General features: G+C 42.2%; 76 protein-coding genes (2 of these 76 only partly in view). 74 read left to right on the top strand and 2 right to left on the bottom strand.

The genetic code is table 11. The annotated features are described in order from the left end of the window. The 74 genes from tuf to IPM65_07225 all read left to right on the top strand — a co-directional run. A protein-coding gene (gene tuf, locus IPM65_07590) for an elongation factor Tu (GenBank protein ID QQS43966.1) crosses the window boundary here: on the top strand, window positions 1–429 show its end. The gene continues 756 nt to the left of window position 1, outside the view; only the last 429 of its 1,185 coding nucleotides appear in the window; the start codon falls outside the window, past its left edge; its stop codon occupies window positions 427–429. Window positions 430–497: 68 nt separating this feature from the next. Continuing rightward, complete coding sequence (gene rpsJ / locus IPM65_07585; GenBank protein ID QQS43965.1) at window positions 498–806, top strand: 30S ribosomal protein S10; 309 nt, start codon at window positions 498–500, stop codon at window positions 804–806. A gap of 328 nt (window positions 807–1,134) precedes the next feature. Further along, complete coding sequence (gene rplC, locus IPM65_07580; protein QQS43964.1) at window positions 1,135–1,818, top strand: 50S ribosomal protein L3; 684 nt, start codon at window positions 1,135–1,137, stop codon at window positions 1,816–1,818. A gap of 8 nt (window positions 1,819–1,826) precedes the next feature. Next, complete coding sequence (gene rplD / locus IPM65_07575) at window positions 1,827–2,513, top strand: 50S ribosomal protein L4 (protein QQS43963.1); 687 nt, start codon at window positions 1,827–1,829, stop codon at window positions 2,511–2,513. Beyond that, window positions 2,500–2,790: a 50S ribosomal protein L23 gene (gene rplW / locus IPM65_07570; protein QQS43962.1), complete on the top strand. Its 291-nt coding sequence runs from the start codon at window positions 2,500–2,502 to the stop codon at window positions 2,788–2,790. The genes rplD and rplW overlap by 14 nt, the downstream gene beginning before the upstream one ends. A gap of 43 nt (window positions 2,791–2,833) precedes the next feature. After that, window positions 2,834–3,607 (top strand): 50S ribosomal protein L2, encoded by a 774-nt coding sequence (rplB, locus tag IPM65_07565; GenBank protein ID QQS43961.1) that lies wholly within the window; start codon window positions 2,834–2,836, stop codon window positions 3,605–3,607. A 4-nt stretch (window positions 3,608–3,611) separates the two neighbouring features. Continuing rightward, window positions 3,612–4,100: a hypothetical protein gene (locus IPM65_07560; GenBank protein ID QQS43960.1), complete on the top strand. Its 489-nt coding sequence runs from the start codon at window positions 3,612–3,614 to the stop codon at window positions 4,098–4,100. Window positions 4,101–4,120: 20 nt separating this feature from the next. Then, on the top strand, window positions 4,121–4,777 hold the full coding sequence (gene rpsC / locus IPM65_07555) for a 30S ribosomal protein S3 (GenBank protein ID QQS43959.1): 657 nt from the start codon (window positions 4,121–4,123) through the stop codon (window positions 4,775–4,777). Window positions 4,778–4,803: 26 nt separating this feature from the next. After that, a complete protein-coding gene (gene rplP / locus IPM65_07550; protein ID QQS43958.1) occupies window positions 4,804–5,208 on the top strand; it encodes a 50S ribosomal protein L16 in 405 nt (134 codons plus the stop codon). Then, complete coding sequence (gene rpmC, locus IPM65_07545) at window positions 5,208–5,414, top strand: 50S ribosomal protein L29 (GenBank protein QQS43957.1); 207 nt, start codon at window positions 5,208–5,210, stop codon at window positions 5,412–5,414. Before rplP ends, rpmC begins: the two co-directional genes overlap by 1 nt. A gap of 4 nt (window positions 5,415–5,418) precedes the next feature. Further along, window positions 5,419–5,664, top strand: coding sequence for a 30S ribosomal protein S17 (rpsQ, locus tag IPM65_07540; GenBank protein ID QQS43956.1), 246 nt, complete (start codon window positions 5,419–5,421; stop codon window positions 5,662–5,664). A 7-nt stretch (window positions 5,665–5,671) separates the two neighbouring features. Continuing rightward, window positions 5,672–6,046 (top strand): 50S ribosomal protein L14, encoded by a 375-nt coding sequence (gene rplN, locus IPM65_07535; protein ID QQS43955.1) that lies wholly within the window; start codon window positions 5,672–5,674, stop codon window positions 6,044–6,046. Window positions 6,047–6,052: 6 nt separating this feature from the next. Next, window positions 6,053–6,361 (top strand): 50S ribosomal protein L24, encoded by a 309-nt coding sequence (gene rplX / locus IPM65_07530; GenBank protein ID QQS43954.1) that lies wholly within the window; start codon window positions 6,053–6,055, stop codon window positions 6,359–6,361. A gap of 14 nt (window positions 6,362–6,375) precedes the next feature. Further along, a complete protein-coding gene (gene rplE / locus IPM65_07525) occupies window positions 6,376–6,915 on the top strand; it encodes a 50S ribosomal protein L5 (protein ID QQS43953.1) in 540 nt (179 codons plus the stop codon). Window positions 6,916–6,929: 14 nt separating this feature from the next. After that, complete coding sequence (locus IPM65_07520; GenBank protein QQS43952.1) at window positions 6,930–7,115, top strand: type Z 30S ribosomal protein S14; 186 nt, start codon at window positions 6,930–6,932, stop codon at window positions 7,113–7,115. A 4-nt stretch (window positions 7,116–7,119) separates the two neighbouring features. Next, a complete protein-coding gene (gene rpsS, locus IPM65_07515; GenBank protein QQS43951.1) occupies window positions 7,120–7,404 on the top strand; it encodes a 30S ribosomal protein S19 in 285 nt (94 codons plus the stop codon). Between the two features lie 72 nt (window positions 7,405–7,476). Beyond that, window positions 7,477–7,857 (top strand): 30S ribosomal protein S8, encoded by a 381-nt coding sequence (rpsH, locus tag IPM65_07510; GenBank protein QQS43950.1) that lies wholly within the window; start codon window positions 7,477–7,479, stop codon window positions 7,855–7,857. Between the two features lies 1 nt (window position 7,858). Next, window positions 7,859–8,401: a 50S ribosomal protein L6 gene (gene rplF, locus IPM65_07505; GenBank protein QQS43949.1), complete on the top strand. Its 543-nt coding sequence runs from the start codon at window positions 7,859–7,861 to the stop codon at window positions 8,399–8,401. A gap of 49 nt (window positions 8,402–8,450) precedes the next feature. Then, a complete protein-coding gene (locus IPM65_07500; protein QQS43948.1) occupies window positions 8,451–8,804 on the top strand; it encodes a 50S ribosomal protein L18 in 354 nt (117 codons plus the stop codon). Window positions 8,805–8,828: 24 nt separating this feature from the next. Next, window positions 8,829–9,497, top strand: coding sequence for a 30S ribosomal protein S5 (locus IPM65_07495; GenBank protein ID QQS43947.1), 669 nt, complete (start codon window positions 8,829–8,831; stop codon window positions 9,495–9,497). 17 nt (window positions 9,498–9,514) lie between these two features. Continuing rightward, on the top strand, window positions 9,515–9,955 hold the full coding sequence (rplO, locus tag IPM65_07490) for a 50S ribosomal protein L15 (protein ID QQS43946.1): 441 nt from the start codon (window positions 9,515–9,517) through the stop codon (window positions 9,953–9,955). Continuing rightward, window positions 9,952–11,238, top strand: a complete 1,287-nt coding sequence (secY, locus tag IPM65_07485) for a preprotein translocase subunit SecY (GenBank protein QQS43945.1) — start codon at window positions 9,952–9,954, stop codon at window positions 11,236–11,238. The genes rplO and secY overlap by 4 nt, the downstream gene beginning before the upstream one ends. Window positions 11,239–11,312: 74 nt before the next feature. Next, window positions 11,313–11,486, top strand: a complete 174-nt coding sequence (gene rpmG / locus IPM65_07480; protein QQS43944.1) for a 50S ribosomal protein L33 — start codon at window positions 11,313–11,315, stop codon at window positions 11,484–11,486. Between the two features lie 22 nt (window positions 11,487–11,508). Next, entirely contained in the window at window positions 11,509–12,633 is a 1,125-nt protein-coding gene (locus IPM65_07475; protein QQS43943.1) for a nucleoside monophosphate kinase, read from the top strand. Window positions 12,634–12,635: 2 nt separating this feature from the next. Then, the gene (gene map / locus IPM65_07470; protein ID QQS43942.1) at window positions 12,636–13,391 is read left to right on the top strand and encodes a type I methionyl aminopeptidase; all 756 of its coding nucleotides are present in this window, start codon (window positions 12,636–12,638) and stop codon (window positions 13,389–13,391) included. Between the two features lie 24 nt (window positions 13,392–13,415). Beyond that, window positions 13,416–13,631 (top strand): translation initiation factor IF-1, encoded by a 216-nt coding sequence (gene infA / locus IPM65_07465; GenBank protein QQS43941.1) that lies wholly within the window; start codon window positions 13,416–13,418, stop codon window positions 13,629–13,631. A gap of 6 nt (window positions 13,632–13,637) precedes the next feature. Next, window positions 13,638–13,754, top strand: coding sequence for a 50S ribosomal protein L36 (gene rpmJ, locus IPM65_07460; GenBank protein QQS43940.1), 117 nt, complete (start codon window positions 13,638–13,640; stop codon window positions 13,752–13,754). 31 nt (window positions 13,755–13,785) lie between these two features. Further along, the gene (rpsM, locus tag IPM65_07455) at window positions 13,786–14,196 is read left to right on the top strand and encodes a 30S ribosomal protein S13 (GenBank protein QQS43939.1); all 411 of its coding nucleotides are present in this window, start codon (window positions 13,786–13,788) and stop codon (window positions 14,194–14,196) included. A gap of 14 nt (window positions 14,197–14,210) precedes the next feature. Then, window positions 14,211–14,600 carry a 30S ribosomal protein S11 gene (gene rpsK / locus IPM65_07450; protein ID QQS43938.1) on the top strand — a complete coding sequence of 130 codons (390 nt, stop codon included), beginning with the start codon at window positions 14,211–14,213 and terminating at the stop codon, window positions 14,598–14,600. 31 nt (window positions 14,601–14,631) lie between these two features. Then, entirely contained in the window at window positions 14,632–15,252 is a 621-nt protein-coding gene (rpsD, locus tag IPM65_07445) for a 30S ribosomal protein S4 (GenBank protein ID QQS43937.1), read from the top strand. Window positions 15,253–15,282: 30 nt separating this feature from the next. Beyond that, window positions 15,283–16,203, top strand: a complete 921-nt coding sequence (locus IPM65_07440; protein QQS43936.1) for a DNA-directed RNA polymerase subunit alpha — start codon at window positions 15,283–15,285, stop codon at window positions 16,201–16,203. An 18-nt stretch (window positions 16,204–16,221) separates the two neighbouring features. Beyond that, complete coding sequence (locus tag IPM65_07435; GenBank protein QQS43935.1) at window positions 16,222–16,725, top strand: L17 family ribosomal protein; 504 nt, start codon at window positions 16,222–16,224, stop codon at window positions 16,723–16,725. Window positions 16,726–16,744: 19 nt separating this feature from the next. Further along, window positions 16,745–17,185 (top strand): 50S ribosomal protein L13, encoded by a 441-nt coding sequence (gene rplM / locus IPM65_07430; protein QQS43934.1) that lies wholly within the window; start codon window positions 16,745–16,747, stop codon window positions 17,183–17,185. Between the two features lie 34 nt (window positions 17,186–17,219). After that, window positions 17,220–17,675, top strand: a complete 456-nt coding sequence (gene rpsI, locus IPM65_07425; protein QQS43933.1) for a 30S ribosomal protein S9 — start codon at window positions 17,220–17,222, stop codon at window positions 17,673–17,675. Window positions 17,676–17,801: 126 nt separating this feature from the next. Further along, window positions 17,802–18,695, top strand: a complete 894-nt coding sequence (locus tag IPM65_07420) for a glycosyltransferase family 2 protein (GenBank protein ID QQS43932.1) — start codon at window positions 17,802–17,804, stop codon at window positions 18,693–18,695. 172 nt (window positions 18,696–18,867) lie between these two features. After that, the gene (locus IPM65_07415; protein ID QQS43931.1) at window positions 18,868–19,956 is read left to right on the top strand and encodes a glycosyltransferase family 4 protein; all 1,089 of its coding nucleotides are present in this window, start codon (window positions 18,868–18,870) and stop codon (window positions 19,954–19,956) included. After that, window positions 19,953–21,032, top strand: coding sequence for a glycosyltransferase (locus IPM65_07410; GenBank protein QQS43930.1), 1,080 nt, complete (start codon window positions 19,953–19,955; stop codon window positions 21,030–21,032). Before IPM65_07415 ends, IPM65_07410 begins: the two co-directional genes overlap by 4 nt. 23 nt (window positions 21,033–21,055) lie before the next feature. After that, the gene (locus IPM65_07405; GenBank protein QQS43929.1) at window positions 21,056–22,141 is read left to right on the top strand and encodes a mannose-1-phosphate guanylyltransferase; all 1,086 of its coding nucleotides are present in this window, start codon (window positions 21,056–21,058) and stop codon (window positions 22,139–22,141) included. Window positions 22,142–22,179: 38 nt separating this feature from the next. After that, the gene (locus IPM65_07400) at window positions 22,180–22,818 is read left to right on the top strand and encodes a sugar transferase (protein ID QQS44733.1); all 639 of its coding nucleotides are present in this window, start codon (window positions 22,180–22,182) and stop codon (window positions 22,816–22,818) included. Between the two features lie 58 nt (window positions 22,819–22,876). Then, window positions 22,877–24,772, top strand: coding sequence for a DUF4012 domain-containing protein (locus tag IPM65_07395; GenBank protein ID QQS43928.1), 1,896 nt, complete (start codon window positions 22,877–22,879; stop codon window positions 24,770–24,772). An 18-nt stretch (window positions 24,773–24,790) separates the two neighbouring features. Next, window positions 24,791–25,318 carry a DNA repair protein RecO gene (gene recO, locus IPM65_07390; GenBank protein QQS43927.1) on the top strand — a complete coding sequence of 176 codons (528 nt, stop codon included), beginning with the start codon at window positions 24,791–24,793 and terminating at the stop codon, window positions 25,316–25,318. A gap of 51 nt (window positions 25,319–25,369) precedes the next feature. Continuing rightward, window positions 25,370–26,779: a glycine--tRNA ligase gene (locus tag IPM65_07385; protein ID QQS43926.1), complete on the top strand. Its 1,410-nt coding sequence runs from the start codon at window positions 25,370–25,372 to the stop codon at window positions 26,777–26,779. A 33-nt stretch (window positions 26,780–26,812) separates the two neighbouring features. Further along, entirely contained in the window at window positions 26,813–27,274 is a 462-nt protein-coding gene (locus IPM65_07380; GenBank protein ID QQS43925.1) for a hypothetical protein, read from the top strand. An 84-nt stretch (window positions 27,275–27,358) separates the two neighbouring features. Further along, window positions 27,359–27,610: a 30S ribosomal protein S20 gene (rpsT, locus tag IPM65_07375; protein QQS43924.1), complete on the top strand. Its 252-nt coding sequence runs from the start codon at window positions 27,359–27,361 to the stop codon at window positions 27,608–27,610. Then, on the top strand, window positions 27,607–28,131 hold the full coding sequence (locus IPM65_07370) for a hypothetical protein (protein ID QQS43923.1): 525 nt from the start codon (window positions 27,607–27,609) through the stop codon (window positions 28,129–28,131). The genes rpsT and IPM65_07370 overlap by 4 nt, the downstream gene beginning before the upstream one ends. 2 nt (window positions 28,132–28,133) lie before the next feature. Then, entirely contained in the window at window positions 28,134–28,697 is a 564-nt protein-coding gene (pilO, locus tag IPM65_07365; protein ID QQS43922.1) for a type 4a pilus biogenesis protein PilO, read from the top strand. Beyond that, on the top strand, window positions 28,694–28,876 hold the full coding sequence (locus tag IPM65_07360; GenBank protein QQS43921.1) for a hypothetical protein: 183 nt from the start codon (window positions 28,694–28,696) through the stop codon (window positions 28,874–28,876). The genes pilO and IPM65_07360 overlap by 4 nt, the downstream gene beginning before the upstream one ends. 2 nt (window positions 28,877–28,878) lie before the next feature. Then, the gene (locus tag IPM65_07355; GenBank protein QQS43920.1) at window positions 28,879–30,237 is read left to right on the top strand and encodes a hypothetical protein; all 1,359 of its coding nucleotides are present in this window, start codon (window positions 28,879–28,881) and stop codon (window positions 30,235–30,237) included. Window positions 30,238–30,429: 192 nt separating this feature from the next. Next, entirely contained in the window at window positions 30,430–31,434 is a 1,005-nt protein-coding gene (locus IPM65_07350; protein ID QQS43919.1) for a hypothetical protein, read from the top strand. Between the two features lie 4 nt (window positions 31,435–31,438). After that, entirely contained in the window at window positions 31,439–31,702 is a 264-nt protein-coding gene (locus tag IPM65_07345) for a chorismate mutase (protein QQS43918.1), read from the top strand. Further along, window positions 31,702–32,415: a prephenate dehydrogenase/arogenate dehydrogenase family protein gene (locus tag IPM65_07340; GenBank protein ID QQS43917.1), complete on the top strand. Its 714-nt coding sequence runs from the start codon at window positions 31,702–31,704 to the stop codon at window positions 32,413–32,415. Before IPM65_07345 ends, IPM65_07340 begins: the two co-directional genes overlap by 1 nt. Continuing rightward, window positions 32,412–33,230 carry an ACT domain-containing protein gene (locus IPM65_07335; protein ID QQS43916.1) on the top strand — a complete coding sequence of 273 codons (819 nt, stop codon included), beginning with the start codon at window positions 32,412–32,414 and terminating at the stop codon, window positions 33,228–33,230. Before IPM65_07340 ends, IPM65_07335 begins: the two co-directional genes overlap by 4 nt. Before the next feature lie 29 nt (window positions 33,231–33,259). Continuing rightward, window positions 33,260–34,348 carry a 3-dehydroquinate synthase gene (aroB, locus tag IPM65_07330; GenBank protein ID QQS43915.1) on the top strand — a complete coding sequence of 363 codons (1,089 nt, stop codon included), beginning with the start codon at window positions 33,260–33,262 and terminating at the stop codon, window positions 34,346–34,348. Between the two features lie 138 nt (window positions 34,349–34,486). Beyond that, window positions 34,487–35,770 (top strand): 3-phosphoshikimate 1-carboxyvinyltransferase, encoded by a 1,284-nt coding sequence (gene aroA, locus IPM65_07325; protein QQS43914.1) that lies wholly within the window; start codon window positions 34,487–34,489, stop codon window positions 35,768–35,770. Window positions 35,771–35,870: 100 nt separating this feature from the next. Next, a complete protein-coding gene (locus tag IPM65_07320) occupies window positions 35,871–36,449 on the top strand; it encodes a shikimate kinase (GenBank protein ID QQS43913.1) in 579 nt (192 codons plus the stop codon). Between the two features lies 1 nt (window position 36,450). After that, window positions 36,451–36,666, top strand: coding sequence for a DUF1653 domain-containing protein (locus tag IPM65_07315; protein ID QQS43912.1), 216 nt, complete (start codon window positions 36,451–36,453; stop codon window positions 36,664–36,666). Further along, window positions 36,663–37,490: a shikimate dehydrogenase gene (locus IPM65_07310; protein QQS43911.1), complete on the top strand. Its 828-nt coding sequence runs from the start codon at window positions 36,663–36,665 to the stop codon at window positions 37,488–37,490. Before IPM65_07315 ends, IPM65_07310 begins: the two co-directional genes overlap by 4 nt. A gap of 3 nt (window positions 37,491–37,493) precedes the next feature. Continuing rightward, window positions 37,494–38,162: a type I 3-dehydroquinate dehydratase gene (gene aroD, locus IPM65_07305; protein ID QQS43910.1), complete on the top strand. Its 669-nt coding sequence runs from the start codon at window positions 37,494–37,496 to the stop codon at window positions 38,160–38,162. Between the two features lie 125 nt (window positions 38,163–38,287). Continuing rightward, window positions 38,288–39,397: a chorismate synthase gene (gene aroC / locus IPM65_07300; protein ID QQS43909.1), complete on the top strand. Its 1,110-nt coding sequence runs from the start codon at window positions 38,288–38,290 to the stop codon at window positions 39,395–39,397. A gap of 221 nt (window positions 39,398–39,618) precedes the next feature. Next, a complete protein-coding gene (locus IPM65_07295) occupies window positions 39,619–40,557 on the top strand; it encodes a branched-chain amino acid transaminase (protein QQS44732.1) in 939 nt (312 codons plus the stop codon). Between the two features lie 2 nt (window positions 40,558–40,559). After that, on the top strand, window positions 40,560–42,251 hold the full coding sequence (gene ilvB, locus IPM65_07290; protein QQS43908.1) for a biosynthetic-type acetolactate synthase large subunit: 1,692 nt from the start codon (window positions 40,560–40,562) through the stop codon (window positions 42,249–42,251). Between the two features lie 9 nt (window positions 42,252–42,260). Then, the gene (ilvN, locus tag IPM65_07285; GenBank protein QQS43907.1) at window positions 42,261–42,740 is read left to right on the top strand and encodes an acetolactate synthase small subunit; all 480 of its coding nucleotides are present in this window, start codon (window positions 42,261–42,263) and stop codon (window positions 42,738–42,740) included. Window positions 42,741–42,912: 172 nt separating this feature from the next. Continuing rightward, window positions 42,913–44,424: a 2-isopropylmalate synthase gene (locus tag IPM65_07280; GenBank protein QQS43906.1), complete on the top strand. Its 1,512-nt coding sequence runs from the start codon at window positions 42,913–42,915 to the stop codon at window positions 44,422–44,424. Between the two features lie 129 nt (window positions 44,425–44,553). After that, a complete protein-coding gene (gene ilvA, locus IPM65_07275) occupies window positions 44,554–45,798 on the top strand; it encodes a threonine ammonia-lyase IlvA (protein ID QQS43905.1) in 1,245 nt (414 codons plus the stop codon). A 132-nt stretch (window positions 45,799–45,930) separates the two neighbouring features. Beyond that, window positions 45,931–47,685 carry a dihydroxy-acid dehydratase gene (gene ilvD / locus IPM65_07270; GenBank protein QQS43904.1) on the top strand — a complete coding sequence of 585 codons (1,755 nt, stop codon included), beginning with the start codon at window positions 45,931–45,933 and terminating at the stop codon, window positions 47,683–47,685. Window positions 47,686–47,850: 165 nt separating this feature from the next. Further along, the gene (locus tag IPM65_07265) at window positions 47,851–48,222 is read left to right on the top strand and encodes a RidA family protein (GenBank protein ID QQS43903.1); all 372 of its coding nucleotides are present in this window, start codon (window positions 47,851–47,853) and stop codon (window positions 48,220–48,222) included. Between the two features lie 25 nt (window positions 48,223–48,247). Beyond that, window positions 48,248–49,300, top strand: a complete 1,053-nt coding sequence (gene ilvC / locus IPM65_07260; GenBank protein QQS43902.1) for a ketol-acid reductoisomerase — start codon at window positions 48,248–48,250, stop codon at window positions 49,298–49,300. 1 nt (window position 49,301) lies between these two features. Next, a complete protein-coding gene (gene leuC / locus IPM65_07255) occupies window positions 49,302–50,714 on the top strand; it encodes a 3-isopropylmalate dehydratase large subunit (GenBank protein QQS43901.1) in 1,413 nt (470 codons plus the stop codon). Then, a complete protein-coding gene (gene leuD / locus IPM65_07250) occupies window positions 50,711–51,325 on the top strand; it encodes a 3-isopropylmalate dehydratase small subunit (GenBank protein QQS43900.1) in 615 nt (204 codons plus the stop codon). The genes leuC and leuD overlap by 4 nt, the downstream gene beginning before the upstream one ends. A 44-nt stretch (window positions 51,326–51,369) precedes the next feature. After that, window positions 51,370–51,786 carry a hypothetical protein gene (locus IPM65_07245; protein ID QQS43899.1) on the top strand — a complete coding sequence of 139 codons (417 nt, stop codon included), beginning with the start codon at window positions 51,370–51,372 and terminating at the stop codon, window positions 51,784–51,786. After that, a complete protein-coding gene (locus IPM65_07240) occupies window positions 51,783–52,103 on the top strand; it encodes a hypothetical protein (protein QQS43898.1) in 321 nt (106 codons plus the stop codon). Before IPM65_07245 ends, IPM65_07240 begins: the two co-directional genes overlap by 4 nt. Next, window positions 52,081–52,386 carry an FtsX-like permease family protein gene (locus IPM65_07235; GenBank protein ID QQS43897.1) on the top strand — a complete coding sequence of 102 codons (306 nt, stop codon included), beginning with the start codon at window positions 52,081–52,083 and terminating at the stop codon, window positions 52,384–52,386. Before IPM65_07240 ends, IPM65_07235 begins: the two co-directional genes overlap by 23 nt. 42 nt (window positions 52,387–52,428) lie before the next feature. Next, on the top strand, window positions 52,429–53,484 hold the full coding sequence (gene leuB, locus IPM65_07230; GenBank protein ID QQS43896.1) for a 3-isopropylmalate dehydrogenase: 1,056 nt from the start codon (window positions 52,429–52,431) through the stop codon (window positions 53,482–53,484). 3 nt (window positions 53,485–53,487) lie between these two features. After that, complete coding sequence (locus IPM65_07225; GenBank protein QQS43895.1) at window positions 53,488–53,712, top strand: DUF167 domain-containing protein; 225 nt, start codon at window positions 53,488–53,490, stop codon at window positions 53,710–53,712. Here the strand turns inward: IPM65_07225 and serS are convergent, their stop codons facing one another. After that, complete coding sequence (gene serS, locus IPM65_07220; protein ID QQS43894.1) at window positions 53,713–54,969, bottom strand: serine--tRNA ligase; 1,257 nt, start codon at window positions 54,967–54,969, stop codon at window positions 53,713–53,715. It abuts the gene before it with no gap. A gap of 21 nt (window positions 54,970–54,990) precedes the next feature. Continuing rightward, window positions 54,991–55,110 carry the end of a hypothetical protein gene (locus tag IPM65_07215; GenBank protein ID QQS43893.1) on the bottom strand. It continues 666 nt past the right edge of the window, so the window shows 120 of its 786 coding nt (coding positions 667–786); the start codon falls outside the window, past its right edge — the gene reads right to left on this strand; the stop codon is at window positions 54,991–54,993.

The raw sequence follows: 55,110 nt of genomic DNA, 5'->3' as shown, positions 1-55,110 counted from the left end.
AAAACAGTCGTAACAGGAATCGAAATGTTCCGAAAAACTCTTGATGAAGCACGGGCAGGAGACAACACAGGACTTCTTCTTCGAGGAATCGAAAAAGAAGATGTGGAACGCGGACAGGTCATCACAAAACCTGGTTCAGTCAAACCTCACACAGAGTTTGAAGCTGAAATTTACGTTCTTAAGAAAGAAGAAGGCGGACGACACACACCGTTCTTCAAAGGATACCGACCTCAGTTCTACATCCGAACAACGGATGTGACCGGAGAAGTCAAACTCCCAGAAGGCGTAGAAATGGTCATGCCTGGCGACAACATCAAGATCGAAGCAAAACTTATTGCACCTATTGCTCTTGAAGAAGGTCTTAAATTCGCAATCCGCGAAGGTGGACACACGGTAGGAGCTGGTGTTGTTACCAAAATCATTAAATAACCAATATCTCAGTTAGGGCGGCCAAAAGGCCGCCCAACTGATTTCAGTTAATCTTTGCACTTTTAAATATGCCTAAAGGAAGAATAAGAATACGGCTTAAGTCATACGATCATCGTCTGATCGATGAGACTTGTCAGAAGCTGGTTGATACAGCCATAAAGACAGGTGCTTCCATCATAGGACCTATTCCTTTGCCTACAAAAAAGGAAGTGTATGTGGTGAACAAATCGCCATTTACCGACAAGGATGCAAGAGAACACTTTGGGCTTAAAATCCACAAACGTCTTCTTGACATCGTCAATCCTACGAATCAGACTATTGATTCTTTGATGCATCTTGAACTCCCGGCCGGAGTTGAGGTTGCCGTCAAGATGTAAGGCGCGCCGGATTCTGTACAATTGTACAGATGTAAAGCTCCAAGAGTTCTCTTTTGGAGATTTCCATTTTGACAATTGAGATAAAGAAAGAAATTGAGGAAGAGATTGCGTTTTGATATGAGATCAAGCAAAATTGCGGATATACATAGCAAATATAGCTTGAACTAAGCGTAACTATAGTATATAATTCTAAACACATGCAATTGTTAATGGTTAGTAAGAAACAGTTACATTTCTAATTTAACCAGATTGAAGCCTGATATAACGGCCCCAATCTGGGGTCTTTTTTTGTATAGAGTTAGAAAATACACATAAGTTAAATAAAAACATGGCAGGTTTTATACTCGGAGAGAAAAATTCGCAATCACAAATGTTTACACCTGAAGGTGTTATGGTCCCTGTGACCGTCATCAACACTTCTCCCTGTTTTGTCGTCGGTATTTTTACACCGGAACAAGATGGCTATGCAGCTATCAAACTCGGTTTCGGAACACGAAAAAATATCGCCAAACCAGTAGAAGGACAACTGAAAAAAGCGGGGATCAAAACCCCGCTTCGCTTTTTAAAAGAGATCCGAGTGGATCTTGATAAGAAAGCAGTAACATTCGTAGAAGAAGAAGGGAAAAAAGGAGTCCAGATCAGTGAACAGAAATTGTTTATCGGAGATGAAGTGAAGCCTGAAGTCATTTTTACAGTAGGAGATATCGTAGACATTTCGGGAACCTCTAAAGGAAAAGGATTCCAGGGTGTTGTCCGAAGACATAATTTCCGAGGAGGACCGAAAACTCACGGACAGTCAGACAGACTTCGTGCTCCGGGTTCAGTCGGTTCCACGACAACCCCCGGAAGAGTATTCAAAGGACAGAGAATGGCAGGACAGATGGGCGGAGACCGCATCACAGTCCAAAACCTGCAGGTTCTTGCAGTCAGTGAAAATTCAATAACAGTCAAGGGACTTATTCCCGGCAACACAGGAAGTGTTGTAGAAGTAAAAACAAAAGATATTTCTTAATTACAGTCATGGTACAAACTAAAGCAAAAAAAGAAACGACAAAAACAGCAAAACTGGAAGCTCCCGTTTTCGCACTTGACGGAAAGTCAGCAAAAACCGAAGCATTGCCGAAAGAAATTTTCGGACAGGATATGAACAGCAAACTGCTTGCGCAGTATGTCCGGGTGTACCAGGCAAATCAAAGACAGGGAAATGCTTCAGCAAAAACAAGAGCAGATGTGACGGGATCAATGCAGAAAATATACAGACAAAAAGGAACAGGTAGAGCACGTCACAGTACAGCAAAAGCAAATTTGTTCCGCGGAGGAGGAGCAACGTTCGGACCTTTGGTACGAGACTTTTCTCTTTCCATGAATAAAAAACAGAAAAAACAAGCCTTATTCGTTTCTCTGAGTCAAAAAGCAAAAGAAGGAACAATTAAAGTTCTTGATGCAGAGTCAATGACAAAAGAACCGAAAACAAAAACGGTTGCAAGTGCATTGAAGGCGATGAAAGTGACAGGTAAAGTACTTCTTGTTATGCCGAAGGTAGAAAAGAATGCATTAGTCCTTTCTACAAGAAATATAAAAAATGCCGATATCTCACAGGCAACAACAGTCAATGCATATGAAGTCATCAACCACAACGAAGTCATTTTTGTTGATAATGCAATAACGGTGTTAACAAATCATTTTTTGAAAAATGAAAATAACTAATATTTTAAGCCGACCTCTGGTAACGGAGAAATCCACGCAGCTGGCACAAAATAAAGTGTATCAGTTTGAGGTGAACACACAGGCTAATAAGCATCAGGTTGCGCAGACTGTAGAAGAGTTGTTTAAAGTAACAGTCGAAAGTGTCCGTATTGCAATCCGAAAAGGAAAAGAAAAAAGAGTCGGAAAGAAAATGATGACAAAGAAACGTGCCGATATCAAAATTGCGTACGTCAAGCTGTCGGAAGGATCAATTGATTTATTTCCACAGGCAGCATAAATTAGCTAATAGCTTATAGCTATTAGAAATTATTATTACAAACATGGCTAAACACGAAATTCCAGCAACACAGAAACCAGAAAAAAAACTGACTGAGATCCTGAAAAAACATTCAGGGCGGGACTCAAGTGGAAAAATTTCGGTTCGCCATCAAGGTAAACGACAAAAAAGATATTATCGGGTAATCGATTTTAAAAGAGATAAAAAAGATGTCGAAGGTACGGTGATCAGGATTGAATATGATCCGAACAGAAATGCAGATATCGCTTTGGTTGAATACAAAGACGGAGAAAGAAAATATATTCTTCATCCGGCCAATCTAAATATCGGAAACAAAGTGATCGCATCAGAAAAAGCAGAGATCACTGTAGGAAATGCTCTTCCTTTATCAGCTATCCCCGTCGGTATCGAAGTTCACAATGTTGAACTCTATCCCGGACAGGGAGGAATTATGATTCGCGGAGCCGGAACATTCGGTTCAGTGATTGCTAAAGACGGCCATTATGTCCATGTCAAACTGACATCAGGAGAAGTTCGAAAGTTCAGCAAAGGTTGTTGGGCAACAGTCGGACGGGTCGGAAATATCGAACATAAAGATGAAGAAATCGGAAAAGCAGGACGAAAAAGACTGATGGGAATCCGACCGACAGTTCGGGGTACCGCTCAGAATCCGAGATCCCATCCTCACGGAGGCGGAGAAGGACGAAGCGGTGAAGGTATGCATGCAAAGACTCCGTGGGGTAAAAAAGCACGCGGTGTCCGCACACGAGCAAAGAAAAAATGGAGTAATAAATTAATTGTTCAACGCAGAAAGTAATTTCATGGAATCGGTAACATATCAAAAAAATCTGAAGGTATCGCCAAAGAAGTTGCGGATGATACGGAATAATATTTTCAAAATGTCTCCCAAAGAGGCACTTGATTATCTCTTATATGCCCCGACAAAGCCGGCAAAAACATATTATAAAGTTTTAAATTCAGCTATTCAGAACGCTGTAAACTCTTTAAAAGTACAGGCTGATATGCTACAATTTAAGCTTTTGACAATTGAAGAAGGAAGAAAACTGAGCCGCTTCAAAGCAGGTTCAAAAGGAATGGCTAAGCCTATCGTCAGAAGATATTCTCATATTAAGGTTGTATTAGTAGAGAAAGCACAGCCGAAGAAAGCCGAGAAAAAGGCAGAACAGAAAGAAGTCAAAAAGGAAAAAGCTGAAAAAAAGCCGTTAGCAAAAAAGGAAACTGTTAAAAAGGAAAAGAAAGCCGCCGAAGTTAAAAACTCTGGGGAGTCAACTAAAGAAGTTACAAAATAATTAGAAATTGAATTAATTTAATGGGTCAAAAAGTACATCCACACGGTTTACGATTAGGGACAGTATACAACTGGTCTTCCCGATGGTTCTTTTCCGATAAGAAACAATATCGGGATGCTATTCTTGAAGATTCAAGAATCCGTGAAGAACTGATGAAAAAGTACAGTTATGCCGGTGTCACCGATGTGGTAATCGAGCGGGCGATCAAGAAAATCACCGTTATCATCTTCTCTGTGAAACCGGGTATGATCATCGGACGGGGAGGAAAAGGACTGGAAGACGTAAAAAAGATCATTGTTTCTTATCTGAAATCATACAATGAAGACAAGAAAAAGAGAAAAGAGACAAAAATCGAATTGAAGATTGAACCTGTCAAAAAACCGTATACAAATGCGTACTATGTTGCACAGACGATAGCAGAAAAGCTTGTCCGCAATCTGCCGCATCGTGCTGTCGTACACAGCACTATGACCCGAGTGATGGAAACGGGAGCAAAAGGAGTAAAGATTCAGTTGGGAGGACGTATCAATGGGGCCGAGATTTCACGATCTGAAAAATATTTCCAGGGTACCATTCCGACTTCAACAATCAGAGAACGTGTTGAATTTGCCAAGTACCCGGCTTTGACAAAATCAGGATATGTGGGTGTAAAAGTTTGGATTTGTCACCAAAGTTAAGATTCTAGAAGTTCATATTTACTATCGTGTTATCACCAAAAAGACAAAAATACAGAAAACAATTCAGAGGAACTTGGAGAAGAATCGCAACCAAAGGAGATACTCTTAATTTTGGTAGTTACGGTTTGAAGACTCTTGATGCCGGATGGATCAAGGATCGTCAGATCGAAGCTGTACGTGTCGTTTTAGCACGAGCCACTAGAAAAGAAGGAAAGTTCTGGATTCGTATTTTTCCTGATAAACCATATACGAAGAAACCGCCGGAGGTCACGATGGGAGCCGGAAAAGGAGATGTCGCATATTTTGTAGCATCTGTTTCGCCCGGGAGAATTCTTTTTGAAATTGACGGTCTGAGTGAAGCGGAAACAAAAAAAGTTCTCAGAAATGCAGCAGCAAAACTGACAGTTAACACAAAAGTTGTGACAAAATAATGAAAAAAGTAACTAAAGAATACATAAACAAAACCGCTGAAGAGCTGAAAAAAGAAGTCGAATCTTTACATAAAGAGATTGCCCGGCTTGAGATTGAAAGAAAAGCTAAGCCGCAAAAAGATTCAAATATGATTTTCAAAATGAAAAAAAGATTAGCAGTCGTTTTGACACTCATTCGTCAAAAGGAATTAGGAATTCAATCATAACAACATGAATAAAACGTTTACCGGTACAGTCGTTTCAAACAAGATGCAGAAAACGATTGTCGTGAAAATTGAACGAAAGTTCAGACACCATCTGTACCAGAAGGTTATTACACGTCACAAAAACCTGAAAGCTCATAATGATCTTGAAGGAGTGTTAGTCGGAGATATGGTTGTGATTGAAGAAACCCGCCCGATTTCTAAAGATAAACGCTTTAGAGTGATTGAAAAAGTTAATACAGTTACTAAATAAGAAGACCATGTTACAACTCAGATCAATGCTCAATGTCGCAGACAACTCAGGAGCAAAAGTAGTTCAGCTTATCGGTATCCCAAAAAAAGGAAATCGGAAAATTGCTTACCTGGGAGAAGTCTTTACCGGTGTTGTGAAAAAAGCAGCTCCGTACGGACAGGTCAAAAGCGGAGAGGTGGTCCGCGCTGTAATTGTACGCACCAGAAAAGAAGTCAAAAGAGCAGACGGAAGTTATATACGGTTTGATGAAAATGCATGTGTAATCCTGGCAGGAAATGATACACAGGATCCTAAAGGTACCCGTATATTCGGACCGGTCGCAAAAGAGATCAAAGATGCAGGATACAACAAGATTGCCAGTTTGGCAGAGGAAATTTATTAAACAACTATGAAAATAAGAAAAGGTGATACAGTTTTGGTGATCGCAGGAAAAGACAAAGGTCGTACGGGAAAAGTCGACCGCGTTTATCCGAAGCAAAACAAAGTCGTCGTCGAAAGCATCAATATGTACAAAAAAGCGGTGCCGAAGACGGAACAGACACCTCAAGGAGGTGTGATGGATGTCCCGAGACCGATCCAGGCATCAAACCTTATGGTTGTCGATCCGAAAACCAAGAAACCGTCACGTGTGAAATATGAAATTAAAGACGGGAAAAAAGAGCGGGTATTTAAGAGTACATCCCGAAAAAAAATATAAATTGATATTTACCCATGGCAGGACTGAAAGAAAGATATAATAAAGAAATAAAACCGGCACTCAAAAAAGAGTACAAAATCGAAAACGATTTTGCAGTCCCTACAGTGCTCAAAACCGTCGTCAATGTCGGTGCAGGAGAAGCTGTGGTGAATAAGAAAGTTATTGAAAAAATTCAGGAACAGATTGAACAAATCACCGGACAGAAAACAGTTGTTACTAAAGCAAGAAAGTCCATTTCTGCTTACAAAATCCGAAAGGGATTGGCTATCGGAGTCAAAGTGACTTTGAGAGGTAAGAAGATGTATTCTTTCCTTGAGAAGCTGACGGCAATCGTACTTCCGCGTCTTCGTGATTTCCGAGGTATTCCTGAATCAGCTGTTGATCAGCACGGAAATTTGAATCTCGGATTTACAGAGCAGACGATTTTCCCTGAAATTGAGTACGATAAAGTTGACAAATTGCGCGGTCTTGAAGTGACAGTCGTCACCAGTACCAAAAATCGTGAACAAGGCAAAAAATTATTTGAGTTAATGGGGATACCCTTTAGTAAATAAATTTATTTTTCTCTATGGCAAAAACATCAGATGAAGTAAAATTTCAGCGAAAGCAGAAATACGCAGTAAGACATGTGAATCGTTGTCCGGTATGCGGAAGATCACGAAGTTATATCCGAAGATTCGGACTGTGTCGTCTTTGCTTTAGAGAAAAAGCATTAAAAGGAGAAATTCCCGGAGTTAAAAAAGTTTCTTGGTAACACTATGACTCGTTCAGCAAAAAAAGGACCATATATTGATGAAAAATTGCATCAAAAAGTTCTAAAACAAAAAGAATCCGGTGAGAGAAGACCGATCCAGACATGGGCACGTTCCTGTCAGATCCATCCTGACTTTGTCGGACACAGAATAGCTGTTCATAACGGGAAAAAATTTATTGAAGTCTTTGTTTCAGAAGGAATGGTCGGACACAGACTGGGAGAATTTTCACCGACCCGCACCTTTAGAGGTCACGGAAAGGTTACCAAGAGAACGGCAGATAAGACCTAATGTATCAGCAGTTAGCTGTTAGCTTATAGCAATTAAATTAAATTACATAAAATTGGAAATTAAATAAACAATATGTCAGTTATCGATCTCATCATACGAATAAAAAATGGATACATGGCAAAGAGGGAACAGATTGTTTCTCCTTATTCCAAGTATCGTGAATCAGTGGTACGCAAGCTGAAAGAGCTGGGCTATGTCGCTGACTATCGTATTGAGGGAGAGATAATCAAGACGATCATCATTGACTTACGTTATGATGAAGGCGTCCCGGCACTCACTGATGTGCGTGTATTCTCAACTCCGGGAAGAAGAATGTATAAGCCATACCGTGATGTGAAATCAGTAAAAGGCGGCATGGGCCATGCGATCATTTCCTCTTCAAAGGGAATAGTCACTGACCGTGAAGCAAAGAAAGCACAAGTAGGCGGAGAGTTATTATTTTACATTTGGTAAGATGTCTAAAATAGGCCAAAGTCCAATTCAGATACCGAGTTCTGTACAAGTTGATATTCAAGGTCAGGTTGTTCAGGTAAAAGGATCAAAAGGAAATTTATCTTTTGAACTCCCTCATTTTTTGAGTATCCGAAACGAAGAAAACACACTGTATATTGAAAGAAAATCAGAAGCAAAAAGACAGAAAGCTTCTCACGGTCTTTATCGCAGTATCATTGCAAATGCAGTGAAAGGCGTAGATCAGGGATGGTCAAAGAGACTTGAGATAGTCGGAACCGGTTTTAACGGTAAAATGCAGGGACGGGATCTGAATCTGAAACTCGGACTTTCGCATCCTGTAATTTTTAAGGCGCCGGAAGGAATCCAGCTTTCGATGGAGGGAAACAATATTATTATTATCTCCGGAATCGATAAACAGCTTGTCGGAGAAGTAGCCCATCAGATCAAATCAGTAAAGAAACCTGACGCATACAAAGGAAAAGGTATTCGTTATGAAGGCGAACACGTCCGTGTCAAACCGGGAAAGAAGGCAAAGGCAGCATAAGTCAGTTAATAGCTTTTAGCTTATAGCTATCAGAAATTACAAAATATATATGGCAAATAAAAATTTACAAAGAAAACTCAGAAGAAAACGACGAGTCAGTTCAAATATTGTCGGAACTAAAGAGCGGCCGCGCGTCAGTGTGAACCGTTCCAATGTGCACATTTATGCTCAGGTCATTGATGATGAAGCCGCAAAGACCCTTGTTGCTTATGATGCATCAAAGCTTGAAGGACGTGACAAGAAAACCAAAACACAGGAAGCAAAAGAAGTAGGTGTTGAATTGGCAAAACTCATGAAAGCTAAGAAAATTACACAAGTTGTATTTGACCGCGGAAGTTTCGCCTATAAAGGTCGCGTGAAGGCTCTGGCAGAGGGATTACGAGAAGGCGGAATTACCGTTTAAGAATTACTAAATTATTATATTAGAATGGCAAAAGGTAAATTAAAACAAAACGACGAAAATAAGATGGATGAACGGGTCCTAAATATCCGCCGTGTTTCCAAAAAAACCACAGGCGGAAACTACATTTCATTTTCAGCACTGGTCGCAGTCGGTGACGGTGAAGGAAGTGTAGGTATCGGAATCGGACGGGGTCTTGAGGTACCTCCTGCCATTCAGAAGGCTATCACCCAGGCAAAAAAACGCATGGTGAAACTGCCGATTTATAATGATACCCTTCCGCATGAAATTAAGTTAAAATATAAATCTTCACGACTTCTTTTGAAGCCGGCACCTCCCGGTACCGGACTGAAAGTCGGAGGAGTAGTCCGTGCCGTTCTTGATATTGCAGGTGTAAACAATGCGTCAGGAAAAATTATCGGAACACGAAATCAGATCACCAATGCCTATGCAGTCATCGAAGCAATCAAACGGTTGAAGCCGCGTATCACGGAAGAAAAGAAAGAAGAAACAGCTGTCGAATCGGAACCTAAAGCTGTCGTACAAGAAACAGTGTTGGAAGAAGCAGTGACTGAAGCAAAACCGAAAAAAGCCGAAAAAAAAGAGACAAAAGTAAAAGCCACGTCTGCAAAAGCGACGGCGGGCAAAGCAAAAAAAACAGCACCGAAAAAGAAACCGGTCAAAAGTGATAAATAATTAATTACACGTATCTCATGAAAAATCTAACAGAATTACCGAAAATTACAGAAAAAGGGAAAAAACGACTCGGACGCGGATTGGGTTCGAAAGCCGGTGCTAAATCAGGCCGCGGTACCACACGTCATCAGACCGCCCGCACCAAAATGCCTCTTCACTTTGAAGGAGGTCAAAACCGCATGGTGAAACGTTTCCCTCTTCTTCGAGGAAAAGGCCGAAACAAGCCGGTAGGAATGAAACCGGTATTACTTACACTTACACACTTGAATATCTTTGAAAAAGGAGCTACAGTAGATATGAATGCACTTGTTGAAAAGGGCATCATCGAGTCAGCTGATACACAGCGCGGAGTGAAAGTGGTTGCTAATGGGTCAATTGAAAATGCTATAACTGTCTCATTACCAGTTTCGCAGTCTGCTCGTGAACAAATTGAAAAGGCTGGCGGAAAGGTTCAATGAAAGATATAGCTCAAAAATTTCAATCACTCATAAAAGATCCTGCTTTGAGACGAAAGACAGGAATCACATTTCTCATCATTCTTATTTTCCGAATATTTGCGTACCTTCCGGTACCTGCGATTGACCTTTCAAGACTGCAGGCACTCTTTGAGCAAAGTCAGTTTCTTTCACTCCTTGATATTTTTTCAGGAGGCACCTTAGTCAATTTCTCAGTTATGGCTTTAGGACTTTCTCCATACATTAATGCCTCCATTATTATGCAGCTTGTTACCATGGTCGTGCCGCAACTTGAAGCTTTATCAAAAGAGGGAGAGTACGGGCGATTCAAGATAAATCAATACACGAGATTTCTGACTGTTCCGCTTACTCTTGTTCAGGCAGTCGGTATTTATGTGCTTCTGAGAAATCAGCAGATTATTGATGTGTTGTCGCCGATCGAGTTTTTCTCTTTCGTACTGACGCTTCTTGCCGGTACTTTTATTTTGGTCTGGCTTGGTGAACTTCTCACGGAATTCGGACTCGGAAACGGAATCTCAATTCTTATTTTTGCCGGTATCGTCGGACGTATTCCTGTACTTATCGGAAGGACAATCACCACATTCAATTCAGAAATTGCACTCAATATCATAATCTTTTTGGCGCTGACGCTTGTGGTTATTGCGGCTGTTGTATTTATCAACGAAGCGGTCCGCAAGATCCCCGTATATTATGCAAGGCGTATTAAGGGAAATAAAATGTATCAGGGAGCGACAAACTTTTTGCCCCTGAAGCTGAATCAGGCAGGGGTTATTCCGATCATCTTTGCGGTATCCTTTGTTCTCTTCCCGCAGATTATCGGTAATTTCGTGCGCTATGTCCCGAACCAGACACTGGCAAATATCGGGACGGCATTAGCAACTTCATTCACTCCAGACGGCGTTTTGTATAACTCAGTGTATTTCATACTTGTCGTTGCCTTTACATTCTTCTACACTATCATCGTCTTCAATCCGGAAAAAATAGCTGAAGAAATCCAGAAGCACGGAGGATTTATCCCCGGTATTCGCCCAGGATCGGCGACCAAACACTATCTGCAGAGTGTTGTATATAAAATTACGACATTCGGTGCGGTATTCTTAGGACTTATCGCAATCCTTCCGGCTATTATGTCTTCCGTGACAGGACTTCAGAATTTGATTATCGGAGGAACGGGAATCCTTATCGTAGTGTCTGTTGTTCTTGAAACGTTCAAGAAGATCGAATCTCAGCTGGTGATGAAAAACTATGACAGATTCACGTTGTAGATACGCAGCAATGGTGTATAATAGATTTTTCTCATTTCCTTACGGATTTATATTGTTATAAGTAGCTAAAAATTATGGCAAAAAAAAGTACACGCGTTCTTTTTGGTCTTGTTTGCACGGAATGTAGCACAATGAATTACGTTTCTGAAAAAAGCAAAATCAATACACAGGAACCCATAACATTAACGAAGTATTGTCCTGTATGTAAAAAACACACAGAACATAAAGAAAAAAAGAAACTGGACTAACACTCCAAATTGATATCTCAATATGAAGATTGTTCTTATCGGAATACAAGGATCAGGAAAGTCAACTCAGGGGAACATGCTCTCGAAGCAATTGAAGATTCCGTATCTGTCAACCGGTCATATCTTCCGCAATATTGCGAAAGAGACGACACCTCTTGGCAAGAAAGTAAAACTTCTGATGTCTTCCGGATTGCTGATTCCAGATGATCTGACGATAGAGATAGTAAACAGTTATCTGTCCCGTCCGGAATACAAAAAGGGATATATCCTTGACGGATTTCCCCGCACTTTAAAACAGGCAAAAAAATTCAAAAATAATGTGGATCGGGTTGTCCATATCCATATTCCTGATAAGGAAGCATTGTGGAGGCTGGCATATCGCAACGAACAGCGCGATGATGACACTATTGAAGCTATCAAGAAACGAATTGAACTTTTTAAGACACATACTACACCGGTGCTTGAATATTATGAAAAGAATGATAAGCTTTCAACTATTGACGGCACCCGGTCAATAGAAGAAGTCAATCAGTCCATTCTGAAATCTCTCGGAAAACAGAAAATCAAAAACCGGATTCTCAAATGGCAGCAGAAGAATAATACTATTGTTGCCATTGTCGGCATGCCGGGATCCGGCAAGACGGAAGCTGCTCAGTATTTTGCAGCAAAAGGGCTTCCCATTGTCAGTTTTTCTGATATTGTCAACAAAGAGATTGAAAAGCAAAAAAAGCCGCATACTCTTGCAGTGCACCACGAAATAAGACAGGGATTGAGAGATAAATACGGATTTGAAGCGATGGCAAAGCTCAGTAAAGCGGATATTGAAAAGAATCTCCGGAAACACAACTTGCTGGTCATTGAGGGAATGAGGTCATGGGAAGAGTATCAGTATTTGAAACAGGAATTTCCGAAAGCTCGTATTTTTATCGTTGCGGTCTATGCAGACAAACCTATCCGATTTGAGCGGATCAAACATCGAAAATCCCGATCAGGGCTTTTCGGTGAAGAACGCGATCTAGATGAACTCTTGAATACACACATGGGACCGACAATTGCTTATGCAGATTATCTGATTAAGAATAATTACACGCTTGATGAGCTGAAACACAAACTTGAAGAAGTGTATCGGGCAATTTATTTTTCATAAGGATGATACACCTCAAGTCAAAGGAAGAGATTGAAAGCATGAAAAAAGGCGGAGCAATCCTCCGGGAAGTCGTAGATATATTACTTCCGAAGATTCATGCCGGTATGACAACTGATGAAATTGATCGAGAAGCGGAAAGACTGATTATTGAGCGGGGAGCCGAACCGTCATTCAAAAGAGTAGACGGTTACAAATGGACAACATGTCTGCCGGTAAATGAACAAACGGTGCATACGCCGCCTTCCAAAAAGAAGAAACTGAAGCAGGGAGACGTGCTGACAGTTGATATCGGAGTGTACCTTGACGGACTGCACACCGACTATGCGACAACGTTTGTAATAGGCGGCAAAACCGACCCTGAAACAGAAGCATTTTTAAAAAAAGGGCATGACACTCTTGAGAATGCAATTAAAAAAGTGAAAGTGGGTGAACGATTAGGAACGATTGCAGCCTTTATTGAGGAAGAAATGACGGGAGCTGGATACTATATCCTCAAAGAGTTGACCGGTCACGGAGTCGGATATGAACTGCATGAGGATCCCTATGTCCTGAATTATTTGGATCGGCCTATTGAGAAGACCTACAAGATACCGTCAGGACTGACGATTGCCGTAGAAATTATCTATTCAATGGGAACGGAAAAAATTGCCTACGAGCCCAATGTCCCGTGGTCAATTATTACGCAAGATAGAAGTATGTCGGCATGCTTTGAACACAGCATTGCCGTAACTGATAAAGAAACCTTCATTTTAGCGTAGTTATGTGTTACAATATATCTTTCTATGAAAGATAACGTGATTATAGTGGAAGGAGAGGTTGTTGAAAACCTTCCGAACACTTTGTTTAAGGTGCAGCTTGATGAGGGAGAGAAAGTCATTCTCTGTTACTTATCAGGAAAGATGAGAAAAAATTATATAAAAATTTTGCCGGGTGATCGGGTCAAAATCGAACTCACCCCATATGACCTCAACAGAGGCCGTATAGTTTATCGAAAATAATATCCTATGCAAGTAAGATCAACAGTAAAAAAAAGATGTGAAAGTTGTAAGATTGTCGTCCGCAAAGGGCTTATGTATGTCATTTGCAGCCGTAATCCGAAACACAAACAGAGACAAGGATAATTATTATTAGTATTTTGAAGTTTACTATCATATGCAACGGTTAATGGGAGTCATCTTACCAGATGAAAAAAGAATAGATTATGCACTGACACTTATTCACGGTATCGGTTGGTCAAAATCAAAAGTGATACTGTCTGAAACAGGAGTCGATGAAGCAGTAAGAGTAAAAGATCTCTCAGAAGACCAGTTGAAAGCCCTTACTACCTATATTGATAAAAATATCAAAGTAGAAGGAGATCTTCGTGAAGAACGAAGCGAAAATATAAAGAGACTTCGCGAAATCGGTTCATATCGCGGTATGAGACACGGAATGGGATTGCCGTCAAGAGGTCAGAGAACCCGTTCAAATGCCCGCACAAAACGGGGTAAAAGAAGAACAGTCGGAGCACTTACCAAAGAAGCATGGGCAAAAGTTGATCAAACACAGACAACTACCAAATAATTATATTTCAATCTATGGCACCAAAGACACAAGCGAAACAAAAAAAGACACGTGTTGTCGAAAATGGTCGTATATACATTACGGCTACCTTTAACAATACACTCGTCACAGTCACCGATGAAAACGGCGGCGCACTCGTTGTAAGTTCATGCGGTATGCACGGATTTACCGGTACCCGAAAATCCACACCGTATGCAGGAACAGTTACGACAGATGCAGCGTTAAAAAGAGCAACTGAAGATTACGGACTTAAGAAGGTTGATGTTTATGTAAAAGGTATTGGCCCCGGCCGTGAAGCTTCTTTACGCTCAGTGCGTGCTTCCAGTGTCGATATCGGTAAAATCGTCGATATTACACCTATCCCGCACAACGGTGTTAGACCGCCAAAAGTGCGAAGAGTTTAATAATAAGAATTAATAATTACGAAATAATAAAATGCGTTATACAGGTCCCAAGAATAAAGTTTCACGAAGAGAAAGCGCCGACCTCGGTCTAAAAACAACCGGATCAAAAGCACAGGCGTCTTTGCTTAAAAAAATAAATATTTTACCTGGGCAGCACGGCACACGATTCCGAAGAAAATCTTCTGAACATGCCCGCCAGCTTCGGGAAAAGCAAAAGCTTCGCTTTTTGTTCGGAGTGACCGAGAAACAGTTGAAGGGATATTTTGATACAGCGTCCCGACGTCGCGGAAACACCGCCATTTTCCTCGGTGAGCTCCTGGAACGAAGACTTGATAACGTTGTATACAGGTTGGGATTTGCACCGACACGTGCAGCAGCCAGACAGCTGGTATCTCACGGACATATCAAAGTCAATGAAAAAGTTCTTGACATCCCGTCATATCTGGTACAGGTAGATGAGAAGATTACATTTGCATCGGATGATTCAAAGAAGATACCATATATTGAAGAATTCCGCGGACAGAATGATATAACTTTTCCTGAATGGGTTGAACTCAAGAAGGATATGGGCGTTCTTACTAAGACACCTGACAACTCAATTATTGAACAGCAAGTGAACTTAAGATTAGTTATTGAGTTCTACTCACGTTAATAATTTTTTACTAATTGTATACATCTTTATATGTTAGAGCCAATGTTTTCCGTAAAAATTGAAGAGCAATCTGAGAACTACGGAAAATTTATTTACGAACCCTTCAATACCAGTTTCGGAAACAGTATCGGTAATGCATTGAGAAGAACGCTTCTCTCTTCTTTGCCGGGTGCTGCTATCTCACATGTCAAATTCGGACAGGCATCACATCTTTTTGCCACAATCAAAGGCGTAAAAGAGTCGGTCCTTGACATTGTATTGAATCTTAAACAGATCCGCTTTAAAGCAGAAGGAAACGGACCGTTCACAGCGAGAGTTTCAGTAAAAGGGGCAAAAAAAGTGTATGCAAAAGACTTTGAAGGAGATGTTGAAGTCGTCAATGGTGATTTCTATATTGCAGAGGTAACCGATGCAAAAGGAGCTCTTGATATTGAAGTAACGGTACAGGTCGGATACGGATATGAATCAGCAGATGACAAAGAGACGCAGACAGGTTATATTGCCGTTGATTCTTCTTATTCACCGATTACCAAAGTAAATTTTAAGGTTCAGGAAGCCCGTGTAGGAAGAACAACCGATTTTGAGAGACTTATTCTTGATGTCTGGACTGACGGAAGCGTTACACCTGAAGAAGCTGTAAAAGAAGCATCAACAATTCTTTCAAAGCACTTTGCGGCAATTGTTGAAGGAAAAGAAGAAACGCAGGAAGAGTCAACCGCGGCTGAACCGACAGGAAAAGAAGAACAAAATCCGAAAGCATATGAAACCATTATTGATGAACTCAATCTTCCGTCACGTGTCATCAATGCTCTGTTAAGAGAAAACATTGAAACAGTTGCAGACCTCGTTGAAAGAGGACGTGAGGATTTGACCAATCTGAAAGGTGTAGGAAAAAAATCAATCGATCTTATTGAGGAAGAGTTGAATAAGATGGGTGTTGAACTTAAATAAGTTGGAATTATTGACAGAATGAAACACAGAACTAAACTAATCAAATTTCACTCAGGAAAAGATTCAAACAAAATGATTCTGAGAAAGATGATGACGAACTTTTTCAAATATTCGCACATCGTTACAACAGAAAAACGCGGAAAAATACTGAAGCGTTTCATTGATATTGCAGTCGCAAAAACCCGTGAAGAAACGGAAGCAAGTAAAAACTATTTGCTCAAGTACTTTCCGAGTAAAGCCTTTGTCTCAACCCTGTTTGCACAGGTCGGTCCTGCCGTAAAGGATATTGCGGGCGGATATGTCCGTATCGTTCGGATGAACCAAAGAGACAATGACGGATCAATGATGGTGCGAGTCGAATGGGCACATCCTGTGGTCATTGACTGGGGGGAAAAGAAAGAAAAAACAGCCAAAACAGAAAAAGCGGAAAAATCAGAAAAGAAAAAGGCTCCTAAAAAGGCTGTTAAAAAAGAAAAGGCTGAAAAAAGTGAAAAAGTAAGTTCTGAAGAAGAAACTAAATAATACTATTTAATCAAAAAACATGACACGTACAACACTCTCAACCAGATCAATCAAAGCAAGTGAAATTGACCGAGAATGGCATCTGATCGATGTCAAGGACCAGATCCTGGGCCGTGCAGTCGGAGAAATTTCAACTCTTTTGCAGGGAAAATCAAAAAGAACATATGTACCCTATCTTGATATGGGTGATCATGTTGTAGTCATCAATGCAAAGGATGTCAAGGCTACCGGGAAAAAAGGTGATCAGAAGATATACGACCGCTACTCGGGTTATCAGGGAGGACGAAAGACATTGACTCTCAATGAGATGATGGATAAGAAACCGACTGAGGTCATCCGTGAAGCTGTCTCAGGAATGCTTCCGAAAAACAAGCATCGTGATGCCCGTCTGGCAAGACTTCATATTTATGAAGGAGAAACACATCCGTTTGCACAAAAGTTACAAACAAAAAAATCATAAACAATTATTGTAATTAGTTATTAGGTTTATATATATGGCAAAGAAAAAGAAAGATATTCAATATTATGAATCAGTCGGCAGGCGCCGTGAGTCAGTTGCACGTATCAGACTGCATATTGTCACGGGTAAAGATAACAGTGCTACTGTCAAAGGTTCAAAAATGAAACAGGGAGAAGTTGTCATAAACGAAAAACTTTTAGCTGATTACTTTCCCTCCGCTGCAGAGCAAAATCTGATCATGCGTCCTTTTAAACTGACGGATAGTGCTGACAGATTTGTCGCAACAATTGTGGTCAAAGGCGGCGGTAAAAACGGACAGGTTGAAGCCATTTCCCACGGAATCTCTCGGGCTCTCTGTTTGGCAGATGAAACTTTCCGTGAGGTACTCAAAGCAGAAGGACTTCTTACCCGCGATGCCCGTATACGTGAACGACGAAAAGTCGGTACAGGCGGAAAAGCACGCAGACAGAAACAGTCACCGAAGCGTTAACGGTATCTCCTGTCTTCCCGTCCGCCGGCTGGCGGATCGTTCGGGATCTTCTCAAGATACTGATTTGCCGGTTCGCGAACACATGACAACAAGGCACATGCTTCTGTTATATTAGATAATAAGCGTATGATAAAACTCTCTGTTATTATTCTCTCGTACAACACTAAAGATATAACAAGAGAATGTATAGAAACGCTCTACAAGAGTTTATCTTCGTATCCCTCGCTTGACGCTGAAATAATCCTGGTCGATAATGCGTCTGTGGACGGTTCGGCTGAGATGATCAAAGAACTTAAATCTTCATTATCCGATAAAAATATCGGCTATTCATATATTTTGAATCAGCACAACGAAGGGTTCCCGAAAGGCAATAATGCAGCAATCGTCAATGCAAAAGGTGAATATACCCTTTTCCTCAACTCCGATGTCCTGATAAAAGAAGTAGATTGGCCGGAACTGTTTTCTTATCTTGACGCTGATCCTGCAGTTGCCGCGCTTACCGTACGGGTAGATCTTCCGAAAGGCGGGATTGATCCGGCTTCTCACCGCGGCTTTCCGACTGTTTGGAATTCATTCTGTTATTACTCGAAACTGGAAGCACTGACACGCAATGTCCCGATTCTGAACGCATGGTTCGGAGGATATCATATGACGGAAAAAAATCTTTCTGAAATACATGAGGTTGATGCAATAAGCGGAGCATTCTTTCTTGCGAGAAAACAGGTTGTTGACGAACTTGGTGGTTTTGATGAAACATTTTTCATGTACGGTGAGGATATCGATCTTGCTTTCCGCATGAAAGAAAAGGGGTATAGGGTTCTCTATTATCCGAAATATCATGTGACTCATCTTAAGTATCAAAGCGGATTGAAGAAAGGGAAGAAAAACACGGAGAATAAAACGAAAAAATATTTCTACGATGCGATGAAGATTTTTTACCGGAAGCATTATGAGGGTAAAAATCCGTGGATTGTATCGCAGTTGGTGTACTTTTTTATTAATGTAAAGTCGAGATTGTAATTATCATGTCATCCCGGACTTGATCCGGGATCCAGTAATGTAACTGCTCGATAACAATTTATATTGCTCCGTGGGCGTGCTCACCAGAATCTGTCAGCTGCGCACCTCCCAAGTCGCATAAAAATTGTATCTTCGCAGTTACAATCATGAACATTGCTTGTCATCAAAAATAATGAAACCCAAACGAATCGGTATCGATGCAAGGCTATATTTCCAAACGGGTGTAGGCACTTATCTGAGGAATTTGCTTCATTTCCTTCCTGAAACGGCGCCTGAGGACGTTGAATTGTATGTTTATGTTCTTCCGCAGGATAAAGCTTCTATTTCTTTGTCAGATAAGCGTTTTGTTTTGCGGGAAGCCGATGCCCGTTGGCATAGTCTTTCTGAGCAGACGACCTTTTATCGGCTGATTATGCAGGATGATATTGATCTGATGCACTTTACCTATTTCAGCTACCCTGTTTTTTATAAACGTCCCTTTATCGCCACTGTCCACGATTTGACACCGTTATTGTTTAAAACAGGGAGGGCATCCACATTGAATCCCTTTTGGTACGAATTCAAGTTTCGGATTTTCAAAAATGTTCTAGCCAGTCAGATAAGGCACGCGCAGGCAATCATTACACCGTCAGAAACGGTCAAAAAACAGCTTTTTGATGTTTATGGCAAGGATAGTGCAACAAAAACGCAAGCAATACCGGAAGGGGTGAATTTTGAGCTTCAGGAAGCGAAAGAAAGTAGCCGGCTGGCTAAAGATGCCGGCGATCAATATTTCCTGTATGTCGGCAACTTTTATCCTCATAAAAACGTAGACTCATTGATTCAGGCATATAAACTTTCCGGCGTGCAAACTCCGCTGATCCTGACAGGGCCGGATAATGACTTTGCAAAGCGATTAAAGGGTATTATTGAGCTGGAGGGAATGAATTCCATTCGATTTATCCATGATACATCAAACGGTGATCTTGTCTATTTGTACAAGCATGCGAAAGCTCTTATAAACCCGTCACTGTCTGAAGGGTTCGGTCTGCCGCTTGTTGAGGCAACGTATTTCGGTTGTCCGGTGATTGCGTCAGATATTCCGGTGTTCAAAGAATTACTAGGTGAGAACTACACAGCCTTCAATCCCTATGATGTGAATGATATTGCTTCTAAACTGAAACTCAAAACGTACAAGAGTGCAGCATTACCTAATGACTTTTCTTTTAAGCAGATGGCAAAAAGGACAGTAGAGGTATACTCAGAATTATTGACAAAATGAAAACAGCAATCATATATGACTGGATGGATAAATGGGGCGGGGTGGAACGCCTTCTTTTGACCCTGAATGAAGAGTTTCCCGATGCTGATTGGTATACCTCATATATTGATCGTGAGAATGCTTCCTGGACAAAATACCTAAGCGGGGAAGTCTATCCTTCTTTCCTGCAGAAGTTTCCGGATTTTTTACGGAGAAGCCGCATATTTTCTCTTTTTTTACTTCCGTATGCATTCGAAAGCTTCGACTTATCTAAGTATGATCTGGTAATTTCCGTTACATCTTCTTTTGCCAAAGGAGTCATTACACGACCCGAGACAAAGCATATCTGTATTCTTCTTACACCGACCAGGTGGCTGTGGGGGATGACCGAACAGTATGTATCTTCAAGCTGGGCAGTACCATTCCTCTCAAAACTGCGCAAATGGGATTTCGTAGCAGCCCAAAGACCTGACCGGATCATATCCATTTCTCAGCATGTTGCCGAACGATGTCGTACGTATTACAAAAGAGACAGCGATGTGGTGTATCCGCCCTTTGATACTGAGCACTGGGACGCTATTGAAGAAACGGTTGAAAGGCCCGAGAGGCCTTATTTTTTGACGGTATCGCGCCTTGAATCGTATAAGAAGGTAGATCTTGTCGTAAAGGCATTTACGCAGTTACAGAACTACGATCTGGTGGTAGTCGGGAGAGGATCACAAAAAAAGTCATTGCAGCATATAGCTTCAAAAAATACGACGTTCCTTGAGAATGTTTCCGATATAAAACTCAGGTCGTTATATCGTAATGCCGAAGCTCTTATCATGCCTCAGGAAGAGGATTTCGGATATGTCTCGGTGGAAGCACAGTATTTCGGCTGTCCCGTCATCTCTTATCGGACGGGAGGAGTAGCGGAACTGATAGAAGACGGTAAAACAGGGTGTCTTTTCGATTCCCAGAATGTCTCATCCGTAAGAGAAGCGGTTGCAGATTTCAAGCGCGACACGTACAATTTAGTTGACACGAAAGGTATCGCCAGGAAGTTTGCGAAAGAAACCTTTATTTACAAACTTCATGAGATCATTTCCAAAAAGTAAGTTATACATTATTAAAGTACCCTATGAAAGCAGTTATCTTCGCAGGCGGTGTAGGAACACGCCTTTGGCCCCTCTCCCGTAAGAAGTCACCGAAACAGTTCGAAAAAGTTGTTGGCGACAAATCAACTCTCCAGCTAGCTGCGGAACGTCTTCTTCCTGAGTTTGCAGCCGAGGATATTTTTATTTCGACCGGAAAAGACTATATCAAAATGGTTCAGGAGCAACTTCCTTTTGTGCCTGTTGAAAACATTATTGCCGAACCGGCTAAACGGGATGTAGGGCCGGCTGTTGCTCTTGTTATGGGTTACCTTGCAAAAAAATTTCCCGATGAACCGGTAGTAATACTCTGGAGCGATCATTTAGTAAACAAAATCAATTTATTCAAAGATATTGTTCTGAAATCAGGGAAGTTTGTGGCTGAAAAGAAAAACTGCATTGTTTTTATCGGTCAGAAGCCGCGCTTTGCTTCGGACAATCTCGGTTGGATACAAACGGGTAAAAAGATAATGGACATTGACGATATAGAATTTAAACAGTTTGAAGAATTTAAGTATCGACCGGACAGTGAGACTGCTCAAAAATATTTTGATAACAAGCACTATTGCTGGAATTTGGGATATTTTGTCACTACACCGAAATTCATGTATTCTCTTTTCCGCCAGCATGCAAAAGAGATTTATGACGTTACTGAAAAAATCGTTGAGGCAGAGGATTACGAGAAATTTTCTGAAAAACTGATGAAGCATTATCAGGAAATGCCTGAGATCAGTTTTGATAACGCCGTTCTTGAGAAAATTGAAAAAGATTGTGCCTATGTTGTGGTGGAAGACATCGGTTGGAGTGATGTCGGAGCGTGGGAAGCGCTGAAAGAAGCATTAGAGCAGCATCGGGAAGACAATATTATCAAAGGCCGGGTTCTGCTTGAGGAGTCACAGGACAGCCTGGTGTACAATTATGAAGATAAAAAGCTTATTGTCGGCGTCAATGTCAAAGAACTTCTCGTCGTGAATACTGATGATGTACTGCTGGTGGCAGACAAGAAAGCAGTCAAAGAAATTAAAAAGTTAGTGGAAAGTTTTCAGGGTACTGAAAACGAGAAACTTACCTAAACTCCATGGCAGAACGAACCTCACTGATCGCAGGAACAATGTACCAACGGTATACGAAACGGCTCATGGATATCGTCTTATCATTGATCTTGTGTGTGATATTTTTTATTCCGTCCGTAATTGTGGCTGTTTTGATCAAAATTACCTCTCCCGGTCCGATATTCGCCGATGTCCCCGAACGCATCGGACAGTCGGGGAGGACCTTCAAGATGTACAAATTCCGCTCGATGATCCAGAATGCACATCAGATGCTCCGGAATGATCCTGAGTTTAAGGAACTGTATGAAGAGTATAAAAAAGGCAGTTATAAACTGCTGAATGATCCCCGCATTACAAAAGTCGGAAAGTTTATCAGAAAGCATTCACTCGATGAACTGCCGCAGGTACTGAATGTCCTGAAAGGCGATATGAGTCTGGTTGGTCCCCGGGCATATTATCCGGACGAGCTGGAAAATCAGCAGCAGGAGTATCCACACGCACGCAAGCTTGTAAGCAAAGTACTGCTGGCAAAACCCGGAATTACCGGATTATGGCAGGTATCAGGGCGCTCTGAAATCAACTTCGATGAGCGCATTATCATTGATGCAAAGTATGTCGATCAGATTTCTCTGAAAAATGATATCATCATCATCCTCAAGACTCCGTATGTCATGCTGACGGGCAAAGGAGCCGTATGATACAATTATTATGCTGCCTTAGACAGGTAGTATCTTTTTTTGTTATACTTTATATCTTATGAAAAATTTATTGCGTCCTAATAAACCAAATACGGCAAAAGGGCCTTCAAGAAAAAAGAAAAAAATCATTATTTCTGCACTGCTGGGTGTTCTCGGAGTCTTTGTCCTTTTGGGAATCCTCGGATACATATTTGTCTATACTCCTGCCATGAAGATTAAGGCAAAGGGAATGGAAGTAATGGCCGAAGCGGAACTTCTGAAAAGTGATGTTAAATCAAACGATATTGATCTCATAAAAAACCGCATGAACTCACTTTCGGATAAGTATGCCGGTCTTGAACAGGAATCTAAACAGATTTATTGGGCATCGTTTGTGCCGTATGTCAGTGATTATAAACACGGGATCGAAGCGGGGAGGTATACCCTTGAAGCAGGAAAAGAATCAGTCGAGGCAATCTATCCGTATGCGGATCTGATCGGCTTCAAGCAGGGGGAACAGAATTTTTATGAAAAGAGTGCGGAAGAAAGACTGCAAACCGCTGTTGTCACCCTTGATAAGATGCTTGCCCGTATTGATGTTGTAGCAAAAAATATTGAGGAAGCGGAAAAACGGATTGAGATGATTGACCCGAACAGATACCCTGAAAAGCTCGGAAAATATGAGGTCAGATCGAATATTACTGAAATGAAAGGACAATTCCAGGGTATGGCGACACTATTTGTAGATGCTCAGCCTCTCCTGAAGCAGCTTCCTTCGATTTTAGGAGCAGAAGAAGAGAAAAACTATCTGATCCTCTTTCAGAATACTGCTGAACGGCGTGCTACAGGAGGGTTTTATACCTTCTTTGCCGTATTTAATATCAATAAAGGAAAACTTTCAATTAAAGATTCAAGTGATATTTATGATCTGGACAACAGTATTGCCAATCATCCCGCAGCTCCTGAAAAAATCCGGACATATCACAAAGACGTAACCAAATTTTATCTTCGTGACAGCAATCTGTCTCCTGATTTTGCAGAGTCCATCAAGCTGTTTGACTCGCTGTATCAGAAGTCCGGGAGAAAAGTTGAGTATGACGGAATTATTGCTATGGATTCAAAGGTACTGGTGGATATGCTTGAGATTTTCGGCGATACCCAGGTAAACGGCATCAATTTTTCAGCCAAAACCGATCCGAGATGTGATTGTCCGCAGGTGATTTATTCACTTTTTGATATCGTCGACCGGCCGGTAAATTATGTCAAGGTTGACAGAAAACGAATTCTGGGAAATCTGATGCTGGAACTTTTTTACAAGGCGATCGGCTTCTCCCCTTCAAAATACTGGGGTCAGATGGCACAGGCAATGTTCCAGGATTTGGATGAAAAGCACATCCTTTTATACTTCACGGATCCTGACACACAGGCAGCAGTCGAAAAAATGAATTATGCAGGGAGAATCAAGGAGACGGAAGGCGATTATCTCCATATCAACAACGTGAATTTTGCCGGTGCAAAATCCAACATGTTTATTGACGAGGAAGTCACGTCTGAAACAATTTTTGAGGGTGATACCGTAAAGAGAACTGTTACCATCAAATTCAAGAATCCTCATCCGCACTCAGACTGTAATCTGGAACGGGGAGGTCTTTGTCTGAATGCAACTCTAAGAAACTGGATACGTTTCTACGTGCCTGAAGGATCAAAACTTGTTTCATTCAAGGGATCAAAGACAAAAACGCTGACATATGATGAACTCGGTAAAACAGTTTATGAGGGCTTTATGACCGTCGATCCGAAGGGCGTTGCAGAAGTAACCGTAGAATATACCTTACCGTCTTCTATCACGAAAGACAATTATCACCTGTATGTACAAAAGCAGGCAGGGGTTGAAAATCAGGAACTTTCAGTAGAAGTCGAAGGTAAAGAACTGTTTAACGGTCCTTTCAAGGTTGATACCGAAGTCAAGAATTGAATGTGAGCCAGAAACTGTATGCCGACACTTAAAAAACTGGAAGGCTTTGTTCTGAAACGGAAAATCCTTTTGGATAAAGATTTGTTTATTACCATCTTCACGAAAGAAGAAGGGAAGCTGGCACTTTTTGCGAAAGGAGCGCGTAAGTTCACTTCCAGACGTGCAGCTCACTTGCAATCAGGAAACCTCATTACCGCTCAGGTAAGCGTCTCAAATGACCGTATGTATCTGCAATCTACGGATCTGATATCCGGTTTTCTGCAGCTGAGAACAGAAAAATATATCGATCATATCTATATGTTTCTTGCCGTTATTGACGCCCTTCTTCCTGAAGGAGAACAGGAAGTCGAGATTTATACCATTCTGAAACGATTTTTTGTCAAATTGTCAAAAGGAAATAATCCTCAGAGCGTGCTTCATGTCTCTCTCCAGGAAACCCTCGCACTTCTCGGGTACGTGCATGACAAAATGTCCCTTCCGGAGCTTATTTCAATTGCTGAAGAGACTATTGGATATAAGTTGCCAAGGCATGTTATAATAAGCTGAATATAGTATTGGGAAGCGATTTCGTTTACCCGCAACATTATTATTGAATATATGAATACATCTGTTTCTCTCGACAAAATAGTATCGCTTACCAAGCGACGCGGTTTTATATATCCCTCATCTGAGATCTACGGCGGGCTTGCGAATGCGTATGATTACGGTCCTCTCGGAGTAGAACTTCTCCGGAATATCCGTAATGTCTGGTGGAAAAAATTTATTCACAAACGGCGGGATATGATCGGAATAGATTCACAGATCATTCTGCATCCGCGCACCTGGGAAGCATCAGGGCACGTCGGGAGTTTCAGTGATGCCGTAGTTGAGGACACCGTCACTCAAAAAAGATATCGGGCGGATCACCTCATTGAAGATTGGATACGGGGAAAAGCGGAGTACGGAAACCTTGTTGTCGAAGATATGACTGTAGACGAAATGGCGGAGTTTATCAAAAAACAGGACGTCAAAAGTCCGGAAGGGAATCCTCTAACTGCCCCGAAAAAATTCAATCTTCTGATGGAGACCCATTTGGGGACGCTTGTCGGACAGAAGGATACGGCATACCTACGGGGGGAAACCGCACAGGGAATTTTCAGTAATTTTAAAAACATACTGGATACTACACGGGTAAAAATTCCGTTCGGGATCGGTCAGATCGGGAAAAGTTTTCGCAATGAGATTACATTAGGACAGTATATTTTCCGGACATTTGAATTCGAGCAGGCCGAAATCGAATATTTTTTTAATCCTGAAAAGCAGGATTGGCACCAACTGATGGAAAACTGGAAAAATGACATGTGGTCATTTATCACGGAAGATCTGGGTATCCGAAAAGAAAACCTCCGCTGGAGACAGCATACCGATAAAGAACGAAGCCATTATAGCCGTGATACCTACGATCTGGACTATCAGTTTCCGTTCGGATGGAAGGAACTGTGGGGAGTGGCTTATCGTACTGATTATGATCTGAAGCAGCACATGGAATTCTCGGGTCAGGATCTCAGATATACCGATCCTCATACCCAGGAAAAATATATTCCTCATGTGATCGAGCCGGCGATCGGCCTCAACAGGGCGCTGTTTATGGTTCTTTCAGATGCCTATACTGAAGAAGAAAACAGAACGGTTCTGAGACTGAAACCTGAACTTGCTCCGTTTACGGTTGCTGTGTTCCCGCTTGTTGCCAACAAAGAAGATCTGGTTTCGAAAGCCGATGAAGTATTTGCATTACTTTCAGCGGAATACCCGACCTACTGGGATGATCGGGGGAACATCGGAAAGAGATATCGATACCAGGATGAGATCGGAACACCTTACTGTGTTACGGTTGACTATGATTCTCTGACAGACCATACTGTTACTATTCGCAATAGAGATACAATGCAGCAGGAGCGGGTTCCGACAGACTCTCTTCTTGCTTATCTGAGAGATCATCTATTCGGCCAAAGGCCGATGGGCTTATAGCCCACTGCATCATTATAAATTTTTTTGTAAATCATGGATACTATTTCGAAAAAATATTATATAATCGGTGCTGTCGTTCTCGTACTTATAGTGGCAGGAGGAATATTTTTAATGAATAGAAATAATTCTCCGCAAAAAGCAGAGGAAAAGGAATCGGTTTTTGAAGAACCGGAAGAAGTGATACCGACAGTAGACGCTTCAGTTAAGGTTTCCATCAAAGGAACAACTGATGCCGTTGTCACGATTGAAGGAATCCCGGACGGGACGGAAACAATCGAATATGAGCTTTCATACAACACAAAAAGCGGAAGTATGGAAGGAGCAATCGGACTTATACAAGTTGAAGGCTCTGAAGCTGAGGAAGAAGTGACATTCGGTACCTGTTCATCAGGAGTATGCCGATATCATGAAATTGACGGGCCGGTAAGCGGAAACTTCGTTTTTGAAGGTTCATACGGTAAACGTATGCTTGAACAGGAGTTTACTCTGGAATAACCCGTTTTTCTCTTCATGAGTAGCCGAGATTGTCAAGAAATTGATTATAAGTTTCATGTACAATGAAAGGAGGTGATATAAACTATGCCAAACATTAAATCAGCAAAAAAGAAAATGAAACAGGATGTTGCAAGAACAGAGAGAAATGCTGCTTACAGCGGTAAAATTGAAGGCATCTTGAGAAAAGCAACAAGCGGTGTAAAGACAAAAAAGAAAGAGTTTGTGAATGAAGCATATGCTTCGATTGATAAAGCGGCAAAAAAGAACATCATACACAAAAATACAGCAGGAAGATTAAAAAAGCGCGTTAGTAGATTGGTTTCTAAGGCGTCATGAAATACCTCATTAACCTGTTTCCGGAAAAAGAGAAGAATGTATCAGAAAAAATCATCTACTTTGCCTTTCACTATCTTCGCTATATTTTAGTCATAACGCAGTTCGTAGCGATCTGCGTGTTCTTCTTTAGGTTCAAAGTTGATCAGGAAATTGTAGATCTCAAAGATAAACTCAACCAAAAGCAATCCATCGTTTCGGCAACAAGTGAACTTGTCAGTCGGATCCAGGAAATTGATACCAAAATGAAGCAGGTACAGACTGTTCTTGATGAACAGGAGGTATTTCAGGCAAAATACTCCTATACATTGTCAAAAATCTCCTCAGAAATCCGTATCGAAAATTTTGTTATGGGAGCCGATGCTGTGGATATTGACGGATCATCCGCAACGGTTGAGCCGATAAAAGCTATGTACGATGCACTTCAGGCAGATCAAAGATACAAAGTAATTGATTTATCAACAATCGAAAAAGGTGAAGAAAGATTTAGTTTCAGTTTGCATTTAGCTGAGTTTATACCCTAACCATGGATCGCAAAAAACTTGTTGCATTAATGCATGAAAAAAAGATTCAGGATTATAGCTTTACGATATTCTTTTTTTTGGTTTTTTCTATCTTTTTAATTTTTGCAATCAGACCGAATATCCTGACAGCATTTAATTTGCAAAAAGAACTAAAGGACCTTGATTTGAAAAATAAAGAAGCGGAGAATGTAATTTTGCAGATTGTAAACTATCAGTCAGTCATGGAGAATTATCGGGATAAACTGACATTGTTGGATGAAGCGATCCCTTCTTCTCCGGGGCTTGCGAAGGCGATAGAAGATGTGAGAGGGACAGCATCGGCTTCCGGACTCCTTGTTTCTGAAATGACTGTTGAGAGCGTTGAGTTTTCTGATGATAGAGGAACCGGTGAGTTGCAGACGTTTCAGATACTTCTGAGTTCGCAGGGATCGACTGCAGATCTGAACACTTTTATAACGGCGATACTGAAACAACGCAGGCTGAAGATGTTTGAATCAGTCGAAATATCAAGCGAATCGGAAGGCTCGACCAAGATTACATTAACAATAAAAACGTATTTCTTATGAGTCAACGTGATTTATTAGTCATAGCGGTAATCATATTTTTGACTATCATTGCATGGGTTATTGTGGAAGTCCGTGCTATTAGTCAGGATACTCCTACAAATGAAGAAATTCAGTCAGCAACGGTAGAGTATACTATTAATACGGACATCCTTGATGTACTGGAAAAGAAAACGCCTTAACTATGTATTCAGAATTATATACTCAGTCCCATTTCAGATTTACAAAATATCTCGCTTTTGCGGCGCTTTTTGTGGTTGTCTCCACGGTTATTTTTTTGCTTTCGCAGGATTCTTCACCGACCCGAGCATCAAAAAGAACGCTTAAGGAACATGAGGTCGTAAATGTTTCTCCCCGTCAAATAGGAGTTTTCTGGGAGACTGATGAACCCGATGAAGGATGGATCATGTACGGCGAGAACGATTCTTCTCTTGATCTTATTGCGCTTGACGAGAGAGATATCAAAAGTGAGAAAACAAAGAGAAAATATCACTATGCGCTCCTTAAGAATCTGCAGCCGGACAAAGTATACTACTATAAAATCGTGAGCAATAATGAACTCATTTCGCATGAAGACGGTGGTGCATTTGAATCAATGACGTTGGAAGAATCCGCAGCGATGACCTCCCTGTCCCCGATTTACGGCAAAGTTATCCAAACAAACGGTCAGCCTGCAAAATCGGCTTATGCAATGCTTATTGTCGGTAATGCATATCCTCTGATGACCATGACCGGGAATACCGGGGAATGGCTTATTCCCTTGCAGTATTTGGCCAATAAACAAACCCGTAGCTCCGTACCGGTTACTGACGATGCATTGATTACTATTCAGTTGTTTGATGATGAGAACAGATCCATGGTACGAAGCACTATTAATCGGAGCAGACCCATTCCCCAGCCGATCACTTTGGGAAATAATTACTCTTTTATCGCAGAAACCGATGTGCTGGCCGTACAGAATACGAATAAGAAATCGGAAGTCCCTGTCAGGCGTGATATCGTAGACATTCGTTTTCCGAAACAGGGAGCCGTCATTCCCGGTGTAGCGCCTCTTATCAAAGGATACGGTATTCCCGGTAAGGCAGCTGAGGTGACGATAGATTCAAAACCGGAATTTTCATCAAGAGTTATCGTGGATGAAAAAGGTGAATGGAATGTGCCGGTAAAAACGAGTATTAAACCCGGAAAGTACACATTGACCGTTCAAACGGAAGACGCAAAAGGGGATATCGTACAGCTAGAACGTGAGTTTACGTTGATAAAAAGCGGTGAGCGGGTATTGGGCGAATCAGATGAGGCAACCCCGTCAGGATCGATCACTCCCTCCACAGCACCGACAGTTATTGTCTCAACTGCCACTCCCACTCCGACGACAGTGAGATCTCCAACACCGTCCGGAATACTGGCTTCTCCGACACCGATTATAAGCGGTACGCTGACAGGGGTTCCGACACCGCCTGTTTCGGGTATGAGTATTATTCCCATGATGATGGCCGGAGTCGGAATGATCGCATTCGGGATCGGCGTGATGCTGCTTTTGTAAGTTGACAGCGCCGGTTTCTCTGTTACAATTGAATTTATGATACAAAAAGCTTCCCACAACAGCTTTTATTTTTACTTTTACTTTACCGCCTCGGGCGGCGTGGGAAGTTGTGCTTAAAACATAACAATCACCACCCCGCCCGCAAGGCGGGGTTTTTTAATGGTCCAAAACTCATTATCATTTAAAAAAAATATGAAAAACCGATCAGCAATAATCATCGCAGGACCCTGTTCTGTTGATGACAATAATATTAAGGAGATCAGGGAGATCTCAGAAATTGAAATTACAAATCGCGAAGGTAAGAAACATCGTGCAATCGGAGGGACACGAATTGTAGGTTTGAAATCACGGACCGAGCTGGATTCATCCGGAAACGGTATGGGTATGGATTATGACGCGTACAGAAAAAACGTTGAGATTATTATGAACGGAGGCGGAATTAAAGATCTTGAAATTTTGCCCAGTGCCTACATCGCTGAAGAAATTGTGAATGAGACAGGAATGATAATAGCGACCGAGGTAATGAATCCGATCATTCAGCTTCCGTCTTTTGAAGGGAAAGTCGGTAAAGGGAAATTTATTCCCTGGAATCCTGCAGTCAATCAGCTGGGTTGGCATATCGAGCAAACGGCATTGTTTGCAAAACGAAACGGCTGGCATATCGGACTGAAAAACGGTAAGTGGATCGGAGATCATCTTCATTCGGCAGACGATGAAAATTACACAGGGAAAACCACTATGGAAAAGACATGGTCTGGATTGACGCGATATATCCAGGATCTCGACGGGGACATTATTCTTATCCACCGGGGAGTTGATGTGCCGGGGAAAGGTGATTTCCGCAGTGCGGTAGTCCACAATATTGCCCGACGCGTCAAAAAAGAAACGGGAGCAAAATTGTACTTTGATCCCAGTCATTCATACGGCCCGAAACTCCGCTCACATATTGTTGGAGCAGTTGTTGAAGCGATGCGCATGAAAACAGCCCAGGATGAGTTTCTGTATGACGGAGCATTGATCGAGACGGGAACATCTACAACTGATACCGAACAGCACATCACCATTCAGGAGTTGCGGGAATTGGTATCTGTTCTGTCATCATTCAGAGATCTTGTCGCGCCTGAGGAAGGAAAGCAAAAATCAAAAAAGAGGACAAAAATGAAAGAGAAGCCCAATTATAAGTATTCGTCACACTAATCAAATGGAAATTAATGATTTACGGAAAAAAATCGATGAGATTGATCATGACATCCTGATCCTGCTCTCAAAGAGACGGGATGTTGTGGAAGCAATTGGTGAACGTAAAAAGGTCAGTAGTCTTCCCATCAAAGATGAAACCCGTTTCGGGGAGATGATTGAAAAGAGAAAAGAGATAGCGGTGGAACTATTTATCCCGGAGTCCGTAGTCTTATCCATATGGGACGTCCTTCATAATTGGGCATTGGAAGTTGAACGATCGAAATAATGATTCGAAACGTCGGTATCATCGGTCAAGGAAAATTCGGGACTCTCCTTCTGGAGATACTCCCTTCTGTGTTTCCGCAAGCTGAGATAATTTCTATTGCAAGAGATACTATATCCGATGTTCATCAATGTGATTTGGTTATTCCTGCAGTTCCAATAAATCATTTTGCGGAAGTTATCGGGACTATTGCACCGTTGCTGAAGGAAGGGGCGACTGTAATGGATGTTTGTTCCGTTAAATCTTATCCGGTTTCAATCATGAAGAGTGAATTGCCGCCTCATATTCAAATTGTTGCTTCACATCCGATGTTCGGTCCGGGTACAGTTGCAAAACTCGGGAACAATCTAAACGGATTACGGATCGTGATGGAAAAGGTTCGAGTGAAAGGTCATATTTACTCTGAAGTTTATGACTCTTTCCGAAAGACAGGTCTTGATATTATCGAAATGTCTGCCGAAGAACATGACGGGTATGCAGCAGAATTTCATTTTACCGCACATGTCATTGCGGCTTTAGTTAAAGAAATCAAACTATCAAGAAGCCCGATTGACACACGATCAGTCGAATCACTCTTTGATTTTGTCGAAATGGTACAGACCGACGATACAAAACTATTAAAGGAAATGTATACCTTTAATCCTTTTTGCAAAAAGCAGTTTGAAAAAATTAATTCAGCATATCAGTCAATTAGTTTATTATTACAACAGTCATGAAAATATATTATTTAGGTCCGAAAGGATCATACAGTTATGCGCTTTTGCAAAAAGTCTGTCCCGATGATGAGCTGATACCGATGCCCACCTTTGTCCACATTTCTGATGCTGTTATGAACGACAAAAAGAGTATGGGACTTCTGGGTATAGAAAATTCCATAAGCAGTTCCGTTCATGAGAATATAGATCTCGTCTTTCATACTGATCTTTACATTGTCGGTGAAGCATGTATGGATATCCAGCTCCATCTCATTGGGACCAGCGATTCGGATATTACAGATGTCAGAGAGATATTTTCTTATCCTCAGGCGATTGTACAATGTTCTTCATTTATCGAAAAACACGGTCTTATAACCCATGAGACACCGAGTACCGCATCTGCAGTACGGGAAGTGGATACACTGCAGGATAATACAAAAGCCGCAATAGCAGGTCGAGGCTCACTTGCCGATACAAATCTCCGAATTATTAAGGAAAATATTGGAAATACCTCACACAATATGACCCGATGGGTATTTGTATCAAATAGCCTTTTTAGCCTCGGTAAGATACAGAATAAAATTACGGTTATTTTCAAGGTAAAGCATGAACCGGGAAGCCTGGTCAAGGTACTGCAGGCGATAGCAGATGCCAAAGGTAATATGTCCAAAATCGAATCCCGTCCCGTTCCCGGTTCGAACTGGGAATATCTTTTTTGGATTGATGTGGAGATCCCTGAGGGATCAGCAGAAACGTTCAAAGTGTTATTGGAAAAGGAAACGCTTTCATACAGAATGGTCGGGATATATGAAAAAGGTCAGACATATTCGGAATAAATACTAAGATTAATAGTTGAATACAAACCATGAAAACAATTGAAGTTGGTATACAAAAACAAGCACGGAAATATCAAGTATGTGTCGGTGAGAATATTATTGAACTGATCCCCGATTTGATTGATCTAGCAGGGTATTCATCAATATATATTATTACTGACTCAAATGTTTCAAGACATTATCTGAAGCCTGTTATTAAAATCTTTTCTCAACGGATTGCAAATATGTATTCATTTGTGTTTCCAGCCGGAGAATCCAGCAAGCAAATCGGGACGGTAGTTGAAATATGGAAAGATATGGCAAAGAATATGATTGACAGGAAAGCATTGATTGTCAATCTTGGCGGTGGTGTGGTTACTGATCTGGGAGGCTATGCAGCTTCAGGTTATTTGCGCGGCGTATCGTTTATAAATATTTCAACGACTTTGGAAGGAATGGTTGATGCCAGTGTCGGCGGAAAAACAGGTGTGAATCTTGGTACGTTAAAAAATTACATTGGTTCATTCACGCAGCCTGAACTTGTTGTCTGTGACGTTGAAACGTTAAAAACACTGCCTCACCGCGTGTTGATTCAGGGGTATGCAGAAGTAATTAAGCATGGACTTATCGAGGATAGTAACTACTTTGAAGAAGCGGTTAAGAAAAGTCCTCTTGAGATGACTGATAAGGAATTAATAGATATTGTTGCAGAGTCTGTCCATATTAAGTCAGAGATAGTCCGTCAGGATGAGACAGAGCACAGATTACGAAAACTGCTGAACTTCGGCCATACGGTCGGGCATGTCATTGAGTCACATAGTATGAAGTCACAAAATCCGTTATTTCATGGTGAGGCTGTTTCAATTGGCATGATAGCTGAGAGTTACATTTGCCAGCTTATCGGGATGATTACAGAAAAAGAGTTTAACAAAATTGAAAGCGGGATAAAGCGCGTAGGGTTGCCGGTAAGATATGAAGGTCTGGTCGTAGATGATGTGTTGAGAGCAATGTTAACGGACAAAAAAGTTGAAAAGGGGCATATCAAGTGGACGCTCCTCAGCGGGATCGGGCAGGGCGAATTTAATGTGAGTGTTGATGATAAGTTTGTGAAAAAGGCAATTGAGTATATTGTGGGTTAGATTATTTGATATTTGTCGAATACTATGTAATTTTTTGCGAGCTAGTTCGCCTATGGAGTAGGCATATATCAACAAGATCTCGATCTGATCGGCTCAAAGATAACTCTCAAAAATTTTCATACTGTTATTCATTTCCATATGAAACAAATACAATTAAAACCAATTCAAAAACCGGTGGAGGCAACCGTTGTCATACCGGGATCAAAAAGTGTGACCAATCGGGCACTCGTTATGGCGGCATTGACGCGGGGCGCGGTGACGATCAAATATCCGTTGTGGAGTGATGATACTGAAGCAATGATTGAGTGTCTGCAAACGCTTGGCATCAAGATAGAAAAGCGTGATCATGAGGTCATTGTCCGCGGAAGTATTGCTGATGTAAAGAAAAGCGGATATGAACTGAATGCGAGATTGTCAGGAACAACTATAAGATTTATAACCGCACTGGCAGCGATTGTCCCGGGTGTAAAAAAGATTTTCGGAATCGGTCGTCTGAATGAGCGCCCGATAAAAGATCTGGTTGACGGATTGCGTCAGATGGGGATCGAGATAGTATACGAAAATCAGGATGGGTTTCCTCCTATTGCCGTTCATCAGTCAACGGTCACTAAAAGATTCGTTCGAATGCATGGGGATGTGAGCAGTCAATATTTTACAGCGTTACTTTTGATAGCTCCCGTAATCGGCGGTATGACAATCGAAGTTGAGGGAAACCAGATCTCAAAATCATATATAGATATCACACTCGAGATGATGCGGGAATGGGGAGTTTCCGTTCAGAACAATGATTATAAATGGTATGAAGTTCCTGCCGGATCGTACAGAATGAGTGAATATATCGTTGAAGGAGATTACTCTGCGGCGGGTTATTTTGCGGGTATTGCGGCTCTTACGGGCATGACAATCACATTGAAGAATCTACGTCAGGATTCTACACAGGGTGATAAAAAATTTCTGGAAATTATTCAAAAAATGGGAAATGAAGTTGTGTACGACGAGGATAGGATAACGATAAAAGGGACCGGTGTCCGGGCACTCGAAGTTGATATGGAAAGCTGTCCCGATCAGGCGCAGACTCTTGCGGTTCTTGCGGCGTTTGCTGAAGGAGTGACAAAAATGACGGGAGTACGTTCCCTCAGGGTGAAGGAAACGGAACGGGTTAAGGCGGTACAACAGGAACTTGCTAAAATGGGTATACGCACGGAGTCACCTGATGAAGATTCTTTGCACGTGTTCGGAGGAAAACCTCATGCGGCGGTTATTGACACCTATCACGATCACCGTATGGCGATGAGTTTTGCGATGGCGGGAGCAAAAATTGAAGGGATGAAGATTAACGATCCTGAAGTTGTGAAAAAAACGTTTCCTGAGTATTGGGAGAAATTGAGAGCAATTGGATTGGAATATCAAAAGCGCTTGTAACCGAAAATTTGCTTTTCATAAAGCCAGATCTATAATGGATGGCAGTTATGATAAGACAAATTTTGATTATTTTGCGGTCATTAGTAATTAATCAAAACCTATGAAAATAGCACTGATCGGATTTATGGGATCGGGGAAAACCACCGTTGGAGAAGCATTGGCAAACATGCTCGGATTCGAATTTGTTGAGATGGACAAAGTAGTTTTAGAAAAAACGAATTTTAGGGACATGCAGGAGCTGTTTTCAAAGAACGGAGAAATATATCTCAGAGAATGGGAAATTGCACTTGCAAAAGAATGGCAGGAGAAAGAAAAAACTGTCATATCAACAGGTGGCGGTGTAGTTATGAACAACATTATTCCGGAATATTTAAAAAAGAATAACGGTCATGTAATATTTTTGCATGCGTCGTTTCAGACACTGGAACAGCGTGTTATCAAAGACAAAACGCCGCGGCCTTTGTTTGGGAATGTGAGGGATGCATATCGGTTGTATCATTTTCGATTACCGCTTTACAAAAAATACGCGGATATGACCATTCGTACAAAAGGTAAAGATGCGGTGAAAATCGCAAAGGAGATTGTCTTAAAACTGTATAAAAATGAGCCGGCCGATCTGAAGGATAAGAGTCTGCTGAAAGAGGTTGTAGAACAGATTATGAACATTCGGGCATTATAATATGATAAAAAAAGGAATTTATCGGCATTACAAAGGGAAGGAGTATCGTGTACACGGAGTTGCCCGCCACTCAGAAACTCTGGAAGACTATGTCATATATGAACCATTATATAAATCCGACTCGGCATTTTGGATCAGACCGCTTTCAATGTTTACGGAAACGGTTTCAATCAACGGGAAAAAGGCCCCTCGTTTTGAGTTTATAAGAGAAGAATGAACATATCAGGAAAAACAAAAATATGTGTCATTATCGGCGATCCTGTCGAGCATTCCTTATCGCCTGCAATGCACAATGCAGCATATGAAGCGCTCGGTATTGACGATGAATTTGTGTTTGTCGCTGCCCGTGTGAATCTTGAAGACGTGAAGGATGTCGTGCAGGCAGTTCGTGTCATGAATATCCGGGTATTGACTTGTACGATCCCTCACAAAATGGAAGTGATGAAGTATCTTGATGAAATTGATCCGATTGCTGAAAAAATCGGAGCCGTGAATACGGTTGTAAACGATAAAGGAGTACTGAAAGGATACAATACCGACTGGCTCGGTACGGTCATACCGCTTGAGAATCATGCCGGAGATCTTCGTGGCACATCCGTTGCATTAGTAGGGGCGGGAGGTGCGGCCCGGGCTATGGCGTACGGAGTTCTTGAGAAAGGGGCGAAACTTTCAGTTTTTAACAGAAACCAAAAAAAAGCTCAGATACTTGCAAAGGAGCTCGATTCTGATGTATCCGTTTTTACATATGATGATATGTCGCGTGAAATACCGAAACATGAGATTATTCTCAATGCAACAAGTCTCGGGATGGGTGAACAGATTGATCAAACACCCTTGCAGAAAGAATATTTGAGAAAAGGTCACATTGTCTTCGATGCAGTATACAAGCCTCGGGAAACGAGATTGTTGAAGGAGGCAAAAGAGCAGGGTGCGGTTACGGTACAGGGAGTTGAAATGCTCCTTCATCAGGGCACTGCTCAGTTTGAGTTGTACACGGGGAGAAAAGCACCGATTGAAGTTATGAGAAAGGTTTTACAATAAGGTATGGATATCAAAATCTGCACTCCGGTCACAGGAGGCACCATAGATGAATTTTTGAGTAATCTTGCAAAAACACAGGACATTTCTGACTGTATTGAACTTCGTGTTGATTCGATCCGAGGGTTGTCTATGGATCATATCCGAACTATCAAAGATCAGACGAAGAAAGAAGCGATTTTTACCTGCAGATCAAAAGAGGAAGGCGGAAGTTTCGAGGATCCGGAAAATCAACGGGTCAAAATTCTTCAGCGCGGGATCGGACTTTTTGAATATGTTGATATTGAATTATCGACGGTCAAAAAACATGATTTCAGCTGCGAAGACGGTACTAAAGTTATTTTGTCATATCACAATTTTGTTGAAACGCCAAGTTATTGGGATATGCAAAAGGTGATTTTTGAGATGAGTAAGTTCAAACCGGATGTCCTGAAAATAGCCACTATGGTACAGAAAGAGTATGAAGTCACAAAGTTGTATCGGTTGCTTACGAATAAACCGCATACGGAAAACAGAATTGTGATAGGGATGGGAGAGAAGGGACGTATCACCCGGATTCTTGCTCCGCTTCTCGGGGGTTTTCTGACATTTGCATCTACTCCGTGGTGTGAGAGTGCGCCGGGGCAGATAGAGATTGGGGAGATGAAGAAGGTGTATAAAAGTTTGTTGATATAAATTTATTACTATTTTTTAAATCACTCGTAACCGAAAATTTGTTCAGAAGTGAACTCGCCCTAAGCTTGTCCGCTCAAACATCCACTTCATTCACAAATTTTGGTTACTTCGTTCAGTAATATAAAATGCTTAGATTTTTAACAGCCGGCGAGTCGCACGGCAAAGGATTAACGGTTATTATTGAAGGGATGCCTGCCGGTGTTCCGATTTCGGTTGACTACATCAACCAGGAACTTGCAAAAAGGCAGAAAGGAGCAGGATCAGGAGGACGGATGCTGATTGAAAAAGATGAGGTTGAGATCTTGTCGGGTATTCGTTTCGGCAAGACGATTGCCAGCCCGATTTCCATGATTATATGGAATAAAGATTTCAAAAACTGGGGTGACAAGATGAGTATCAAAGAGCAGCCTGAAGAAGTTGTTGCATCGGCCCGAGTGACTGAGCCGCGTCCCGGGCATGTCGACCTTCCGGGCGTCCAGAAATACGGATTTGATGATGTCAGAAATGTTTTAGAAAGGGCATCTGCCCGCGAGACGACGGCAAGGGTTGCTGCCGGTGCCGTTTTTAAACAACTGCTTATGAGAGACGGAATAGAGATTGCAAGCCATACCGTCCAGATCGGCGATATTTCCATTGACACAGAATACACTTTTGAAGATATTCAAAAAACGTATGAAAAGGATCCCGAGATACGGTGTGTTGACCCGAAAACATCCCAACGAATGAAAAAACTGATTGAAAAAGCACGCAAGGAAATGAATACTCTTGGAGGTGTCGTTGAGGTATGGGCAAACAATATTCCTCCGGGTCTTGGAAGTTATGTGCATTGGGACAGAAAAATTGACGGACAGATTGCTCAGGCACTGATGAGTATTCAGTCAGTAAAAGCGGTTGAGATAGGATCAGGTATCTCTGCTTCGGGATCATTTGGATCAGATGTACATGATGAGATCTTTCACAATAAAGAGGAAGGTTATTACCGAAAAACAAATCGTGCGGGAGGCGTTGAAGGCGGAGTCACGAACGGGATGCCCGTTGTCGCCCGCGTCTATCATAAACCGATATCAACACTTTACAAGCCGATGAATACCGTCGATATCTCGACAAAAGAACAGGTAAAAGCGACCGTCGAACGGTCTGATATCTGTGTGGTACCACGTGCTGGAGTTGTTTCTGAAGCGATGCTTGCGTATGTCCTCGCACAAAATATTCTGGAACGATTCGGAGAAGTGTGATGCTTGTGTTTGCATTATGAAGATTTGTTTTCTATAATACTTTTTATCGTATGAAAAATCCGATGTCATTTGCACTTATTGTCCTCCTTATTAACCGCTAACGGCGGGAGGGCATTCGAATGACATTTGCACCCGCCAGACAGGCGGGTTTTTTTTTAGCCTTGAAAGCTTATGTAAGTAAAAATGAGCCCAAAGGAAATTATTATTTTTTTTCCAAATATATGTCCCATCTTCAAACTACCTCACATCCTTATGCATTTTTTGAGGGCAAAGTCGTCAAAACGGAAGATGCAAAAGTATCAGTTATGACGAATGCTCTGCAGTACGGGACAGCTGTTTTCGGTGGAATACGGGGTTATTACAACAAGGAAAAAGGATTTATTTCTCTTTTCAGAATTGACGATCACTACAAGCGATTTCTTAATTCTCTCAAAATCATCGGAGTCGATCTTCAGTACAACAGAGAGGAACTTGTGAAGATTACGACCGATCTTACCGAAAAAAATAATCCGCAGTCCGATACCTACTTCCGCCCATTTGCCTATGCCGGAAGCACGAATTTATCACCCAATCTCGATCGTGATCATGAGTTCAGTTTTGCTTTGTATATGATTCCGTTGGGTGATTATTTGCCGACTGATAAAGGAATCAGCGTTTGTGTATCTTCCTGGAGACGGATTTCTGACAATGCCATCCCTTCACGAGCCAAAATAGCCGGCGGATACATCAACTCAGCAATGGCAAAACATGAAGCAACCTTGAACGGTTATGACGAAGCGATATTTCTGAATGAATCGGGGCATGTCGCAGAAGGATCAGCCATGAATTTCTGCATGGTGCGTGACGGAGTACTGATCACTCCGCCGAAAAGTGATGATATTTTAGAGGGAATCACGAGAAGATCAGTGCTTCAGCTTGCGAAAGATCAGGGTATCCCGGTGGAAGAACGTACGATTGACCGCAGTGAACTGTATGTTGCGGATGAAGCATTCTTCTGTGGGACGGGCGCTCAAATAGCATGGATTTCGCATATCGATAAAAGACGGATCGGCAACGGAAAAAGAGGAACGGTTTCCGGGACGCTCCAAGACCTCTTTTTCAGAGTCGTACGCGGCAACGAGAAAAAATATGAAAGTTGGTGTACCAAAATCAAAGTGTAATTATGAAAATATCAGGTTCACAAGCAGTTCTTGAATCGTTACTCCAAGAAAATGTGGAAGTAATATTCGGATATCCCGGAGGGGCTATCATGCCTGTTTACGATGCTCTGTATGATTATACAAATGACGGAAGGATCAAGCATGTGCTTGTCCGTCATGAACAGGGAGCGGGACATGCTGCCGAAGGCTACGGCCGGATGACAGGTAATCCGGGTGTTTGTCTCGTGACATCAGGACCGGGAGCGACCAATTTAGTGACGGCTATTGCTGATGCGATGATGGACAGTGTCCCGATGGTATGTATTTCCGGACAGGTACACAGCGGAGTGATCGGTACCGATGCATTTCAGGAAGCGGATGTGATAGGCATAACTGCACCGGTCACCAAATGGAACTATCAGATCACAAAAGCAAGTGAAATACCGGAAGTGATGGCAAAGGCTTTTCATATTGCCCGTACCGGCAGACCCGGACCGGTACTTATTGACATCACCAAAGATGCGCAATTTGAGATGATGGATTTTTCGTATCCCGAAGACATTTCGTTACAGAGTTATCAGCCGACAACCGAACCTCATCAGAGACAGATAGAGATAGCAGCACGTTATTTAAACAATGCAGAACGTCCTTTGATATTAGTAGGTCAAGGCGTACAGATTGCCAAAGCTCAAAAAGAACTTCAAGCGTTTCTGGAAAAAGGAGATTTTCCGGCAGCTTTCACGCTGCACGGTCTTTCCGCACTTCATTCAGGACATCCTCTTCATGTCGGTTTCTTGGGGATGCACGGCAACTATGCTCCGAATATGCTCTCAAACAAAGCCGATGCTGTTTTGGCAATCGGAATGCGGTTTGACGACCGGGTGACAGGCAGGCTTTCCGATTATTTGAATGATGCAACCGTCATTCATATTGATATTGATCCGGCGGAGCTCAATAAAAATGTACCTGCTGATGTGCCGATTGTGGCTGACGCCAAAATTGCTTTGCAATCACTGACAAAAGCAATCCGTAAAAACACTCATACAAATTGGATACGTGAATTTAAGAAACTCTATGAAGTAGAAAAGAAACAAGTAATTGACGGAGTCACACATCCGAAAACCGGGGAAATAACAATGGCAGAAGCAGTGACGCTGCTGTCTGAACTGACAAAAGGAGAAGCCGTTGTCGTGTCTGATGTCGGACAACATCAGATGGTTACGGCAAGATATTACCGGTTTTCCCGTCCGAATAGCTGGATTTCCTCAGGCGGGATGGGAACAATGGGATTCGGCCTTCCTGCTGCAATGGGTGCAAAATTTGCCCGTCCCGATCAGGAAGTTATTTCAATTTCAGGTGACGGGGGTATCCAGATGAATATACAGGAGTTTACTACTCTGGCTCAGGAGCAGCTTCCAGTGAAAGTGATTATTCTTAATAACGGCTTTCTGGGAATGGTACGACAATGGCAGCAGCTTTTCTTTGAAAAGCGGTATTCGATGGTGAATATTCAGAGTCCTGATTTTGTGACAGTAGCAAAAGGGTGCGGTTTGGAAGCAGACCGTGTTGTGGCAAGAATTGATCTGAAAAAGGCATTGCAAAAGATGCTTGATCACAATGGTCCGTATGTACTTGAGATAAAAGTCGAGCAGGAAGAAAATGTATTTCCCATGATCCCGACCGGTTCATCAGTTGACGAGGTACGTCTCGCATAATTACATCATATGAAACAACGGTATACCATAACGGCAATAGCAGAAAACAAACCGGGCGTCCTGTATCGGATTGCTGATTTGCTGCTTCGCCGCAAAATAAATATTGAGAGTCTGACGGTTTCGGAGATTGAACATAAAGGAATGTCCCGATTTACGATTGTGGTCGATGCGGAACGTGATCTTGTTGAAAAGATCGGAAAGCAATTGTATCGGATCATTGAGATGACAAAAGTCATTGAGAGTACTGACGATGAGCTGGTGCCGCGTGAAATTGCCCTTATCAAGGTGACGGCAAAGACAAAAGAAAAGCGTGAAGAAATCGAACAACTGGTACGATTGTCAAAAGGAAGAATAATTCACATTGATAAGAATTATTTAGTAGCTGAGATTACGGGTGACGAGAAGGAAATCGATAAACTGGACGAGTTGCTGCAACCGTTTGGCATTAAGGAGATTGTGAGGTCGGGAAGGATTGCAGTATTTAAGTGACAGCCGAATGCTGTCATCCCGGACCCCGATCCGGGATCCAAGATTTATTATAAATATTTCGCTAGTAACCGAAAATTTGTTAGAGGTGAACTCTCCGCCAGCTGGCGGATCGAACATCCACCTCTGCACAAATTTTGATTACTGCGCTCAATTTAAATTACATACATTACATATGAAAAACAAAGTATATATCTTTGATACTACTCTGAGAGACGGTGAACAGGCTCCGGGGTGTCAATTGAACACTGTTGAGAAAATTGAGGTTGCAAAAGCTCTTGAATCATTGGGTGTCGATGTTGTTGAACCGGGTTTTCCGATTTCATCAAAAGGTGATTTTGATTCGGTTGTAGAGATCACAAAAGCAATTTCTAAACCGGTCATTTCTCCTTTGGCGCGTGCGATTAAGGGAGATATTGATTGCGCCGCAGAATCTCTGAAGTATGCAAAACGAAAACGGATTCATACGTTTATTTCAAGCTCAGACATTCACATTAAATACGTTTTCAAATCGACAAGGGAAGAAATCCTGCAGCGTGCCATCGATGCCGTGAAACACGCTAAAAAATATGTTGAGGATGTGCAGTTTTCACCGATGGATGCAGGACGTACTGAAAATGAGTTTTTGGCACATTTTGTTGAGAAGGTTATTGAAGCCGGGGCGACCGTCATCAATATTCCAGATACGACAGGCTATTGTATGCCCTGGGAGTTCGGGGAGAAGATCAAATATCTGGTTGATAATGTGAAAAATATTGATAAAGTCACGATTGCCGTGCACTGTCACAATGATCTGGGTCTGGCGACTGCGAACGCTTTGGCAGGCGTCGTGAACGGTGCTCGACAGGTGGAAGGGACTATAAACGGTGTCGGAGAACGGGCGGGGAACACTGCGCTCGAGGAGGTCATTATGGCAATCAAAACGAATCACGGATTGGATTTTGATATGGGCATCAATACCAAAAAGATATATCCGACAAGCCGTTTGGTTTCAAGACTGATGAAGATGCCGGTTCAAGCAAACAAAGCTATTGTCGGTGCAAATGCATTTGCTCATGCTTCGGGTATTCATCAGGACGGGATGCTCAAAAACAAACAGGCATTTGAGATTATGCAGCCGACTGATGTCGGATTGGAGCAAACTCAGATTGTTTTGGGAGCAAGATCGGGTCGGGCTGCATTGAATCATCGTTTGCAGGAGCTGGGATTTACGTTGAATAAGGAGCAATTGGATGCATTGTATCCGAAGTTTCTGGAGCTTGCCGACAGCAAGAAAGAGGTCAATGATGAAGACCTGCAGATGCTGATGGGTCGGGCGGGGGACGTACAGAGGAAAATACAAATTGATCTTGTTGAGGTGGTATGCGGGTATCCGTTGAAACCGATGGCATCGGTCAAATTGAAAATCAATGGCAATGAATTTATTGCCTCTAAGACAGGGAACGGTCCGGTGGATGCGTCATACAACTGCGTCAATCAGATTATAAAAGATTCTGATCTAATGAAAAAAATTCCGGTTTTGAAAGAATTTTTGATTCAGGCTGTAACAAAAGGGTCGGATGATATTAGCCGTGTGAACGTACAGCTTGAATACGGGAAGAAGATGCATTACGGGTTCGGCTCTGATACAGATATTGTTGTTGCTGCTGTACAGGCGTATGTTGATGGGTTAAATAAATTAATTTAAAGTTGTTTGTGGGTTATGATTCGCTTGTAACCGAAAATTTGTTAGAGGTGAACTCTCCGCCAGCTGGCGGATCGAACATCCACCTCTGCACAAATTTTGATTACTGCGCTCATTGCACCAAAAAGTATTATGAAAATCACGATAAAAGAAATTGAAGAAGCGGCAAAGAGGCTGAAAGGGATTGCTCAGAAAACGCCTTTGCAGTACTCAGCCCGCTTATCAAAGAAGTACAAAGCTAACGTCTACATAAAGCGGGAAGATTTGCAGGAGGTTCGGTCTTTTAAGATACGGGGGGCTTATAATAAAATGGCTTCGATGACTGCAAAACAGCGTGAAAACGGTGTAGTCTGTGCCAGTGCCGGAAATCATGCACAGGGCGTTGCTTATAGTTGTAATGCGTTGAAGGTGCACGGTACCATTTTTATGCCGATCGTCACACCGAATCAGAAAATTGAGAAAGTCCAGCAATTCGGGGACGGGTATGTCGATATCAAATTGGTCGGGACCACTTTTGATGATGCAAGTATTGCGTCTCAGGTATTTGCCAAAGAGAATAATGCTGCATATGTCCATCCTTTCAACGACCCGATGACAATTGCAGGTCAGGGTACGGTGGGAAAAGAATTGTTTGAAGAACTCAAAGGAAAAGTGGATTTCGTGCTTTGCGCTATCGGGGGCGGCGGACTCATATCAGGTGTTTCGACGTTTTTGAAAGGGAAAAATCAACATATCCGGATTGTCGGTGTCGAACCTGAAGGTGCACCCGGGATGTTTGAATCCATGAAGCAGAATACGATTGTGACCCTTGATACGATCGATACGTTTGTAGACGGAGCGGCTGTGAGGACGGTCGGAAATCTTACTTTTGAAATCGCAAAAAAATATGTTGATGATATCGTGCTTGTTCCCGAAGGAAAGGACTGTACGACAATGATTGAGCTGTATCAGAATGAAGGGATTGTCTCGGAGCCGGCAGGAGCGCTTTCAATCTCTGCACTTGATTATCTTGCGGAAAAGATCGCAGGGAAAACGGTTGTGTGTGTGTTGAGCGGAGGAAATAACGACATTTTGCGCTATCCGGAAATTATGGAAAAAAGTCTGGTGTATCAGGGAAGAAAGCATTATTTTATTGTCGAGTTTGCTCAGAAGCCGGGTCAGCTGAAACGGATGCTTGATGAGTCACTCGGTCCCAATGACGATATTGTCCGATTCGAGTATATCAAGAAGACGAATAAGGAAAAGGCTCCGGCACTTGTCGGGATTGAATTAAAAGATAAATCTGATTTGAAACCATTGATGGAACGGATGGATGCGATCGAATTGAAGTACCGGAAGCTGACTGAACAGGATATGCTGTATGAGTATCTTGTATAGTTTTTAATAAAGTTTCGCTTGTAACCGAAAATTTGCTAGAGGTGAACTCTCCGCCAGCTGGCGGATCGAACATCCACCTCAGCGCAAATTTTGGTTACTGCGCTCTTGCTAATTAGAATTTTAAAACAATAAATGTCAAAAACATGTGGAGACGGCTGCTGCTGTCACGATGAACAACCTGAACTAAAAGGAAGAAGTGAGGAGTTGACGAGCCGTCCGGGAGAAGAATCGTGGGTGAAGAGAGCTCCTGCTCGTGCTATGATGCGTGCCGTCGGATACGATACTGATGATTTTGAAAAACCGCTGATTTGTATTGCCGCTCCGTATACGGATGTGGGTCCGTGTAATGCTCATATTGACGAGCTTGCCCGTATTGCTGAAGATGAAGTTGCAAAATGTGACGGTAAGCCGTATATGTTCGGAACGCCTGTTGTCACAGACGGAGAGACGATGGGGACTGAGGGTATGAAGTATTCTCTTGTCTCTCGTGAATGGATTGCGGATTCGATTGAGATGATGTCAGAAGCATATTTTGCAGACGGTACGATTGCTTTTTCCGGCTGTGATAAAACAATTCCGGCATCATTGATGCCATTGGCTCGCAATAACTCTATCGGAATCACGTTGTATGGAGGGACAATTCTCCCGGGCACATATATAGATCGTGATTTAAATATTGTCAGTGTTTTTGAGGCAGTCGGAGCATATTCTGCGGGAAAGATGAATGAACAGGAGTTTCATGAAATTGAGACCAGATCCTGTCCGTGTGCCGGTGCTTGTGGCGGTATGTATACCGCAAATACTATGGCCAGCGCCATTGAAGCAATGGGGATGTCGGTTCCGGGAAGTGCTTCTCATCCGGCAATGAACAGGATGGGACGTATATCTGAAAAGAAAGCGGAAGATGTGGCAAAAACAGTGGAAGCATTATTCAACCTGATGAAAAAAAGTATTAGAGCACGTGATATTATGACGCGAAAGGCTTTTGAGAATGCGATTGTGGTAGTACAGGCATTGGGAGGATCTACAAACGCCGTTCTTCATCTGTTGGCTCTCGCACACGAAGCTGATGTCGAGCTTTCGATTGATGATTTTGAAAAAATCGGTAAAAAGGTGCCCTTAATCGGTAACTTCAGTCCGTCCGGTGATTATATGATGGAGCATCTTAATGAAATCGGGGGCATACCGATGGTGATGAAAATGCTTCTTGATGCAGGTTTGTTGCATGGAGATTGTCTGACAGTTACCGGTAAAACCGTAGCGGAAAATCTGAAGAATGCCTCTGAACGTCCCCGAAATCAGGATATTATTTCATCTCTTGAAAAGCCATTCGCACCTCCGGGCCATCATCTGGCGATCATGAAAGGGAATATGTCTGAAGAGGGGGCAGTTATGAAATTGTCAGGGAAAATGATAAAGCAGCACAAGGGACCGGCCAGGGTTTTTGAATGTGAAGATGATGCTATGAATGCCATTCTTGACGGAAAAATCAAACACGGAGATGTGATTATCATTCGTTATGAAGGTCCGAAAGGCGGCCCGGGAATGAGAGAAATGCTCTCACCGTCAGCAGCCCTTATGGGTGCGGGCATGGGAAAGGATGTGGCATTGATTACTGACGGACGGTTCTCGGGAGGGACGCACGGTATTATGGTAGGTCATATAGCGCCTGAAGCGGCTGACGGGGGGCCGATTGCAATGGTAATGGAAGGAGATATTATCGATATAGATGTTGATAAACGCCAGATTAATATTCTCGTTGATGCAAAAGAGATGCAAAAGAGGAAGGAAAATTGGAAAAAACCTGAACCCAGATATAAGAGAGGAATATTGGCAAAGTATGCAAAATTAGTTTCCAGTGCGTCAAAAGGCGCAGTTACCAGTTGAGATTTTGTTCAATATTTTATTTTTCAAAAGATTCGAATGCGAATTGTTGAACTTTTTCAAGCCGAGTTAGATTTCGTTCACCACGTATGAAACTGGCGGCAGCGTGAAAAAGTTTCAAAATCCGCATTTTTCATCTTTTGTGCATTAATTATTTACCAATTACCTATGAAAACTATTCAAACAAATAACGCTCCAAAAGCAGTCGGACCGTACTCACAGGCGATTGAAACTGAACAATTTATTTTCTGTTCAGGTCAAGTTGGTATTGACCCGGAAACGGGATCTTTGGTTGACGGTATTGAAAATCAAATGAAGCAGGTAATGTCGAACATTAGCAATGTCTTGTCGGCAGCCGGAACGGATCTTGATCATGTTGTGAAAACAACGATATTTCTTGCTGATATGGGAGACTACAAAATGGTAAATGAGATTTACGGATCATATTTTCCCGAACATAAGCCTGCACGCTCAACGGTCCAGATTGCGGCACTGCCGTTGGGAGCTTTAGTAGAGATTGAAATGATTGCGGCAAAATAATTGATTATTAATTTATGTTTTTATTATGGCAAAAATGAATTTCGGTGGCGTTGAGGAAAACGTCGTAACCCGTGAGGAATTTCCTTTGGAGAAAGCTCGCGAAGTATTAAAAGATGAAACTGTGGCTGTTCTCGGGTATGGTGTGCAGGGCCCTGGACAGGCTTTGAACATGAAGGACAATGGAATCAATGTCATTGTCGGTCAAAGAAAAGGTTCTCAGTCGTGGGATAAGGCAGTCAAAGACGGCTGGGTTGAAGGGAAAACTCTTTTCGAGATAGAAGCGGCGGCAGAAAGAGGAACAATTATTATGTATCTGTTGTCTGATGCCGGACAAAAGGCATTTTGGCCCAAACTGAAACCGCATTTGACGAAAGGGAAAACATTATATTTTTCCCACGGATTTGCAGTAATTTACAGTAATCAGACGGGGGTCGTTCCTCCGGAAGATATTGACGTTGTATTGGTTGCACCGAAAGGTTCAGGACTTACGGTCCGTCGGAATTTCCTAGACGGCAGCGGTATCAATAGTTCATATGCCGTGCATCAGGATGTATCAGGGAAAGCAGAAGAAAAAGCCAAGGCTCTCGGGATTGCGGTCGGTTCAGGATATCTGTTTGAGACCACTTTCGAAAAGGAAGTGTTTAGTGATCTGACAGGTGAACGCGGTATTCTGGTCGGTGCTCTTGAGGGACTTTTTGAAGCACAATATAATGAACTGAGAAAACACGGTAACACACCGAGTGAAGCATTCAACGAAACAGTTGAAGAACTGACGCAAAGCCTTATCCGCCTGGTCGGCGAAAAAGGGATGGACTGGATGCTTGCCAATATCTCAACTACAGCACAGAGGGGAGCTCTTGACTGGAAAGACAAATTCCGTGATGCGACAGCACCTGTTTTTGAAGAGCTTTATAAGAGTGTCGAATCTGGAGAAGAAGCTCGCCGAACTCTTGAGAAGAACAGTGATCCGAATTATCGTGAAGAACTGGAAAAGGAACTGGAAGAACTCAGAAATATGGAAATGTGGCAGGCCGGGGCAAAAGTTCGGGAACTCCGACCTGAAAATCAGAAAAAATAATATGAAGAAACCGAAAACATTATTCGACAAAATCTGGGATGCACATGTAGTCAAGCAGGAGGAGGGATTTCCTTCCGTTCTGTATATCGATGCTCACTTTATTCATGAGGTTACTTCCCCTCAGGCTTTTGACGGACTGAGGAAAAGAGGTATCCCTGTATCGAGAGTCGACCGCACATGGGCGACAGCAGATCACAATGTACCGACAAAAGATCAGCATCTTCCGATTAAAGAATTGCTTTCACGGAAACAGGTACAGATGCTTGAAAAGAACTGTCGCGAATTCGGTGTCGAACTTTTCGGACTTGGTCATCCCTGGCAGGGTATTGTTCATGTCATAGGACCCGAGCTTGGTGTTACTAAACCCGGGATGACAATCGTTTGCGGTGACAGTCATACATCAACTCACGGAGCATTCGGATCAATCGCATTCGGTATCGGGACCAGTGAAGTAGAGCAGGTACTTGCGTCACAGGCAATCCTTCAATATAAACCTAAGACTATGAATATTGAAGTTAACGGAAAACTGAGAAAAGGAGTGGTCGCGAAAGATATAATTCTTTATATCATTTCCAAGCTGAGTGCGTCAGGAGGAACCGGATACTTTGTCGAGTATACGGGATCGGCAATCCGTGATCTTTCGATGGAAGCCAGGATGACAATCTGCAATATGAGTATCGAGATGGGAGCACGGGGCGGAATGATTGCACCTGATGAAAAGACCTTTGCATATATGAAAGGACGGAAATATATGCTGAATGGAAAAGCCTGGGATGAAGCAATTGAATATTGGAAAACGCTCCCGTCGGATGAAGGTGCCGTCTATGACCGCGTTGAAGTTTTTAATGCAGAAGATATCGAACCGATGATTACATACGGTACCAATCCGGGAATGGGTGTAGGAGTCACGGCGCACGTGCCGCAATCAAATGAATTCAATACAGAATCGGACCGTAAACAATTAGTGAGATCACTGCAGTACATGGGTTTGCAGGAAGGGCAACCGATGATCGGCCAGAAAGTCGATTATGTATTTTTCGGCAGCTGCACAAATTCACGTATAGAGGACTTCCGTCTTGCTGCACAAATTCTTAAAGGCAGAAAAAAAGCAGATCATATAAAGGCGATTCTTGTACCGGGATCGACACAGGTACTGGAACAGGCGAGAAAAGAAGGTCTCGATAAAATATTTACTGATGCAGGATTTGAGCTTCGTGGTGCGGGTTGTTCGGCCTGTCTCGGGATGAATGAAGACAAAATTCCGCCGGGAAAATATTGCGTCTCGACAAGTAATAGAAATTTTGAGGGAAGGCAGGGACCGGGTGCTCGCACTATGCTCGTATCTCCTTTGACTGCAGCGGCAACTGCTATTGCCGGTGTAGTCACTGATCCCCGTGAGTTATTAGCCTTATGAAAAAATTTGAAATACTGACATCAACGGCGGTGCCTTTACCTATCGAGAATATCGATACGGATCAGATTATCCCGGCACGTTTTTTGAAGGCAACAACCCGAGAAGGTTTCGGAGAAAATCTGTTCCGTGATTGGCGGTATTATACTGACGGAAAACCTAAAGCAGATTTTGTGTTGAATAACCCAACGTATACTGGCGAGATATTGGTAGCCGGCCGAAACTTCGGATGCGGCTCAAGTCGCGAGCATGCTGCCTGGGCGCTCTCTGATTATGGTTTCCGTGTCGTTATTTCCAGTTTTTTTGCAGATATTTTCAAAAGCAATGCACTCAATAACTATCTTCTTCCTGTACAGGTTTCTGAAAATTTTTTGCGGAAGCTCTTTGCAGCTATTGAACAGGACGTGAAAACAACAATCGTTGTGAATCTTCCCGAACAAACTATCGAACTAATAAAGAGCGGGGAAAAGGAATTTTTCGACATCTCTCCCTACAAAAAAATGTGTCTTATAAACGGTTTCGATGATGTAGGATACCTGACAAGCAGTTTGACAGAGATAATTGAGTACGAAAAGGGCCGATCCCGAGTGTTTGCCAATGTGAGAAAACAGTAAGAAATACCCTTGATCTGAAAGCGGAAATTGGCTATACTGAAATAATGGGATTGAGGCTCTGGGATATATCTAAAACATTTGCAGAAAACTGCAAAAAAAACCTGCAAAAAGGAGCCTCTTTTGACCTATTCCGATCACCTAAAGCTACATCGAAGAATATTTTTACTTTTTTTAATTCAGTAACTTCATATCTTTCCTCATTGGGTATCGCAAGAAAATTTCAGTATGTTATTGCTCTAGCTATAGTGGTTTTTGTCTTCGGATCGGCAGTTTATTTCGTCAACCAAATATATGCATTGACTTTGTATTTTACTCAGTCTGACTGGTCGGGCGGAGCGGATACCGATGCTACCATTAATAACTCCAATGCCACAGGTTGGACGAAATTTTATTCAAAGACAGCGGGAATAGACAATTCAACATCAGGAGAAATCAAAATCAAAATCGAAACATCACCGTGAACATAAGAACGATTATTTATACAACAGCCATCTTCTTCCTATTCATTTTTGTATCTCCTTCTATCCAAGCAGCATCCGTGTCATGGGATGGCGGAGGCGACGGAGCATTCTGGACGGATCCGGAAAACTGGAGTAATGATGCAATCCCCGGAGCTACAGATGACGTTACTGTTGACTCCAACGTAACGGTGAGATTCCCGGGAAGCGCGGTTAAAAATGTAGCCAGAGATGCGGCAATTTCCGGTAACTTTTCCGGTGATGAGACAATCCTTAATAACGGGTCCAGAAGTGATTATGAAATCGATCGGCGCGACTGATAAGCTGATACAGCAAATGTTTTTAGCTGAGTCGGTTTTTATGGGTCTCGGAGGCGGAATAGCGGGGCTTATTCTCGGGTTTTTATTTACCGTAATCTTTAATATCCTGATTAATGTGCTTGCATTGAGTTTGGGAGGAAAATGGATTGATATCTTTTATACACCGCCCTGGTTTATCGTTCTTGCGTTGTGCTTTTCGATTTTTATCGGTTTCGGCACAGGCTATTTTCCGGCCCGTCGTGCCGCAAAAATTAATCCTCTTGATACTCTGCGTTACGAATAAAAGGCACCCAATTCTTATAAAACTTTAGTAAAATAGGAGCTTATGAAAACACATATTGCTCTTCTTCCCGGCGACGGTGTCGGCCCTGAGGTTGTACAGGCAGCAGTTACCGTTCTTGATACAGTCGGTTTGAAATTCGGACATGAATTTAATTACAAAAATGCAGTTATCGGCGGTGCGGCAATCGATGCTGCCGGTGATCCGTTCCCCAAAGAAACCGAACAGGTGTGTCTTCAGTCGGATGCCATTCTTTTCGGAGCAATCGGCGATCCAAAGTACGACAACGATCCGTCTGCGGCGGTTCGTCCGGAACAGGGACTTCTGAACATGAGAAAAACACTCGGGCTCTATGCAAACGTCCGACCCATCCAGACATTTTCCGCGACGGTAAATACCTCCCCTTTAAAAAAATCTATAGTTGACGGAACTGATTTTGTCGTCATTCGTGAACTTATCGGAGGAATTTACTTCGGGGAAAGAGGACGGAGGAAAAACGGCACGGAAGCATTTGATACCTCCAGTTACTCCATATCAGAGATAACACGGGTATCAAAATTTGCATTTGAACTGGCTGAAAAAAGGCACCGGCATCTGACTCTTGTTGACAAAGCAAATGTTTTGGAAACATCCAGGTTGTGGCGGGAGACTGTGAGGCATATGTCGAAAGAGTACCCTGACGTGATTGTGGAGTACATGTTTGTTGACAATGCTTCGATGCAGATTATTAAAAATCCTTCACTTTTCGACGTCATTCTTACTGAGAATATGTTCGGGGATATCCTGACAGATGAAGCATCTGTCATCACGGGGTCAATCGGAATGTTGCCGTCAGCGTCAATCGGTGAGAAGACTTCGCTGTATGAGCCGATACACGGTTCCTATCCGAAAGCGGCCGGAAAAAACAGTGCAAATCCGATAGGAACAATATTATCTGCAGCAATGATGCTTGAACATAGCTTTAACCTGACGGAAGAAGCTCAGGCGATTCGGCAGGCAATTGAGAAAACATTGGAAGAAGGATACGGTACAAAAGATATCGTACTGGATTCTCCGCTGGGAACACAGGAAATGGCAGAAAAAATTGCTCTTCATATCTAAAGTATGCCCAAAATCATCCGGGTAAAGGTCATTCCCAAAGCAAAGATCTCGGGAATTTCTCAGGTAACGGATGTACTCAAAGTAAAAGTACATGCTCCCGCTGAAAAAGGTAAAGCGAATAGGGAAGTTATCGAAATACTTGCTGAATATTTTTCTGTTGCGAAATCTGCCGTTATATTACTTGAAGGGGAAACCTCATCTCATAAAGTCTTCAGAATTGAGGACTGATTATTTCTTCTTTATGACGTCAAAACCGGTATACGGCACAAGTACCTCAGGGACTTTGACAGTTCCGTCTGCCTGCTGGTAATTCTCCAGAATTGCAATCAAAATCCGGGGCGATGCCACTGCGGTATTGTTGAATGTATACACATACTCAGTTTTTCCATCTTTTGTTTTGTATCTTATATTCAAACGTCTTGCCTGAAATTCTCCCATGATTGAGTTGGACATAGTTTCTCCGTATCCCTGTCTCGAAGGCATCCAGGTTTCGATATCATATTTTTTAAGCTGCGGTTCACCCATATCTCCCGTACACATGAGCAGCTGCCTGTAAGGGAGCTTGAGATCCTGCAAAATCCCTTCGGCATTTTCTTCAAGTTCTTCATGAATTTTCCTTGCTTCGTCCAAATCATTTTTTCCTAAAATCACCTGTTCAATTTTCCAGAATTCGTGCAGGCGGTACAACCCTTTTGTGTCTTTCCCGTACGCTCCGGCTTCCTTTCTGAAGCAGGGTGAAAAACCAACATATCGTTTCGGAAGATCTTTTTCCTGCAAAACTTCACCGGAATGATAGGCTGTAATCGGAATTTCGGCAGTTCCCGACAGATACATGTCTTCTTCATTCAGTTTATAAACATCCTGCTCACTTCCCCAGGGAAAATGACCTGAACCGAAAAGAGTAAATTTCTTTACAATGGAGGGAGCTATAAACGGGGTGTAACCCTTTTTACTCAGTTTCTGGAATACATAAAAAAGAAGCGCGAGATGGAGGATTGCGCCTTCATTTTTCAGAAAATAGCCGCGGAAGCCGGAAATTTTTGAGCCTCTCTCAAGATCGAAGATATCAAGTTCGGTGCCGAGAGTGATATGGTCTTTTATTTCAAAATCAAACTTTGCTGGTTCCCCCCATTTTTTTAGTTCCTTATTTGCAGTTTCATCATGACCTATCGGCACTTCATCAAGCGGGACATTGGGGATATACAGCATGAGTTCATTAAATTCAGTTTCCGTTTTTTTGAGTTCTTCTTCAATATGTTTCAGTTCTTCCTTGATGGCTTTTCCGCGTTCGATCTGTTCTTTGGAAGGAGGTCGTTGTGAAGCTATCTGATTGCGTTCTTCGCGGAGCAACTGAGATTTCTGGATAAGCTCCCGACGCGCGGTATCAAGTGAAAGCAAACGATCAATATCAACTTCTCTGTTTTTGTTTTTTGCCGCAACTTTTACCTTGTCGGCATTGTCGCGGATATATTGGATATCGATCATATTGTCCTATTGTATCACAACTTAGTCCTCAATTACCTTATCTCCGTCGGGGAATTTGGACTGAATGTAGGAGTGCAGTGGTTTTGAGAAATGATGAATATATCGATAAATTGCCATCATAATCAGGATTGCTACACACAG

Source organism: Candidatus Roizmanbacteria bacterium (genome assembly GCA_016700135.1).
Taxonomy (GTDB): domain Bacteria; phylum Patescibacteriota; class Microgenomatia; order UBA1406; family GWC2-37-13; genus UBA1450.
This window is presented reverse-complemented; position numbering and strand designations above follow the sequence as displayed.

Bases quoted from the DNA above. Each gene is read 5' to 3' on its own strand.
- rpsJ (QQS43965.1), top strand. From the start codon at position 498: ATGCCTAAAGGAAGAATAAGAATACGGCTTAAGTCATACGATCATCGT.
- rplC (QQS43964.1), top strand. From the start codon at position 1,135: ATGGCAGGTTTTATACTCGGAGAGAAAAATTCGCAATCACAAATGTTT.
- rplD (QQS43963.1), top strand. From the start codon at position 1,827: ATGGTACAAACTAAAGCAAAAAAAGAAACGACAAAAACAGCAAAACTG.
- rplW (QQS43962.1), top strand. From the start codon at position 2,500: ATGAAAATAACTAATATTTTAAGCCGACCTCTGGTAACGGAGAAATCC.
- rplB (QQS43961.1), top strand. From the start codon at position 2,834: ATGGCTAAACACGAAATTCCAGCAACACAGAAACCAGAAAAAAAACTG.
- IPM65_07560 (QQS43960.1), top strand. From the start codon at position 3,612: ATGGAATCGGTAACATATCAAAAAAATCTGAAGGTATCGCCAAAGAAG.
- rpsC (QQS43959.1), top strand. From the start codon at position 4,121: ATGGGTCAAAAAGTACATCCACACGGTTTACGATTAGGGACAGTATAC.
- rpmC (QQS43957.1), top strand. From the start codon at position 5,208: ATGAAAAAAGTAACTAAAGAATACATAAACAAAACCGCTGAAGAGCTG.
- rpsQ (QQS43956.1), top strand. From the start codon at position 5,419: ATGAATAAAACGTTTACCGGTACAGTCGTTTCAAACAAGATGCAGAAA.
- rplN (QQS43955.1), top strand. From the start codon at position 5,672: ATGTTACAACTCAGATCAATGCTCAATGTCGCAGACAACTCAGGAGCA.
- rplX (QQS43954.1), top strand. From the start codon at position 6,053: ATGAAAATAAGAAAAGGTGATACAGTTTTGGTGATCGCAGGAAAAGAC.
- rplE (QQS43953.1), top strand. From the start codon at position 6,376: ATGGCAGGACTGAAAGAAAGATATAATAAAGAAATAAAACCGGCACTC.
- IPM65_07520 (QQS43952.1), top strand. From the start codon at position 6,930: ATGGCAAAAACATCAGATGAAGTAAAATTTCAGCGAAAGCAGAAATAC.
- rpsS (QQS43951.1), top strand. From the start codon at position 7,120: ATGACTCGTTCAGCAAAAAAAGGACCATATATTGATGAAAAATTGCAT.
- rpsH (QQS43950.1), top strand. From the start codon at position 7,477: ATGTCAGTTATCGATCTCATCATACGAATAAAAAATGGATACATGGCA.
- rplF (QQS43949.1), top strand. From the start codon at position 7,859: ATGTCTAAAATAGGCCAAAGTCCAATTCAGATACCGAGTTCTGTACAA.
- IPM65_07500 (QQS43948.1), top strand. From the start codon at position 8,451: ATGGCAAATAAAAATTTACAAAGAAAACTCAGAAGAAAACGACGAGTC.
- IPM65_07495 (QQS43947.1), top strand. From the start codon at position 8,829: ATGGCAAAAGGTAAATTAAAACAAAACGACGAAAATAAGATGGATGAA.
- rplO (QQS43946.1), top strand. From the start codon at position 9,515: ATGAAAAATCTAACAGAATTACCGAAAATTACAGAAAAAGGGAAAAAA.
- secY (QQS43945.1), top strand. From the start codon at position 9,952: ATGAAAGATATAGCTCAAAAATTTCAATCACTCATAAAAGATCCTGCT.
- rpmG (QQS43944.1), top strand. From the start codon at position 11,313: ATGGCAAAAAAAAGTACACGCGTTCTTTTTGGTCTTGTTTGCACGGAA.
- IPM65_07475 (QQS43943.1), top strand. From the start codon at position 11,509: ATGAAGATTGTTCTTATCGGAATACAAGGATCAGGAAAGTCAACTCAG.
- map (QQS43942.1), top strand. From the start codon at position 12,636: ATGATACACCTCAAGTCAAAGGAAGAGATTGAAAGCATGAAAAAAGGC.
- infA (QQS43941.1), top strand. From the start codon at position 13,416: ATGAAAGATAACGTGATTATAGTGGAAGGAGAGGTTGTTGAAAACCTT.
- rpmJ (QQS43940.1), top strand. From the start codon at position 13,638: ATGCAAGTAAGATCAACAGTAAAAAAAAGATGTGAAAGTTGTAAGATT.
- rpsM (QQS43939.1), top strand. From the start codon at position 13,786: ATGCAACGGTTAATGGGAGTCATCTTACCAGATGAAAAAAGAATAGAT.
- rpsK (QQS43938.1), top strand. From the start codon at position 14,211: ATGGCACCAAAGACACAAGCGAAACAAAAAAAGACACGTGTTGTCGAA.
- rpsD (QQS43937.1), top strand. From the start codon at position 14,632: ATGCGTTATACAGGTCCCAAGAATAAAGTTTCACGAAGAGAAAGCGCC.
- IPM65_07440 (QQS43936.1), top strand. From the start codon at position 15,283: ATGTTAGAGCCAATGTTTTCCGTAAAAATTGAAGAGCAATCTGAGAAC.
- IPM65_07435 (QQS43935.1), top strand. From the start codon at position 16,222: ATGAAACACAGAACTAAACTAATCAAATTTCACTCAGGAAAAGATTCA.
- rplM (QQS43934.1), top strand. From the start codon at position 16,745: ATGACACGTACAACACTCTCAACCAGATCAATCAAAGCAAGTGAAATT.
- rpsI (QQS43933.1), top strand. From the start codon at position 17,220: ATGGCAAAGAAAAAGAAAGATATTCAATATTATGAATCAGTCGGCAGG.
- IPM65_07420 (QQS43932.1), top strand. From the start codon at position 17,802: ATGATAAAACTCTCTGTTATTATTCTCTCGTACAACACTAAAGATATA.
- IPM65_07415 (QQS43931.1), top strand. From the start codon at position 18,868: ATGAAACCCAAACGAATCGGTATCGATGCAAGGCTATATTTCCAAACG.
- IPM65_07410 (QQS43930.1), top strand. From the start codon at position 19,953: ATGAAAACAGCAATCATATATGACTGGATGGATAAATGGGGCGGGGTG.
- IPM65_07405 (QQS43929.1), top strand. From the start codon at position 21,056: ATGAAAGCAGTTATCTTCGCAGGCGGTGTAGGAACACGCCTTTGGCCC.
- IPM65_07400 (QQS44733.1), top strand. From the start codon at position 22,180: ATGTACCAACGGTATACGAAACGGCTCATGGATATCGTCTTATCATTG.
- IPM65_07395 (QQS43928.1), top strand. From the start codon at position 22,877: ATGAAAAATTTATTGCGTCCTAATAAACCAAATACGGCAAAAGGGCCT.
- recO (QQS43927.1), top strand. From the start codon at position 24,791: ATGCCGACACTTAAAAAACTGGAAGGCTTTGTTCTGAAACGGAAAATC.
- IPM65_07385 (QQS43926.1), top strand. From the start codon at position 25,370: ATGAATACATCTGTTTCTCTCGACAAAATAGTATCGCTTACCAAGCGA.
- IPM65_07380 (QQS43925.1), top strand. From the start codon at position 26,813: ATGGATACTATTTCGAAAAAATATTATATAATCGGTGCTGTCGTTCTC.
- rpsT (QQS43924.1), top strand. From the start codon at position 27,359: ATGCCAAACATTAAATCAGCAAAAAAGAAAATGAAACAGGATGTTGCA.
- IPM65_07370 (QQS43923.1), top strand. From the start codon at position 27,607: ATGAAATACCTCATTAACCTGTTTCCGGAAAAAGAGAAGAATGTATCA.
- pilO (QQS43922.1), top strand. From the start codon at position 28,134: ATGGATCGCAAAAAACTTGTTGCATTAATGCATGAAAAAAAGATTCAG.
- IPM65_07360 (QQS43921.1), top strand. From the start codon at position 28,694: ATGAGTCAACGTGATTTATTAGTCATAGCGGTAATCATATTTTTGACT.
- IPM65_07355 (QQS43920.1), top strand. From the start codon at position 28,879: ATGTATTCAGAATTATATACTCAGTCCCATTTCAGATTTACAAAATAT.
- IPM65_07350 (QQS43919.1), top strand. From the start codon at position 30,430: ATGAAAAACCGATCAGCAATAATCATCGCAGGACCCTGTTCTGTTGAT.
- IPM65_07345 (QQS43918.1), top strand. From the start codon at position 31,439: ATGGAAATTAATGATTTACGGAAAAAAATCGATGAGATTGATCATGAC.
- IPM65_07340 (QQS43917.1), top strand. From the start codon at position 31,702: ATGATTCGAAACGTCGGTATCATCGGTCAAGGAAAATTCGGGACTCTC.
- IPM65_07335 (QQS43916.1), top strand. From the start codon at position 32,412: ATGAAAATATATTATTTAGGTCCGAAAGGATCATACAGTTATGCGCTT.
- aroB (QQS43915.1), top strand. From the start codon at position 33,260: ATGAAAACAATTGAAGTTGGTATACAAAAACAAGCACGGAAATATCAA.
- aroA (QQS43914.1), top strand. From the start codon at position 34,487: ATGAAACAAATACAATTAAAACCAATTCAAAAACCGGTGGAGGCAACC.
- IPM65_07320 (QQS43913.1), top strand. From the start codon at position 35,871: ATGAAAATAGCACTGATCGGATTTATGGGATCGGGGAAAACCACCGTT.
- IPM65_07315 (QQS43912.1), top strand. From the start codon at position 36,451: ATGATAAAAAAAGGAATTTATCGGCATTACAAAGGGAAGGAGTATCGT.
- IPM65_07310 (QQS43911.1), top strand. From the start codon at position 36,663: ATGAACATATCAGGAAAAACAAAAATATGTGTCATTATCGGCGATCCT.
- aroD (QQS43910.1), top strand. From the start codon at position 37,494: ATGGATATCAAAATCTGCACTCCGGTCACAGGAGGCACCATAGATGAA.
- aroC (QQS43909.1), top strand. From the start codon at position 38,288: ATGCTTAGATTTTTAACAGCCGGCGAGTCGCACGGCAAAGGATTAACG.
- IPM65_07295 (QQS44732.1), top strand. From the start codon at position 39,619: ATGTCCCATCTTCAAACTACCTCACATCCTTATGCATTTTTTGAGGGC.
- ilvB (QQS43908.1), top strand. From the start codon at position 40,560: ATGAAAATATCAGGTTCACAAGCAGTTCTTGAATCGTTACTCCAAGAA.
- ilvN (QQS43907.1), top strand. From the start codon at position 42,261: ATGAAACAACGGTATACCATAACGGCAATAGCAGAAAACAAACCGGGC.
- IPM65_07280 (QQS43906.1), top strand. From the start codon at position 42,913: ATGAAAAACAAAGTATATATCTTTGATACTACTCTGAGAGACGGTGAA.
- ilvA (QQS43905.1), top strand. From the start codon at position 44,554: ATGAAAATCACGATAAAAGAAATTGAAGAAGCGGCAAAGAGGCTGAAA.
- ilvD (QQS43904.1), top strand. From the start codon at position 45,931: ATGTCAAAAACATGTGGAGACGGCTGCTGCTGTCACGATGAACAACCT.
- IPM65_07265 (QQS43903.1), top strand. From the start codon at position 47,851: ATGAAAACTATTCAAACAAATAACGCTCCAAAAGCAGTCGGACCGTAC.
- ilvC (QQS43902.1), top strand. From the start codon at position 48,248: ATGGCAAAAATGAATTTCGGTGGCGTTGAGGAAAACGTCGTAACCCGT.
- leuC (QQS43901.1), top strand. From the start codon at position 49,302: ATGAAGAAACCGAAAACATTATTCGACAAAATCTGGGATGCACATGTA.
- leuD (QQS43900.1), top strand. From the start codon at position 50,711: ATGAAAAAATTTGAAATACTGACATCAACGGCGGTGCCTTTACCTATC.
- IPM65_07245 (QQS43899.1), top strand. From the start codon at position 51,370: ATGGGATTGAGGCTCTGGGATATATCTAAAACATTTGCAGAAAACTGC.
- IPM65_07235 (QQS43897.1), top strand. From the start codon at position 52,081: ATGAAATCGATCGGCGCGACTGATAAGCTGATACAGCAAATGTTTTTA.
- leuB (QQS43896.1), top strand. From the start codon at position 52,429: ATGAAAACACATATTGCTCTTCTTCCCGGCGACGGTGTCGGCCCTGAG.
- IPM65_07225 (QQS43895.1), top strand. From the start codon at position 53,488: ATGCCCAAAATCATCCGGGTAAAGGTCATTCCCAAAGCAAAGATCTCG.
- serS (QQS43894.1), bottom strand. From the start codon at position 54,969: ATGATCGATATCCAATATATCCGCGACAATGCCGACAAGGTAAAAGTT.